This is a genomic window from Flavobacterium sp. FlaQc-49 (assembly GCF_044005985.1).
In the GTDB taxonomy this organism is placed as follows: domain Bacteria; phylum Bacteroidota; class Bacteroidia; order Flavobacteriales; family Flavobacteriaceae; genus Flavobacterium; species Flavobacterium cupriresistens.
In genome coordinates this window covers 1-57,671 of record NZ_JBIPCS010000017.1, presented here as the reverse complement: position 1 = coordinate 57,671, position 57,671 = coordinate 1, and the positions used below count along the sequence as shown (strand labels likewise).

The 57,671-nt window shown below is 34.8% G+C and carries 52 protein-coding genes and 1 rRNA gene; 29 read left to right on the top strand and 24 right to left on the bottom strand.

All coding sequences use genetic code 11. From position 1 onward, the window contains the following. Positions 1-135 precede the first annotated feature (135 nt). The 4 genes from ACHRV3_RS21955 to ACHRV3_RS21940 all read left to right on the top strand — a co-directional run bounded on the left by ACHRV3_RS21955 (position 136) and on the right by ACHRV3_RS21940 (position 2,785). Positions 136-1,266, top strand: coding sequence for an Mrp/NBP35 family ATP-binding protein (locus ACHRV3_RS21955; protein WP_047777675.1), 1,131 nt, complete (start codon positions 136-138; stop codon positions 1,264-1,266). A gap of 196 nt (positions 1,267-1,462) precedes the next feature. Beyond that, positions 1,463-1,702 (top strand): NifU family protein, encoded by a 240-nt coding sequence (locus ACHRV3_RS21950; RefSeq protein WP_026982674.1) that lies wholly within the window; start codon positions 1,463-1,465, stop codon positions 1,700-1,702. 216 nt (positions 1,703-1,918) lie between these two features. Next, on the top strand, positions 1,919-2,404 hold the full coding sequence (locus ACHRV3_RS21945) for a hypothetical protein (RefSeq protein WP_047777673.1): 486 nt from the start codon (positions 1,919-1,921) through the stop codon (positions 2,402-2,404). 63 nt (positions 2,405-2,467) lie between these two features. Next, the gene (locus ACHRV3_RS21940) at positions 2,468-2,785 is read left to right on the top strand and encodes a 2Fe-2S iron-sulfur cluster-binding protein (RefSeq protein WP_047777672.1); all 318 of its coding nucleotides are present in this window, start codon (positions 2,468-2,470) and stop codon (positions 2,783-2,785) included. 369 nt (positions 2,786-3,154) lie between these two features. Here ACHRV3_RS21940 and ACHRV3_RS21935 read toward each other — a convergent pair whose 3' ends face one another. The 4 genes from ACHRV3_RS21935 to ACHRV3_RS21920 all read right to left on the bottom strand — a co-directional run bounded on the left by ACHRV3_RS21935 (position 3,155) and on the right by ACHRV3_RS21920 (position 7,865). Continuing rightward, positions 3,155-3,661, bottom strand: a complete 507-nt coding sequence (locus tag ACHRV3_RS21935) for an SMI1/KNR4 family protein (RefSeq protein ID WP_395436102.1) — start codon at positions 3,659-3,661, stop codon at positions 3,155-3,157. A gap of 131 nt (positions 3,662-3,792) precedes the next feature. Continuing rightward, the gene (locus ACHRV3_RS21930; protein WP_047777668.1) at positions 3,793-4,782 is read right to left on the bottom strand and encodes an aspartate-semialdehyde dehydrogenase; all 990 of its coding nucleotides are present in this window, start codon (positions 4,780-4,782) and stop codon (positions 3,793-3,795) included. Positions 4,783-4,948: 166 nt separating this feature from the next. After that, a complete protein-coding gene (gene mscL, locus ACHRV3_RS21925) occupies positions 4,949-5,326 on the bottom strand; it encodes a large conductance mechanosensitive channel protein MscL (protein WP_047777667.1) in 378 nt (125 codons plus the stop codon). A gap of 70 nt (positions 5,327-5,396) precedes the next feature. Further along, on the bottom strand, positions 5,397-7,865 hold the full coding sequence (locus ACHRV3_RS21920) for a bifunctional UDP-N-acetylmuramoyl-tripeptide:D-alanyl-D-alanine ligase/alanine racemase (protein ID WP_395436103.1): 2,469 nt from the start codon (positions 7,863-7,865) through the stop codon (positions 5,397-5,399). 279 nt (positions 7,866-8,144) lie between these two features. Between ACHRV3_RS21920 and ACHRV3_RS21915 the strand changes: the two genes are divergently transcribed. Next, the gene (locus tag ACHRV3_RS21915) at positions 8,145-8,750 is read left to right on the top strand and encodes a hypothetical protein (RefSeq protein ID WP_395436104.1); all 606 of its coding nucleotides are present in this window, start codon (positions 8,145-8,147) and stop codon (positions 8,748-8,750) included. Here the strand turns inward: ACHRV3_RS21915 and ACHRV3_RS21910 are convergent. Beyond that, the gene (locus tag ACHRV3_RS21910; protein ID WP_395436105.1) at positions 8,745-9,479 is read right to left on the bottom strand and encodes a porin family protein; all 735 of its coding nucleotides are present in this window, start codon (positions 9,477-9,479) and stop codon (positions 8,745-8,747) included. The two genes, ACHRV3_RS21915 and ACHRV3_RS21910, sit on opposite strands and share 6 nt — an antisense overlap. 190 nt (positions 9,480-9,669) lie before the next feature. Here ACHRV3_RS21910 and ACHRV3_RS21905 point away from each other — a divergent pair, with 190 nt between their 5' ends. The 3 genes from ACHRV3_RS21905 to ACHRV3_RS21895 all read left to right on the top strand — a co-directional run bounded on the left by ACHRV3_RS21905 (position 9,670) and on the right by ACHRV3_RS21895 (position 13,700). After that, positions 9,670-10,023 carry a hypothetical protein gene (locus ACHRV3_RS21905; protein WP_395436106.1) on the top strand — a complete coding sequence of 118 codons (354 nt, stop codon included), beginning with the start codon at positions 9,670-9,672 and terminating at the stop codon, positions 10,021-10,023. 161 nt (positions 10,024-10,184) lie between these two features. Next, positions 10,185-12,392: a TonB-dependent receptor domain-containing protein gene (locus tag ACHRV3_RS21900; RefSeq protein ID WP_395436107.1), complete on the top strand. Its 2,208-nt coding sequence runs from the start codon at positions 10,185-10,187 to the stop codon at positions 12,390-12,392. Between the two features lie 315 nt (positions 12,393-12,707). After that, complete coding sequence (locus ACHRV3_RS21895; RefSeq protein ID WP_395436108.1) at positions 12,708-13,700, top strand: Gfo/Idh/MocA family protein; 993 nt, start codon at positions 12,708-12,710, stop codon at positions 13,698-13,700. A gap of 257 nt (positions 13,701-13,957) precedes the next feature. On the opposite strand, the gene ACHRV3_RS21890 is transcribed toward ACHRV3_RS21895, so the two are convergent. Both ACHRV3_RS21890 and dnaE read right to left on the bottom strand, forming a co-directional pair. Next, positions 13,958-14,908, bottom strand: coding sequence for an outer membrane beta-barrel protein (locus tag ACHRV3_RS21890; protein WP_395436109.1), 951 nt, complete (start codon positions 14,906-14,908; stop codon positions 13,958-13,960). A gap of 177 nt (positions 14,909-15,085) precedes the next feature. Then, entirely contained in the window at positions 15,086-19,624 is a 4,539-nt protein-coding gene (gene dnaE / locus ACHRV3_RS21885) for a DNA polymerase III subunit alpha (protein WP_047777658.1), read from the bottom strand. 740 nt (positions 19,625-20,364) lie between these two features. Here dnaE and ACHRV3_RS21880 point away from each other — a divergent pair. The 3 genes from ACHRV3_RS21880 to ACHRV3_RS21870 are packed head-to-tail and all read left to right on the top strand — an operon-like array spanning position 20,365 to position 24,095. Further along, a complete protein-coding gene (locus ACHRV3_RS21880; RefSeq protein WP_047777656.1) occupies positions 20,365-20,640 on the top strand; it encodes a hypothetical protein in 276 nt (91 codons plus the stop codon). 41 nt (positions 20,641-20,681) lie between these two features. Next, positions 20,682-21,467 (top strand): GLPGLI family protein, encoded by a 786-nt coding sequence (locus ACHRV3_RS21875; RefSeq protein WP_047777655.1) that lies wholly within the window; start codon positions 20,682-20,684, stop codon positions 21,465-21,467. Between the two features lie 6 nt (positions 21,468-21,473). Continuing rightward, the gene (locus ACHRV3_RS21870; protein WP_395436110.1) at positions 21,474-24,095 is read left to right on the top strand and encodes a carboxypeptidase-like regulatory domain-containing protein; all 2,622 of its coding nucleotides are present in this window, start codon (positions 21,474-21,476) and stop codon (positions 24,093-24,095) included. Positions 24,096-24,115: 20 nt separating this feature from the next. Here the strand turns inward: ACHRV3_RS21870 and ACHRV3_RS21865 are convergent, their stop codons facing one another. After that, on the bottom strand, positions 24,116-24,535 hold the full coding sequence (locus ACHRV3_RS21865) for a DUF417 family protein (protein WP_395436111.1): 420 nt from the start codon (positions 24,533-24,535) through the stop codon (positions 24,116-24,118). Between the two features lie 587 nt (positions 24,536-25,122). Here ACHRV3_RS21865 and leuC point away from each other — a divergent pair. The 4 genes from leuC (at position 25,123) to leuB (ending at position 30,133) form a co-directional block, all read left to right on the top strand. Continuing rightward, complete coding sequence (gene leuC, locus ACHRV3_RS21860; protein ID WP_395436112.1) at positions 25,123-26,517, top strand: 3-isopropylmalate dehydratase large subunit; 1,395 nt, start codon at positions 25,123-25,125, stop codon at positions 26,515-26,517. 174 nt (positions 26,518-26,691) lie between these two features. Next, the gene (gene leuD, locus ACHRV3_RS21855) at positions 26,692-27,288 is read left to right on the top strand and encodes a 3-isopropylmalate dehydratase small subunit (RefSeq protein WP_047777649.1); all 597 of its coding nucleotides are present in this window, start codon (positions 26,692-26,694) and stop codon (positions 27,286-27,288) included. Between the two features lie 124 nt (positions 27,289-27,412). Continuing rightward, positions 27,413-28,933, top strand: coding sequence for an alpha-isopropylmalate synthase regulatory domain-containing protein (locus ACHRV3_RS21850; RefSeq protein ID WP_047777647.1), 1,521 nt, complete (start codon positions 27,413-27,415; stop codon positions 28,931-28,933). Positions 28,934-29,068: 135 nt separating this feature from the next. Further along, positions 29,069-30,133, top strand: a complete 1,065-nt coding sequence (gene leuB, locus ACHRV3_RS21845; protein WP_047777645.1) for a 3-isopropylmalate dehydrogenase — start codon at positions 29,069-29,071, stop codon at positions 30,131-30,133. 89 nt (positions 30,134-30,222) lie between these two features. Here the strand turns inward: leuB and ACHRV3_RS21840 are convergent, their stop codons facing one another. Both ACHRV3_RS21840 and ACHRV3_RS21835 read right to left on the bottom strand, forming a co-directional pair. After that, a complete protein-coding gene (locus ACHRV3_RS21840) occupies positions 30,223-30,576 on the bottom strand; it encodes an RNA-binding protein (protein ID WP_047777643.1) in 354 nt (117 codons plus the stop codon). 146 nt (positions 30,577-30,722) lie between these two features. Next, on the bottom strand, positions 30,723-31,199 hold the full coding sequence (locus ACHRV3_RS21835) for a DUF6252 family protein (RefSeq protein WP_395436114.1): 477 nt from the start codon (positions 31,197-31,199) through the stop codon (positions 30,723-30,725). A 194-nt stretch (positions 31,200-31,393) separates the two neighbouring features. On the opposite strand from ACHRV3_RS21835, the gene ACHRV3_RS21830 reads away from it, so the two are divergent. From ACHRV3_RS21830 to ACHRV3_RS21815, 4 genes are all read left to right on the top strand, one after another. Beyond that, positions 31,394-31,957 (top strand): 30S ribosomal protein S16, encoded by a 564-nt coding sequence (locus ACHRV3_RS21830; RefSeq protein WP_047777640.1) that lies wholly within the window; start codon positions 31,394-31,396, stop codon positions 31,955-31,957. Positions 31,958-31,973: 16 nt separating this feature from the next. After that, positions 31,974-32,498 carry a ribosome maturation factor RimM gene (gene rimM / locus ACHRV3_RS21825; protein WP_047777639.1) on the top strand — a complete coding sequence of 175 codons (525 nt, stop codon included), beginning with the start codon at positions 31,974-31,976 and terminating at the stop codon, positions 32,496-32,498. Between the two features lie 122 nt (positions 32,499-32,620). Then, positions 32,621-32,971 (top strand): four helix bundle protein, encoded by a 351-nt coding sequence (locus ACHRV3_RS21820; protein WP_395436115.1) that lies wholly within the window; start codon positions 32,621-32,623, stop codon positions 32,969-32,971. A 119-nt stretch (positions 32,972-33,090) separates the two neighbouring features. After that, positions 33,091-33,798 (top strand): tRNA1(Val) (adenine(37)-N6)-methyltransferase, encoded by a 708-nt coding sequence (locus tag ACHRV3_RS21815; RefSeq protein ID WP_395436117.1) that lies wholly within the window; start codon positions 33,091-33,093, stop codon positions 33,796-33,798. Between the two features lie 9 nt (positions 33,799-33,807). Here ACHRV3_RS21815 and ACHRV3_RS21810 read toward each other — a convergent pair whose 3' ends face one another. From ACHRV3_RS21810 to ACHRV3_RS21790, 5 genes are all read right to left on the bottom strand, one after another. Then, a complete protein-coding gene (locus ACHRV3_RS21810) occupies positions 33,808-35,061 on the bottom strand; it encodes a carboxypeptidase-like regulatory domain-containing protein (RefSeq protein ID WP_395436118.1) in 1,254 nt (417 codons plus the stop codon). Positions 35,062-35,101: 40 nt separating this feature from the next. Beyond that, complete coding sequence (locus ACHRV3_RS21805) at positions 35,102-36,397, bottom strand: HlyD family secretion protein (protein WP_047777634.1); 1,296 nt, start codon at positions 36,395-36,397, stop codon at positions 35,102-35,104. A gap of 2 nt (positions 36,398-36,399) precedes the next feature. Continuing rightward, complete coding sequence (locus ACHRV3_RS21800) at positions 36,400-38,592, bottom strand: peptidase domain-containing ABC transporter (protein WP_047777631.1); 2,193 nt, start codon at positions 38,590-38,592, stop codon at positions 36,400-36,402. Between the two features lie 628 nt (positions 38,593-39,220). Next, positions 39,221-39,457: a hypothetical protein gene (locus ACHRV3_RS21795; RefSeq protein WP_047777629.1), complete on the bottom strand. Its 237-nt coding sequence runs from the start codon at positions 39,455-39,457 to the stop codon at positions 39,221-39,223. A gap of 289 nt (positions 39,458-39,746) precedes the next feature. Then, positions 39,747-41,306, bottom strand: a complete 1,560-nt coding sequence (locus tag ACHRV3_RS21790; RefSeq protein WP_395436119.1) for a vitamin K epoxide reductase family protein — start codon at positions 41,304-41,306, stop codon at positions 39,747-39,749. 259 nt (positions 41,307-41,565) lie between these two features. Between ACHRV3_RS21790 and ACHRV3_RS21785 the strand changes: the two genes are divergently transcribed. Genes ACHRV3_RS21785 through ACHRV3_RS21770 form a run of 4 tightly spaced genes read left to right on the top strand, consistent with a single transcriptional unit; the run spans position 41,566 to position 42,293 of the window. Further along, positions 41,566-41,709, top strand: coding sequence for a hypothetical protein (locus tag ACHRV3_RS21785; RefSeq protein WP_165579380.1), 144 nt, complete (start codon positions 41,566-41,568; stop codon positions 41,707-41,709). Between the two features lie 45 nt (positions 41,710-41,754). After that, entirely contained in the window at positions 41,755-41,898 is a 144-nt protein-coding gene (locus ACHRV3_RS21780; protein WP_117610342.1) for an rSAM-modified peptide, read from the top strand. A 52-nt stretch (positions 41,899-41,950) separates the two neighbouring features. Then, positions 41,951-42,094: an rSAM-modified peptide gene (locus ACHRV3_RS21775; RefSeq protein ID WP_117610340.1), complete on the top strand. Its 144-nt coding sequence runs from the start codon at positions 41,951-41,953 to the stop codon at positions 42,092-42,094. A gap of 46 nt (positions 42,095-42,140) precedes the next feature. Further along, positions 42,141-42,293: an rSAM-modified peptide gene (locus ACHRV3_RS21770; protein ID WP_117610338.1), complete on the top strand. Its 153-nt coding sequence runs from the start codon at positions 42,141-42,143 to the stop codon at positions 42,291-42,293. A gap of 36 nt (positions 42,294-42,329) precedes the next feature. Here ACHRV3_RS21770 and ACHRV3_RS21765 read toward each other — a convergent pair whose 3' ends face one another. Beyond that, the gene (locus ACHRV3_RS21765) at positions 42,330-44,075 is read right to left on the bottom strand and encodes a helix-turn-helix domain-containing protein (RefSeq protein WP_395436120.1); all 1,746 of its coding nucleotides are present in this window, start codon (positions 44,073-44,075) and stop codon (positions 42,330-42,332) included. Positions 44,076-44,240: 165 nt separating this feature from the next. Between ACHRV3_RS21765 and ACHRV3_RS21760 the strand changes: the two genes are divergently transcribed. From ACHRV3_RS21760 to ACHRV3_RS21735, 6 genes are all read left to right on the top strand, one after another. After that, positions 44,241-45,422, top strand: a complete 1,182-nt coding sequence (locus tag ACHRV3_RS21760) for an acyl-CoA dehydrogenase family protein (protein WP_047777624.1) — start codon at positions 44,241-44,243, stop codon at positions 45,420-45,422. An 85-nt stretch (positions 45,423-45,507) separates the two neighbouring features. Further along, positions 45,508-46,290, top strand: coding sequence for a DUF3050 domain-containing protein (locus ACHRV3_RS21755; RefSeq protein WP_395436121.1), 783 nt, complete (start codon positions 45,508-45,510; stop codon positions 46,288-46,290). A 66-nt stretch (positions 46,291-46,356) separates the two neighbouring features. Continuing rightward, a complete protein-coding gene (locus ACHRV3_RS21750; protein WP_395436122.1) occupies positions 46,357-47,091 on the top strand; it encodes an SGNH/GDSL hydrolase family protein in 735 nt (244 codons plus the stop codon). Positions 47,092-47,447: 356 nt separating this feature from the next. Beyond that, positions 47,448-48,275: a DUF6597 domain-containing transcriptional factor gene (locus ACHRV3_RS21745; RefSeq protein ID WP_395436123.1), complete on the top strand. Its 828-nt coding sequence runs from the start codon at positions 47,448-47,450 to the stop codon at positions 48,273-48,275. 70 nt (positions 48,276-48,345) lie between these two features. Next, on the top strand, positions 48,346-49,308 hold the full coding sequence (locus ACHRV3_RS21740; protein ID WP_395436124.1) for a nitrilase family protein: 963 nt from the start codon (positions 48,346-48,348) through the stop codon (positions 49,306-49,308). 76 nt (positions 49,309-49,384) lie between these two features. Then, positions 49,385-49,891 carry a GNAT family N-acetyltransferase gene (locus ACHRV3_RS21735; RefSeq protein WP_230004291.1) on the top strand — a complete coding sequence of 169 codons (507 nt, stop codon included), beginning with the start codon at positions 49,385-49,387 and terminating at the stop codon, positions 49,889-49,891. A 137-nt stretch (positions 49,892-50,028) separates the two neighbouring features. Here ACHRV3_RS21735 and ACHRV3_RS21730 read toward each other — a convergent pair whose 3' ends face one another. The 8 genes from ACHRV3_RS21730 to rrf form a co-directional block, all read right to left on the bottom strand. Then, positions 50,029-51,051 (bottom strand): hypothetical protein, encoded by a 1,023-nt coding sequence (locus ACHRV3_RS21730; protein WP_395436125.1) that lies wholly within the window; start codon positions 51,049-51,051, stop codon positions 50,029-50,031. Further along, on the bottom strand, positions 51,029-52,657 hold the full coding sequence (locus tag ACHRV3_RS21725; protein ID WP_395436126.1) for an FAD-dependent oxidoreductase: 1,629 nt from the start codon (positions 52,655-52,657) through the stop codon (positions 51,029-51,031). The genes ACHRV3_RS21730 and ACHRV3_RS21725 overlap by 23 nt, the downstream gene beginning before the upstream one ends. Next, positions 52,635-54,152 carry a polyamine aminopropyltransferase gene (locus tag ACHRV3_RS21720; protein WP_395436127.1) on the bottom strand — a complete coding sequence of 506 codons (1,518 nt, stop codon included), beginning with the start codon at positions 54,150-54,152 and terminating at the stop codon, positions 52,635-52,637. Before ACHRV3_RS21720 ends, ACHRV3_RS21725 begins: the two co-directional genes overlap by 23 nt. Further along, positions 54,145-54,360 (bottom strand): DUF350 domain-containing protein, encoded by a 216-nt coding sequence (locus ACHRV3_RS21715; RefSeq protein WP_230004288.1) that lies wholly within the window; start codon positions 54,358-54,360, stop codon positions 54,145-54,147. Before ACHRV3_RS21715 ends, ACHRV3_RS21720 begins: the two co-directional genes overlap by 8 nt. A 196-nt stretch (positions 54,361-54,556) precedes the next feature. Then, positions 54,557-55,786, bottom strand: coding sequence for a DUF4178 domain-containing protein (locus tag ACHRV3_RS21710; RefSeq protein ID WP_395436128.1), 1,230 nt, complete (start codon positions 55,784-55,786; stop codon positions 54,557-54,559). A gap of 3 nt (positions 55,787-55,789) precedes the next feature. Further along, positions 55,790-56,152 carry an S-adenosylmethionine decarboxylase family protein gene (locus ACHRV3_RS21705; RefSeq protein WP_230004286.1) on the bottom strand — a complete coding sequence of 121 codons (363 nt, stop codon included), beginning with the start codon at positions 56,150-56,152 and terminating at the stop codon, positions 55,790-55,792. Between the two features lie 233 nt (positions 56,153-56,385). After that, entirely contained in the window at positions 56,386-57,123 is a 738-nt protein-coding gene (locus ACHRV3_RS21700; RefSeq protein ID WP_395436129.1) for a hypothetical protein, read from the bottom strand. A 462-nt stretch (positions 57,124-57,585) separates the two neighbouring features. After that, positions 57,586-57,671, bottom strand: a 5S ribosomal RNA gene (gene rrf / locus ACHRV3_RS21695); the annotation flags it as partial.

The following is a 57,671-nucleotide window of genomic DNA, read 5'->3' as shown; positions in this document are numbered from 1 at the left end:
ATCTCGCTATCAACAAATCCAATCTAAAAAAAGTTAAAATTCGAACATAATCCGTTATCTTTGCACTCTGAAATCAGTTTAAATAAAAACAGTTTTTAAATTAATTTCGCTCAATAGAAAAACACGACGTTAAAAATGAAATTAGACAGAAAAGAAATTCTTAAAGCTCTAGAAACAATTACTATAGCGGGAGAAGGAAAAAATATGGTTGAAAGCGGAGCTGTTGCCAATGTAATTACTTTTGGCGATGAAGTTGTAGTCGATTTAGTGATTCATACGCCTGCTATGCACATCAAAAAAAGAGCTGAAGATGATATTAAAAAAACAATTCATGAATTAATATCACCTGAAGCAAAAATTAAAGTAAATATTAAAGTGGAAACTCCTGAGAAAAACGAAATTAAAGGTCGTGCTATTCCGGGAATTAAAAATATAATCGCCGTTGCATCCGGTAAAGGTGGTGTTGGAAAATCTACTGTTACCGCGAATTTAGCTGTAACATTAGCAAAAATGGGCTTTGCAGTTGGTATTTTGGATGCCGATATTTATGGACCATCGATGCCAATTATGTTTGATGTAGAGAATGAGAAACCAGTTTCGACTACTGTTGACGGGAAATCGAAAATGAAACCGGTTGAAAGCTATGAGATCAAAATACTTTCTATCGGATTTTTCACCGCTCCAAGTCAGGCGGTAATCTGGAGAGGTCCAATGGCTTCAAAAGCATTAAATCAAATGATATTTGATGCAGACTGGGGAGAATTAGATTTTATGCTAATCGACTTACCTCCGGGAACAGGTGACATTCACCTTTCGATCATGCAATCGTTACCAATTACAGGAGCTGTAGTGGTAAGTACACCACAAGCTGTGGCTCTTGCTGATGCTAAAAAAGGAGTAGCGATGTTTATGCAGGATAATATAAATGTTCCTGTTTTGGGAATTATAGAAAATATGGCGTACTTTACACCAGAAGAATTACCTGACAATAAATATTATATCTTTGGACAAGAAGGGGCTAAAAACCTGGCTGAAGATCTAAATGTTCCTTTCTTAGGTGAAGTGCCAATTGTACAATCTATTCGTGAAGCAGGTGACTATGGTCGTCCCGCAGCTTTGCAAACAGCTTCAGTAATCGAGACTGTTTTTGAAGAGATTACTCGAAATGTTGTACAAGAAACAGTAAACAGAAACGATAGCTTACCTGCTACAGAAGCCATCAAAATTACAACTATGGCAGGTTGTTCAGCAGTAAAGAAAAATTAGATAATTTAGACTATGCTATTATTGGACAATGAGATAATTCGATAATGAGACAATTCGGCAATGAGATAATTCGATAATGAAATAATTGGTATCATCACTAATTCACACATTTTCTAATAGGCACATTTTCTAATTGACACCTCTTCTAATTAACACATTCTCTAATTGACACATTTTCTAATTGACACATTAAATTATGACAACAGAAGAATTAACAAGCAACGTATTATTGGCTCTTGACGAGATCAGACCATTTTTAAATTCTGATGGAGGAGACATTACACTTATCTCTATTGACGATGACAAACATGTCAAAGTTCGTCTTGAAGGAGCATGCATTAGCTGTAGCGTGAATCAGATGACTTTAAAAGCTGGAGTTGAAACGACAATAAAAAAATACGCACCACAGATTGAAACTGTAGTAAACATCATGTAATCAAAACATTGTTTTTGCAAGTTTTTCAGTTTCAACAAATTAACAAGAATAATAGGCCTTAAGCTGTTTTTATTTGAATAAATCAAAAAAACATTCAGAAAAACGCTTGTTTTTGCGGTTTTATCAAAAAACAACACAAAGATTTAAGAGATTTCATTGCGTTATTGTTACATAATTAACTTAAATTTGTGACATAACCCTTAAATCACAAATCTTATGAGAAATTATTACGCTCTAATTTTATTGTTATTTTTTGTTTCAGTAAGCCATGCACAACAAAGCCAAAAAACCTTAGTAGTTGACAAAGCCTGGGTAAATGACTCTGAAGAATGGTCGGATTTTAAATATGCGGGGCAAATTGTATTCTCAACCAATGCAAGCAACGAAGAAGGAACATTAAGAATTGGCAATTATGATTTTTTATATGATATCTGCGAAGGAAAAGCTAAATTTGCCAACAAAGCAACATATAGCGCAGCAGAATTTGCTCATCCAAGAAAAGTTTCTGTAACGACAGACAAACAAGGAGTTGTAAATTCAACTTATGAAGGAACTTTAATCTTTCAAGCTGATAAAGATTATTATTCCGTAATTGCTGTAGTTACTCTATTGGAGAAAGAAGGAAATATGCTGGGAGTAAAAATGCATTTAAAAGACAACAACGCAAGAGAATATGCTTTTAGTTTAAAACCTAACAGTTAATAGTAAACATCAGGATCTGTTCACGTTTTCAAATCCGAAGTAAGAAAAATTCCAACAATTAAAATGGATGTATTAATAAAGATTAAAGATCGAGAAGGAGTTATACACGAATTACAGGCTCCAACTGATATGGCAATGAATATAATGGAGTTATGCAAAGCATACGAACTTCCTGTTGAAGGAACCTGTGGGGGAATGGCAATGTGTGCTTCCTGCCAGTGTTATGTTCTTAATGATGTTGCATTACCGGAAATGGGAGATGAAGAAGAAGCCATGCTTTCGGAAGCATTTTATGTTAAGTCAAATAGTCGTTTAGGCTGTCAGATACCAATCACTACAGATCTTGAAGGATTAGAACTGGAATTAGCACCAGAATATTAAAGTATAAAAAAGCGGGAATCTAATAAGAATTCCCGCTTTTTTTATGTCAAATAAAAGTACACCTTATTTTGGATCAAGTTCGAAAATTATGGGAAGTAAAAATATCGCAGAGTCGCAAAATCGCAAAGTTTTAATGAAAAAGCAGAAAAACTTTGAGACTCCATGACATTTTAAAAACCCAAAGGAAGAAAGAAGAAAACAGAAAGGCGGAACTTAAAAATAAAAAAACTTTGCGTCTTTGCGAGATCGTCAAAGCGAGAAGTTGGGAAATAGGTACTTAAAAAAAGCATAAGATCTACCACTTCTAACAAAAGGAAATTTCTAAAAATTATCCCACAATTTTTGAACTTGATCCCTTATTTTTACCTATTAACTATTATTCAAATCTTCCGGATTAAAAGGCTCAAATTCTCTTTCAGAAAATGCCTCTGTCAAAATTCCGGATGAACATAACCAATTTATTGTCTCTTCAAGCGTATCCCCGGCTTTATAAATCATTTCTTGATGTCGTGGCAAAATATAGTATTCCTTTTTAAATAAGATGATTTCATCTCCATCAAAGGTATCTCCAATTCTGATTGAGCTTACAACTTCTTCTTTAGTCAAAATATTTTTCCCCTCATCCCAAAACCAATATTCTGTTATACGATCTCTCCAATCTGCAATAGTTACTATTATTGTTTCAGGAAGAAAAATTCGCACATAGGTTCCTCCAAGGATTCCGCTGCCGTATTTTAAGACATACTCCTTATAGCTCTCATCAAAAACAAGGTCCAAAGTTTTTTCGCAAGCCAGAATTTCTTCATGCACAGCAAGAAACAGATCCGTTTTATTCGTCTTATAGTTCGGGATTATTTTATACGCTTCTAAGTTCATTCCCTTTGTATTTCTAATCGTTAAATATAGTTTTTTTCTACAAAACCAAGTTGAATCTCATAAAAAAACCGCAATCACATAGCTGTAATTACGGTTTCTTTTTTATAACATTCTTCTTTAACCTCTGATCCCTAAACCAAACCAGCTGCGATTAAGTACTCAGCAATCTGAATGGTATTTGTAGCTGCCCCTTTTCTCAAGTTATCGGCAACAATCCACATGTTTAAGGTGTTCTCCTGGCTTTCATCACGACGGATTCTTCCAACAAAAACATCATTTTTACCTTCAGCATATAAAGGCATTGGATAGGTAAAGGTGTCTATATTATCCTGAACCGTTACTCCGTCTGTGTGGTGTAAAATTTCACGTACTTCATTTACATCAAAATCATTTGTAAACTCGACATTTACAGCCTCACTGTGACCTCCAACAACCGGTACACGAACTGCAGTAGCCGTAACACGAATCGTTTTATCTCCAATGATTTTTTGAGTCTCGCGAACTAACTTCATTTCTTCTTTAGTATACCCGTTCTCTTCAAAACTATCGCAATGTGGGATTGCATTTCTGTGAATTGGGTATTTGTAAGCCATTTCTCCCTGCGTTCCTGCATACTCGTTTTCAAGCTGTCTAACCGCTTTTACACCCGTACCGGTAATAGATTGGTACGTAGAAACAATAATTCTTTTAATATTGTATTTTTTATGCAAAGGAGCCAATACCAATACCATTTGTATAGTAGAGCAGTTTGGATTTGCAATAATTTTATCTTCTTTTGTTAATGTCGATGCATTGATCTCAGGAACCACTAATTTTTTTGTAGGGTCCATTCTCCAGGCAGAAGAATTATCAATAACAGTAGTCCCGGCAGCAGCAAATTTTGGCGCCCATTCTAACGAAGTATCTCCTCCGGCAGAAAAAACAGCAATATCCGCTTTCATATCGACAGCCGTTTGCATGCCTACAACTTTATATTTTTTTCCTTTAAATTCAATTTCTTTCCCTATCGATCGCTCAGAAGCAACAGGAATTAATTCGGTAACAGGGAAATTTCTTTCCGCTAAAACTTTAAGCATTACTTCGCCAACCATACCAGTGGCGCCTACAATCGCTATTCTCATTTTTATATTTTTAGTATGAATTAATGTAAATCTTTACACAAAAGTAGGTATAATAAAAAACAAAACAAGAGGTTCACAAAAAATAACAAAATGTTACAAATAAAACAAACATAAAAAAAACCGCCTCAGTTAAGAAGCGGTTAAATTAGACTTAGTGTAGCGGTATTTATTTTTTTAACAAATCTCTAATTTGCGTAAGTAACTCTTCCTGAGTTGGTCCTGCAGGCGGAGCAGCAGCAGCAACTTCTTTCTTTTTTGAAGCATTAATTCCTTTTATAATCAGAAATAATACAAAAGCAACAATGATAAAATTGATCAATGCCGACAGAAACAAACCATACTTAACACCTCCAAAAGCCGTCAATTCTTCGATTTTAGACAAATGTGCAGCTTCTAAAGCCGGCTTCAATAGCAATGGCGTAATTACATCGTCAATAAATGAGCTGATGATTTTACTAAAAGCAGCTCCAATGATTACACCGACAGCCAGATCAACCACGTTGCCTTTCATTGCAAATTCCTTAAATTCAGAAAAAAATCCCATAATTGATTTGTTTTAATTTATACTTAATTGAATCTCGAAAATACGTAATTTTCTCCAAAGTTCATCAAAATCACCTAAAAAATACTCTTTTCACACGTTGTGAGATACTCGTCAGAATTTCATATGGTATTGTCTTTAAAGCATTTGCAATTTCAGTTACCGTTGGATTTTCTCCAAAAATGATCACAGAATCTCCTTCTTTACAATCAATTTCGCTGACATCAATCATTAACATATCCATACAAACACTTCCTACTATTGCTGCTTTTTGATTTTTAACGATCACATAACCAACTTCATTCCCCCATAATCTTGAAATCCCATCCGCATAACCAATCGGAATAGTTGCAATTTTAGTTTCCTTAGTCGCCATGAATCGTCGACCATAACCAACGCTATCACCAGACGGAATTGTACGAACTTGAGAAATAATTGATTTCAAGGTACCTACATTCTCTAAAAACTTTTGCTCAGCAGCATCATTTGAAACGCCATAAAGACCAATTCCCAAACGCACCATATTAAACTGCGCATCCGGAAAATTACTAATCCCCGATGTATTCAAAATATGACGAATAGGATTCACCCCCAATTCAGTCATTAATTTTGCCGACAATTTTTCGAATAAACGAATTTGAGAACGTACAAATTCAAAATGATCCTTATCATCGCTGGTTGCCAAATGTGATAAAATACTTTGTATCCGAATTGTCGAATTTCCTTTTAAAGTTGCAATCAATTCATCGATCGTGTTTTCTTCAAAACCCAAACGATGCATTCCGGTATCTAATTTAATGTGAACCGGAAAATCTTTAAGATTCTTTTCTCGGGCAATTTTCAAAAAGGCATTTAACCCTTTTATACTGTAAATCTCAGGCTCTAACTGGTATTGAATAATTGACGGAAAACTGGTAGACTCCGGATTCAAAACCATGATAGGCAATTTGATTCCGCCACTTTTAAGCGAAATTCCTTCATCAGCGAAAGCCACACCTAAATAATCAACTTTATGATGTTCCAGCAACTTTGCAATTTCCAAACCTCCGTTTCCATATCCAAAGGCTTTCACCATCACCATCATTTTTACATTACCGGCCAACTTAGATTTAAAGAAATTCAGATTATGACTGATTGAATTCAGATTAATCTCCAGTATCGTTTCGTGGGTTTTCTCCTCCAACAGCGTAACAATTTCTTCAAACTGAAAGGATCTTGCACCTTTGATCAGAATGGTTTCATTGTCAAAATTCAGACTTTCAAATTGAGCAATAAAATCAGCCGTACTGGCAAAAACTACCGCATTTAAAAATTTATCCGAGAAAGAGGAAATTGTATTTCCAATTCCAATGACACGATTTATTTTGTTATCGGCAATTAGTTGGGCTACTTTAGAATACAACTCTTCGTTTGAAAATCCGCTTTGAAAAATATCCGATAAGATCACCGTTTTAGAAGCATTTTTTTTCTGACTCTCCAGAAAGTCCAAAGCGATTTTGAGCGATTGAAAATCGGAACTGTAACTATCGTCAATAATACTGCAATTATTAATTCCGTTTTTTACTTCAAGACGCATTTGTACAGGATACAACATTTGCATTCGATTCTGGATCGTTGCAAAATCATATTTAAAATAAAGTAAAACCAGCAAACAGGAAATCGCATTTTCTATGGAAGCCGAGTCCTGAAAAGGGATTTCTAAATTGAAAATTTCATTTTTATACTGATATTCAATTTGCGTTTTATCATTTTTACTTTCTTTTTTCAAGATAAAAACCGTTGCCGTTTTATCTGTAAAACTCCACGAAAAAAGAACTTGCTCTTTTAATTGGTTTTCTTTTACAAAAGCTGTCAGGCACAAATCAACAATTTCATTCTTCTGGTAAACAACAAGTGCCGAATCTTTAAACAGTTGTAGTTTTTCGTTTATTTTCTGCTCTAAATTCAGAAATCCTTCGTCATGTGCCGATCCAATATTTGTTAGAACACCAATAGTAGGTTTAATGATTTTCTCCAGATTAATCATTTCATTAACCGTGGAAATTCCGGCCTCGAAAATGCCTAAATTATGCTTTTCGTTTATCGCAATTACCGAAAGCGGAACACCTACTTGAGAATTATAACTTTTAGGACTTCTTATCACATTAAAATCAGGGCTCAGTAAAAAATTAAGCCACTCTTTTACAATGGTTTTTCCGTTACTTCCGGTTAGTCCGATTACAGGAAAATCAAAAAGATTACGATAATAAGCTGCAAATTCCTGCAAAGCTTTTAAAGTATCTTTTACGATTAAAAAATTAGCCCTCCCTTTACAGTTATCAGGCACATATTGCACCACAAAACTTTGAACACCTTTGTCTATAAGCTCAGAAATATACAAATGAGCATCATTATTAACACCTGACAAGGCAAAAAATAAGGTTTGAGATCCGTTTTGCAACGAACGGCTGTCGATCGAAACATGATCCACAAAAATAGCTGTATGTAAACCAATCCATTCGGCTTCAAGAACCGGAATAAGGTTTCTTAGGTTTATGCTCATTTAAAATTCTTTTTGTCAAATTTAAAACATTACAAACAGAAAAGAGTTGTGATTTTCTTAAAATAAAGGAGTACTTAACGGTAATTATTGGTTTTAAAAATCGGAATAGAGTTCGCCACGAATTGCATTAATTTTCGCAAATTGTCACTGTTCTTAAATTTATTAGAAGAAATATACTCTTTGAAATTCGCGAATAAATAATCCGTGAAAATTAGCGCAATTCGTGGCAAAAAAAATTAATTCATTTATATTTGTTGAACACCTTTTAAATAATGCGCTTTGAAAAAAATACTTCCATTATTCTCCTATATCCTTCATCCGATTTTCATCTCGATGTATGCCACTTTGTTTTATCTGTATTGCAAAGAAGATATTTTTACGGATAGAGAAAAATACTATGTTTTATTTCAAATTCTAATTATTACCATTTTGGTTCCGGTGTTGTTTTTTATGTTGCTTCGCTCTACCGGACACGTAAAATCGGTTATGGTTCACGAAGCTTCTCAGCGTAAAATCCCCTTAATTTTACAATGTTTTTTATATATCCTATTAGTAAAGAGAAGTATTGTTATCACCCGTTATCCGGAACTTCATTTCTTTTTTCTCGGGGCTTTGTTCAGTACCATTTTAGCGCTGGTGTTTATTCTTTTTAAAACAAAAGCGAGCTTACACATGATGGCCATTAGCGGACTCACCATTTTTATACTTGGATTAAACATTCATTTTCAGATGCAAAACCCGTACTGGACTGCTTTATTAGTTTTATTGACGGGAATAGTAGCCTCATCACGTTTGGAAATGCAGGCACATACCAACAAAGAATTAATTATTGGTCTTGCAATCGGAACACTTCCGCAGTTGTTATTCTTGTATTTGTGGTTATAAAATATAGAAAATCAAACCGGCATTAATCGTTTTGACACCAACCGTTTCACCTTCGTTCGTCTTGACTGCCTGAAACAAAGGATTCAATCCATAATACACATAAATGTTCCAAGTATTATATCCTGTGGCAAGGTAGACTCCATATTGAAATTTAGCGATGTACGGATTGTTGGTGATTTTATAAGTGGTCTCTCCGTTATCCAAAACCGATTTATTAGAGAACATATAACTAAATTTAACCCCTCCATAAATCCTCCAAAATTTATAACTATCATACGTTGAATTTCTCCAGCGAAACTCCAACGGAACATCCACTAAATATTGTCTGAATCTATTGGTAACAAATTCATTGTAATCTGTTACCCCATGCACTAGCGCTCCCGAAGCATCTTTGGAAATAGTAAGATTCTGATAGAAATTCTGATAGCTTAACCCTATCCCGGTTGCAATTGCAATAGTCCTTTTTTTATTGATTGGCATGTCACGCAAAAAACCACCGGAAAGCCCCACAGAGAATTTATCCTGCTTAAGACCAGTCGGAGCATTCGTAAAAAGATTATACGTAACCGAAAAATAAAACTGATCTTCCCGATATAACGAATCGATTTTAACAACCGGTTCTATTTTAGGCGTCGTTTCCTCCTGCGAAAAGACAGAAAAAAAAGACACTAAAAACAAACAACTGAAAAGTAATCGCATATCGTATTTTGGTTTTAAAGAGTTTTTCAAGCAAACGTTTTTTGAAGTTGATTTATTTCACTTACAAATATAATATAATGACAGCTTAGGTGACAATTAGAACGCAATTATTCTCTTTTTCATTAAAAATAAAACGTTTTACAGTGCTATTATTAAGAAATTCAAAACAGAAGTAAAAAATAAATTCATTTTTGATTGTTCTTTTATACCTTTGTACGGCATGAAGAAAAAGCAACTCATATTAAGTGTCTCTTTCGCTCTAACAGTATTGTTCTCAATATTGTTTCAGTCGATACACAGTTATGAGCATATTGTAAAACAGCTCTCGGAAAAACAATGTCACCACGACTACAATGATCCAAGTGGCGAAATTACACACCAACATCATAATTATGACGTTTGTTTTGTATGCCACTTTTCTTTTGAAAGTTCAATACTTCCGGAACAATTTTCATTTCAATTTCATACCGCAACCGAAGGAATTCCTTATTTCTTTACCCTTTCAGAAAAGATATTCTCCTTTCCTGAAAGCGCCTATTTGTTGCGTGGACCACCTGTTGGTATAGTTGCCTGAGTTTCGAAACACTCGAAACATAAATCATAACTTTCTTACTTAAACTTAAAAAGAAAACTACATCTCCCCATTCTGACTGAATCAGAATAGGCAGACGTTATTGTTGTTTTCCTTTTTTATTTAAAGAAGAAAAATCCATTTAACTATAGCATCATTTTCCAATGAAAAAAATAATCGTAATCCTTATTTTAGGATTTTCAGGGCTGCTTTCAGCTCAAAACTCTGTTTCCGGAATCGTATCCAACCTTCAAAATCAACCCATACCGGGCGTTTCAGTTTATGCACCGGAATTACACAAAGGTACCACTACTGATGCAAACGGAAAATACGAATTCACTAATCTGCCAAACGGTAGCTTACGACTTTCCTTTACTTTTGTCGGTTTTACTGCCGAGAACAAAACAATTGCCAAACTTGTAAAAGAAAACACCTTAGATGTTACACTTCAGGAATCCATTTTTGAAATGGATGAAGTGATTGTCTCTACTCCTTTTAATAAATTGCAATCACAGAACGTAATGAAAATTGAGCATGAAAGCATCAAAACATTACAGCAAAAAGGAACTTCGACTTTAATTGAAGGCTTAGCCACAATTCCGGGAGTTTCTCAAATTTCAACGGGAACTTCAATCGGAAAACCGGTAATCAGAGGACTTAGCGGTAACCGTGTTTTAGTATACTCGCAAGGAGTTCGTATCGAAAATCAACAGTTTGGAGACGAACATGGTTTAGGTTTAAATGATGCCGGAATCGAAAGCGTTGAAGTAATCAAAGGTCCTGCTTCTTTATTATACGGATCGGATGCTTTGGGTGGTGTTTTGTATTTTAATCCGGAGAAATTTGCTGATGCGAATACATTCAAAGCCAATTTCAGTCAAAAATATTTCACCAATACAGAAGGAAGTAATTCCTCTATTGGATTAAAAACGTCTACAGACAACTGGAAATTTTTAGCCCGTGGAAGTTTCAACACCCATTCTGATTATAAAACTCCTGACGGAGATCGCGTAACCAATACCCGTTACAACGAAACCGATTTTAAAACCGGAATCGGATACAGCAACTCTAGTTTCTCGAGTGTTTTACGATACAATTACAACAAATTAGACATCGGAATTCCGGAAGAAGGAATCGCAGAGCAATCTTCAAGCAAAGACACCCAGTTCCCGAGACAAGGAATTTTTAATCATTTGTTCAGCTTGAACAACGTTATCTTTTTTCAGGACTCCAAATTAGATGTTGATTTGGGCTATATTTCTAATGACAGAAGCGAATTTGAGGACAGTAACAATGCAGCTTTACGAATGAAATTGAACACCTTCAATTACAATGCAAAATACCATTTTCCAAAATTTGGTAAAATCGAAGCGATCCTTGGTGTACAGGGAATGCATCAGACCAATAAAAATTCGGGAGAAGAATTCTTAATTCCGGATGCTACTACCAATGATTTTGGTGTTTTTGGAACAGCAAATTACGAATGGGACAATAGTGTTATCCAGGCCGGACTACGTTTTGACAATCGAAACATCACTTCGCAAGCACACGGAGTTGCAGATGAAGAAGGTTATTTCCAAGCCTTAGACCGCTCTTTTGACAGTTTTAATGCTTCATTGGGTTACAAAACCAAATTAGCAGAACCTTTGACGTTACGTTTAAATGTAGCTACCGGATTCAGAGCACCAAACTTAGCCGAATTAACTTCAAACGGAGTTCACGAAGGAACCAACCGATACGAGATTGGAAATGCTAATTTAAAAACAGAGCAAAACGTTCAGACTGACCTGAATTTAGAATACAAGAACACCCATTTTGAGTTTTTTATTAATGGATTTTACAACCATATAAATAACTACATCTACACTTCCCCAACAGGAGAAATCTTAGACGAAAATGATGTTTTTGCTTATGTACAGGACAATGCAAAATTATATGGTGGTGAAGTTGGTTTCCACTTTCACCCGCATCCGCTAGATTGGTTGCATTTTGAAACCAGTTTTGAAACGGTAACAGGTAAAAAAGACAACAAGGATTATTTACCTTTAATTCCGGCTAACAATTGGAACAACACGCTTAGAACTGAATTTAATATTAAAAACTGGTTAAAAGAAGGATTTGCTTCTTTTAACGTTTCATCGACATTCAGTCAGGATAATGTAAGCGGTTTTGAAACGGCTTCTAAAGGATATACTTTGGTGAATTTAGGTTTTGGAGGAACTGTAAAATTAGGTAAAACCGCTTTTGATGTAAACTTGAACGGAAACAATTTATTTGACCAAAAATACATTGCACACCTTTCCAGATTAAAAACAGACGGGATTCCTAATATTGGAAGAAATATAGTTTTAGGGATTAACTTCAACTTATAATTTTTTACTTAATCACAAGAACCTCAAAAAGTAGGCTTTAACGCTTTTTTTAGCCACGAATTTCACGAATTCTCCCGAATTATTTTTGGGGATATTTTTTGAAGTTCGTGGCTATTCTTTTTGTCTTTTTTGCCACAGATTAAAAGGATTAAAATGATTAAAAAAAAATCTGTGAAAATCTTTTCAATCTTTGGCAACATTTTTCTTAGACCAAGCATTTCAAAAAAAATTAGAGCAAATTCGTGTAATTCGTGGCAACCCTTTTTTTAAACAATCCTTTTCTCCTAAATTTGAAATACCTAAAAAAGCCAAAAAATGAAAATTGTAAAATGGGGAATCATTGGTTGCGGAAATGTAACCGAAGTTAAAAGCGGACCTGCTTTTCAAAAAACACCAAACTCTGCTTTAGTTGCCGTGATGCGCAGAGATCCTGTACTTGCGGAAGATTATGCAAAACGCCATAATGTCCCGAAATGGTATTCAAATGCCGTTGACTTAATCAACGATCCCGAAGTCGACGCGGTTTATATTGCGACACCTCCTTCTTCCCACAAAGAATACACTATTTTGTGTGCTAAAGCCGGAAAACCGGTTTATGTAGAAAAACCTATGGCGCTGACATTTGAAGAATGCAACGAAATGATAAACACCTGTAAAGCCCATAATGTCCCCTTGTTTGTGGCTTACTACAGAAGACGCTTACCTCGATTTCTTAAAATAAAAGAACTAATTGACCAAGGAAAGATAGGAACTGTAAGACATGTAAATTGTGTTTTGTACCACCCTTTTGAGCAACGTTACGATGATGAAATTAATTTACCCTGGACGGTTTTACCGCATCTCTCAGGTGGAGGAATTTTTGTGGATTTAGCCTGCCATACGCTCGATTTTCTGGATTACTTATTTGGACCAATCCAATCCGTTCGTGGTCATGCGAGTTCCCAACTTTTGGCTTATCCGGCAGAAGATACGGTTTCGATGTCCTTTTTGTTTGAAAATGGGATTCACGGTTCCGGTTTATGGAACTTTGCCAGTTTTGAACGTTATGACAATACCGAAATTGTAGGGGATAAAGGAAAAATCTCCTTCTCTACTTTTGGCAATGACCCCATTCATATTCAACTTGTCAATGGCGAGAAAGAAAGCATTACCATCGAAAACCCGCTTCACATACAACAACCTCTTATAGAAACCATAGTCGCTGAACTTCTGGGAGACGAAAATGCATCACCCTCTAATGGAGTCTCCGCATCAAGAACCACTTGGGTAATCGATGAAGTTTTGAAAGAATTTAGAAACTTGAAGTAGAAACACAGCTTATCTTGGTTCAACTATAAAAGCAAACACCTCAACTTTAGTATCACATTGTCATTTCGACGAAGGAGAAATCACATCAGAAATTCCACATAGAAAATCGCCAATCTTTGTCGAGTTACGAGTGTGATTTCTCCTTCGTCGAAAGGACAAAAAAGCGCCAAAAATTGAAATTTCACCCCTAACAAACAAAAAGAGGATACTCAAAATTGAATATCCTCTTTTTTCTAAAAACTAAAATTGCTATAAAATTATAGGCTGTATTTAAACCCTAAAGTCATACCTAAACCACTAATTCCAACGTAAGAACTTAGTTCATCCATTGCATCATTAGGTCTGGTTGTATCCTTAGTATCCATTGTTGCCGTATTAGGATTGAATAAAGGATTGTTAGAATTAACATCTAATCTATCTCTATAGTTTGTATGAATTTGAGCTTTGGTTCTGGTCGCCATAGCATCTTGTCCATTAATTGTAAATTCTGTTGTTTCTTTTGTTTTTCCGTGTACTGTAAAGTTACGGTACTCTAATTCTGCAAAAACAGAAAGGTTTTTTCCAATTTTATATGAAGTACCTAAAGCTGCCGTAAATCCTAAAGTAGGATTTGGCTTTACTTTATCAACACTATGAATCTCTCCAAAAGCAGTTGGAGCTCCTGATGGAGCAAAAGCAATTGGTGCATAAGCATCACTAGTAATCTCTAAATCTCCGTGAATAGGAACTAAAACCCCAACTTTTGTATAAGGCTCAAAACCTTTGTGCTCTCCTAAAAATAACACTAAAGCCGGAGCAAGATCAAAAGCAGTAATCTGACCTACTGATTTGAAGCTATACACACCTGCTGGAGTGATAGGCAAATCTGATCTGGTTTGTGCCATTGTCTTATCGTTACTAGTGTAATAATTAACACCTAACTCAACCCCTAAACGAGCATTGAATCTATATCCTGCAGTTATACCTGTTCTAAAACCTTCTCCAAAAGAACCTGTAACACTTTCTTCAGAAACTAATTTACCTCCTACATAGGTTTTATCTAAAGGAAGATTTCCCCCTACAGTTGGAAATTCAGTAGCAGCAGTTTGAATGAAGTAAGATCCACCCAATTTAAAATACCAGCTTTCCGGTTTCTCTGCTTTTTCTGTCTGCGCCATTGTGGCCATAGAGCAAACTAATAATCCTAATAGAAATAGGTTCTTTTTCATAATTTTGTTTTAATTAATTTATACAAACTTAAATTATTTTAACATAATTCACGAGTTTGCATGGTTAGACTTGGAACGAAATCGTTGTAATTTTGGGCAATATTACTAAAAAACTATTATGCATGCATAATTTTAACTAAAAAAAAATGCATTCTTTTAAATTTTAACTGTTAAAATTTAGTTCAGCTTAAAATTAATCTGCATTTTTTCTAATTCCTCTAATAGTTCCGTCGAAATCTTAACCTTTAGTCTACGGCTTGGCATGGTTAATTTGGTCACCACTTTTATTTCTTCGACCTCATTTACTTCCTGAATTTTGGTTGCTTCAATTGCATTTTCCTCACCATCGTTCTCCTCTTCAAAAACAGCGTCTTCTGTTTCTTCAAAATCTGTTGGTGTTTCTACCTCAACCAATCGCTTCACCTTTTCTAATTCCATGATTTCAAAAGTCACCGAGTTATCGCCTTTATTTTCATTAAATAAATGGCTTAGTTTATGGATGAACTCGGTTTGCAAGTCTTTAATATTTAATAACAAAATCAATTTTTTGGCAAATGTCTCCAGAATATCCTGCAGCTGCCTCACCTCAACAAACTGCATCCTTGGATCCGTTTTTTTACCGGTATCTCTGTTTACCCAACCGTCTTTAATTAAGATTTTCAAATAAACGAATTGGTTGTTGTATAAGAAATGGTAGAACTTCAGGTATTCCTCCCCAAAAATTTTAAACTCAAAACTTTCATCATATCCCTCTAAGGTGAAAATCGCCCAATCCTTACCATTTTTAGCCGTTCTCCTTTGGAAATTGCTAACAATACCGGCAAAGTTTAAACTCTTACCTACATAAAGTTCCATGCTTTTTAAAGCTTCTAATCGGGCATTACAAAAGTATTTCATTTCAAATCTAAAATCATCCAGTGGATGACCCGAAATATAAATTCCAACGACTTCTTTTTCTCTTGAAAGTTTCTCCATTGTACTCCAGTCTTCACAAGGAGGCACAATAGGCTCTGCGATTTGCACTTCACTCGTTTCTCCAAACAAACTCACTTGCGATGAATTTTCGTTCTCCTGAAACTTCGATCCGTAGCGTATGGCTTTTTCATAAAACGTAATCCCATCTCCGTCATCATGAAAATACTGCGCTCTTGTAGTCCCTTCAAACGAATCAAAACCACCGGCAAGAGCCAGATTTTCGATCGCTTTTTTATTGGCTGCACGCAAATCAATTCGTTTGGCCAAATCAAAAATGGACTTGTACTTCCCGTCTTTTCTGGTTTCAACAATCGTTTCTACTGCTCCCGAACCTACTCCTTTGATCGCACCCATTCCAAAACGAACAGCGTAATCATCATTTACTGTAAATTTATAGTACGACTCATTCACGTCTGGACCTAATACTGCCAATCCCATACGTTTACATTCTTCCATAAAAAAGGATACCTGTTTGATATCATTCATATTATTCGAAAGAACCGCCGCCATATATTCCGCCGGATAATGTGCTTTTAAGTAAGCCGTTTGATAGGCAATCCAGGCATAACAAGTCGAGTGAGATTTGTTGAAGGCGTAACTCGCAAAAGCCTCCCAGTCTTTCCAGATTTTCTCCAAAACCTTTGCATCATGTCCTTTTTTTGCAGCTTGTTCCACAAATTTAGGTTTCATTTTATCCAGTACGTCCTTTTGTTTCTTACCCATCGCTTTACGCAAAACGTCGGCCTCACCTTTTGTAAAATCAGCCAATGATTGCGACAAAAGCATTACCTGCTCCTGATAAACTGTAATTCCGTAAGTCTCTCCTAAATATTCTTCACAGGCATCTAAATCGTATTTAATTTCTTCTTCCCCGTTTTTTCTTCGAACGAAAGAAGGAATATACTCTAACGGTCCCGGACGATATAAAGCATTCATGGCAATTAAATCTCCAAACACCGTCGGTTTCAGTTCTTTCATGTATTTCTGCATCCCGGGCGACTCGTATTGGAAGATTCCAACGGTTTCTCCTCTCTGGAAAAGCTCATAAGTCGGAGCGTCATCAATAGGAAATTCATCGGGATTCAGATCGATTCCGTTTCTGTATTTTACCAGTTTAACGGTATCTTTTATCAGCGTAAGGGTCTTCAGACCCAAGAAGTCCATTTTAAGCAATCCGGCACTTTCTGCGACCGAGTTGTCAAACTGAGTTACATATAAATCCGAATCTTTTGCGGTTGTAACCGGAACGAAATTGGTAATATCCGATGGCGTAATGATTACACCACAGGCATGGATACCTGTATTTCGCATCGATCCTTCCAGAATTTTTGCTTGCTGAATGGTTTCACCTGCCAAATCATCTTCATTGGCAATGGCAATTAATTCCTTTACATTATCAAATTCATCCGAACGAAGTGCTTTTTTAATATCGTCTTCACTTTCAGAAATAAAACGCGCCAAATTCCATTTTGACGGCATCATTCCCGGAATCAATTTTGCTATTCTATCGGCTTCAAATAGTGGTAAATCCAGTACACGAGCCGTATCACGAATCGCAGATTTAGTCGCCATTTTACCATAGGTAATAATTTGCGCTACCTGATTCTTACCATATTTATTGATTACATAATCCATAACACGACCACGACCCTCATCATCAAAATCGATATCAATATCGGGCATGGATACACGATCCGGATTCAGGAAACGCTCAAAAAGCAAATCGTACTTAATCGGGTCAATGTTGGTAATTCCTAAACAATAGGCTACTGCAGAACCCGCCGCAGATCCACGACCGGGACCTACCGAAACATCCATGTTTCTGGCTTCGGCGATGAAATCCTGACAAATCAAAAAGTAACCCGGATATCCGGAATTCGAAATCGTCAACAACTCAAAGTCCAGACGTTCCTGAATCGATTCGGTAATTTCACCGTATCGCCTTTTTGCCCCCGTCATGGTAAGATGACGCAAATATTTATTTTCACCGCGAACACCACCGTCAGCCTCGTCTTCTACCACTAAAAATTCCTCAGGAATATCAAATTTCGGAAGCAATACATCGCGATAAAGTGAGTAAATCTCCACCTTGTCGACAATTTCCTGAATGTTGATAATCGCATCAGGCAAATCAGAAAAGAGCTTTTTCATCTCTTCTTGCGACTTGTAATAGTATTCCTGATTCGGTAATCCGTAGCGGTAACCTCGGCCACGACCAATTGGTGTTGCTTGTTTTTCACCATCTTTTACACACAACAAAATATCGTGTGCATTGGCATCTTCCTTATTTAAATAGTAGGTATTGTTTGTCGCAATTAACTTGACATTGTGTTTCTGTGAAAATTCAATCAGGGTTTTGTTAACACGATTTTCATCTTCCTGATTGTGGCGCATAACTTCAAGATAAAAATCATCCCCAAATTGCTCTTTCCACCAAATCAAGGCTTCTTCCGCCTGATTTTCACCAACGTTCAAAATTTTACTCTGAATCTCTCCATATAAATTCCCGGAAAGCACCATAATGTCTTCCTTATAGTACTCGATAATTTTTCGATCGACTCTGGGAACATAATAGAATCCGTCGGTAAACGCAATCGAAGACATTTTAGCCAGATTGTGATAACCTTTTTTGTTTTTGGCTAATAACACAATCTGATTACCGTTGTCTTTTTTACTTTTATCTAAATGATTGTCGCAGACATTAAATTCACATCCGACAATTGGCTTAATTTCCATTTCTGTTGGCTCTTCGCCAGCATCAACCAAAGCTTTATTTTTACCGGAAGCCGCTTTATTATGATTCATCACCGCACTCACAAAGTGGAAGGCTCCCATCATGTTTCCGGTATCTGTCATCGCAACAGCCGGCATACCATTTTTGGCCGTAGCCGCAACAATATTACCAATACCAATAGTAGATTGTAAAACCGAAAACTGTGTATGATTGTGTAAATGCGAATATTTCGCCGCTATAAAATCTTGTTGATCAGACTCCGAAACAACCGTTTCTTTTCCATCGGATTCTAATGCTCGCAACTGTTCTCTGATTTTATCAGAAGCTGCTTTTAAATTGATGTGTTTTAGACCGATAAGTTTGATCGGCTGCGGGTTTTTATTTTGAAATTCTCCAAAATAATCCTTTGGTACATCTAACTCTTCTTTGGTAAAAACCTCTCTTCTGATTAACTCCAGGAAACAACGCGTCGTTGCCTCAACATCGGCAGTTGCGTTGTGCGCTTCCGCGAAAGGCTTATCGAAAAGATAACTGTGTAATTCTGTAAGAGTTGGTAATTTGAATTTTCCACCTCTACCTCCCGGAAGTTGTAATAAGGAGGCCGTAACTTCGGTACAGGTATCTAAAACAGGCATAGAACTCATTGGAGAGTCCACACCCATTCTATGAAATTCAGCACCCATAATATTAACGTCAAAACCCAAATTCTGACCTACAATATATTTGGTTTTACTTAAAGCGATATTGAATTTCTCCAAAACTTCGGCAAGCGTAATTCCATCAGCTTCTGCTAATTCTGTAGAAATTCCGTGAATACGTTCCGCGTCATATGGGATATTAAATCCGTCAGGTTTTACCAGATAGTCCTGATGTTCTATCAGTTTCCCCATATCGTCATGCAACTGCCAAGCAATTTGTATACAGCGAGGCCAGTTATCAGAATCGGTTATTGGAGCATCCCAACGTTTTGGTAATCCAGTAGTTTCAGTATCGAATATTAAATACATAGGTTTAAAAGACAAAAATTAAACCCCCAAATTCAAAACTTCATCATTCATAAAACACTGATTTCATGAACCATAAAGAACTTTAAATTAAAAAATGGAGGAAGTTCAAAATTAGTCTTTTTTAGGCTATTGACGAAATAGATTTTATCAACATCAGGATTTTTCCCGACATTCTCTTTTTTGAGCAAAATCCTATCGGGATTGCTATTTTTTTTCAAAATAAAACCTGTTAATTTTTATTAATTTTAATCCTTTTCTGCGAATCAGCTGCGTTTTATGCTGTTACCCCCTATTAATTAAACTGAAAAAACCGGAAAACGATGAAAACAATATTCACATTAGTCCTCACAGTTCTTACGTCTGTTGGCGCTTTCGCAAACAACGACTCAAAAAACATTATTAAACCTTTCGCAATCAAAAAATAATGCACTAGAAACAATTTTAGAATCAAATTCCATAATGGCAGATGAAGCAACTTTAATCGCTATTGATTGCAGAGATGGCAACCTTTATTACATACATTGTCATTATTATTCCCCTGAAACAATAGCAGAAATACTTAAGGAGGCTTGCCGATAAAGCCACATAAGTTTTTTGTTAATTGTACTACTATTCCTCCGTAATTATACGTGATTAAAAAAAAACCTGTTAAATTTTTAATTTTTATATGGTTTTATTCTATAAATTAGCCTGCTTTATGCTGTTAAAATTTTATTAATTTAACCAAAAACCTAAAAATTATGAAAACAATATTCACATTAGCCATTACAGTTCTTATGTCTGTTGGAGTTTTCGCAAATAGCAGCTCAAAAAACATAAATCCAGAAGTAAATAAGGAAATCAACAAATCCTTTGTAATCGAAAATAAAATTGTTGAACCCGTTTTAGAATCAAACCCATTAATCCAAGTATACGATGTAACTGTTGATTGTGGAGACGGAACCGGCTGGGCATTTACTTGTGACGGATGTTCCATTGGACAAATAGTAGATTTAGCTTTAGAACTTTGTAGCTAAAATCTAAAAACAACAGCATAAAGCATTATAAAATGATACTTATGAAAAAACTACTACTCCTCACAGTATTTACAATTTACACCTACTCTTATGCTCAAAACAAAGGAATTGTGTATTATGGGCACATCGAAAGTCCGGGCAAGGGAGGTCCTAATGGCTTAGATTTTAACTCTTACCTTATTTTTGACCAAAACCAGTCCTATTATGTTAGCGCCAAAGATTCTCTGGAAAATGAATCTAATATTGAAAGTCAAAAGAAAAAAAAGGCAGAAGGGGAAATCAAACAGATTTACCTCGGGAAACATACCTTAGAACAAGGAAAACAGGTATATTACGACAGAGCCAAAGATAGTTTGTGGTGGAATAAAAAATATTCTAATGAGATTTACGGAAAAGAAAAGCGTGTAGCAATAGAATGGAAAATTGACCCTGAAACGAAAAAAATTGGAAATCTTCTTTGCAATAAAGCAACCGGGCATTTTAGAGGACGGGATTACACCGTCTGGTTTACCAAAGAGATTCCTGTTCCGTTTGGGCCTTGGAAACTGCAGGGATTACCCGGATTAATACTCGAAGCTTATGACACCAAGAAGGAATTATACATCTATTTCAAATCACTAGAATACCCGTCGAAAAATGTATCTGTTCCGAAAATTAAGCCCATCAATCAAGGCACTCCTACCAATTGGGTCTCAATTGACGAGTATAAAATGATTTTAGAAAAGTTGATAGAAAAAAACAAAAACAAGGCTATTTTATTAGGAAAAGAACATGGTGTTACGATAAAAGCAGCTGGAATGAATGATATTAGCACCGAAATATTCTGAAATTAAATGCTAAAACTATTCTCTTTTATTTTTTTCATCCCTTTTATTGCATTTTCCCAAAATATTAAAATATCGGGAACTATAAAAGACAAACAGAACAGAAGCGTCGAAAGGGCTTCTGTTGTTATTTTAGACAACTCTGGAAATATTCTATTCTATACTTTTGCTAATGAAGAGGGAAACTATACTCTTCAATTAAAAAAACCAGCCAGCGGAATTGTAAGTATAGAAATTTCTTGCTTAGGCTTTGCTAAAAACACAAACGTAATTGATCTCAGCACAAAGACTGAAATAAATCACTCTGTTTCTCTGGAATCCCAACAAGAAAGTTTGAAGGAAGTCGTAATAGAATCGCACAAAAAAGTAAGAATCAATCAGGATACGACCACTATAAAGGCGAGCGCTTTTTCTAACCAAACAGAGCAAACAATAGAAGACATTTTAAAAAAATTACCCGGTATCGAAGTTCAGAAAGACGGCTCTATAAAAGCCCATGGAAAACCTATTGATAAATTACTTGTTGAAGGAGAAGATTTGTTTGATAAGAACTACACCTTACTGTCCAAAAATCTGGATGCAAAAACACTTGATGAAGTGCAAATAATAGAAGCATTTGAAGATAATCCCATTTTCAAAAAAATGAATAATTCGGATAAAGTTGCGTTGAATCTGAAGTTAAAAAAAGACAAGCAAAATATCTGGTTCGGCAACATAACGGCCGGAGCTGGCATAATTTCTGAAAACCGATGGAAAGAAGGTATTAATCTCGGACTATTAAAAAAGAAGATCAAAATCTTTTACTTGGCAGACTACAACAATTCAGGCGAAAAAGCAACTTCACTTATAAAAGAATCCAGTATAAATCTTGATTTTTTTGGGGCAGACCGAATCGAAAAAAAGGCAAGAAAACAATACGTTATCAACAGTAATGAAAACAGTTCTTTCAGTAAATCTCAAAGCGTCTTTAACAAAGCACTATTTAATTCTTTAAGTTTTACCACAAAACTTAAACCTTCCTTAACCCTTCGTGGGGTTGGCTATTTTACTAATGACCATCAAATTCAGCATTCTTTTTCAGAAACAATTTACAACATAGACCCGCAACCTATAATCAACTCCGAAGCCAATCACTATTCCGGCAAAAAAACACTTTCATCAGGAGAAATTGAACTTAAATATTCAGGGAATGAAGACAATTATCTCACTAACTTATTTATTTACAAGAACAATCCTGATGTTATAAATTCAAATCTCTTATTTAATAATGAGCAAATCAATCAGAATTCTAAAAACAGCAATTATACTTTTTACAATCATCTTAACCACAGTTACAGCTTATCGAATCAAACAATATTAAACAATTATATTTATTTGGGAAGCGATTATTTGAATGAGAAAAACAGATTAAAATCTCCCTTTTTAAATGAATTTTTCAAAATAGATCCGGAAGCTCAGATTGACCAAAAGGGGGATACTAAAATCCAGTATTTTGGAATCAAAAGTAAACTGATTTCGAAGTACAAAAAACTAGAATCTGTTCTTGCTTTTCAATACGAAAAAAGCAAAGAATCAATCGTTTCAGATTTTCTTATCGACCAAAAACAAAAGACAGACTACCAGGTAGACACAAACACAAATCAAACCATATTTTCTTTCGATGCGGGAATCCGGTACAATTTTACTTCTGAAACAGATTTTACAGCTAATCTGAAATATGTTCAAAATAACTTTGCACGCAATATTTCTCAGCAACATTTTCATTTTTTTAATCCTGTATTTTCATTTAATCTAAAAAAAACACGCTTAGGGACATTCCGGTTAAACTATTCCGAAAACAGTTCTCTGCCTGAAATTAATTATCTAAAAACAAACTATTTACTGGCAGACTACCGAACTTTCGAAAAGGGAGTTTCTGATGTTGCACTTTTAAAAAACAAAACCATTTCTTTTTTACACACCTTGTACAAAGATGAAAAGGGATTTTCTGTTAAGACCAATTTAGTCTATACAAAATTGAAGAAAACGCTTAATATCGATAACCTGATTACTCAGAATTTCAACTTCAAAAACTATATCGTTACAAACGGAGGAGAAAATTATAACGCCTCTTTTAGCTTCATTAATTACCTGAAAAAACTAAAATGGGCCACCAAGATAGCCACACAACAAACCTGGAGTAATACTCCGACAAAAGTAAACAACCAAGACTTTACAAACCTAAAAAGTTACAATAGTCAGTATTCCTTTTCAGCAACAAGTTATTATAGCTTAGTCGTAAACTTTGATTTTGGTTTCAATTACAACTACTATCAGACAAATTTCAATAATACACTTACTACCAATACAACCAAAGATGCTTTCATTAACTGTAACTATAAAATTTCAAAAGTATGGTTAGCCGAAGTCAATACGACCTATTATAAAATTAATACTCAAAATTACAGTTTTGTAAACATTATTGCCAATTACACTCCTGAAAACAGCCGCTTTTCTTATCGCCTCCTGTTCAATAATGTAACCAACGAGAACGAATTTACATTGGTTACATTAGATAGTTACACCTCTTATAAAGCTACTATAGATTTAGTTCCCCGGTATTTACTTGCAACAGTAAAATACCGCTTTTAACCCAAATGAGAAACCATTTTTTATTCTTTGCTTTTCGCATAAACCAGTAACGAAATAGCCAAATAAGGAATATCTTTAAGAATAAAAAAGTCCGTAACAGGAAAATTCTCAACCATTTTAAAAACACCCGGCGTTGTAAAAAGAAAACTCAATGTAGTAACAAAAATAACCGCCGATGCCAAACCCGAGTACATCGCTATTTTTTTATTAAAAAAAGACAATGCCAGACCTATTCCCGTAACTACTTCAAATATTCCTATTACATTCGAAACCTGTTGCACTGACATTACTTTGTACATCCAGCCCATTGCAAAATGATTTTCGACTAAACCTTTTATAGCTCCTGCTTCTACAGCAGTAAACTTAAAAAGCCCAACCCAAAGCAAAATAATAACAGTTCCGAAAACACCAATTCTGTAAGCAATCTGATTTAAATTCATGATTTTATTTATTTTTATTAGAAATATCAAAATTAAGAGCCTTTTCGCGAGGCAAATGTCAGATAGTTGTCATTACACCTAAATTCGTCCTAAACAACCTTAATATCTTATATTTCCATTCTAAAAAACAAAAATTCACTTTCTTGGATGTCGTAGTATTGGAATCAAAAAAAAACAAATAAAGTCTTTCAAAAATCTTCGTTTTACACCTCAAAAAAGAGCTTTCATCCACGCTTTCAGAAATTCAAAAACAAAATCAAAACTATCAATAATCACTATTTTACGGCATTAAAACCTATAAAATCAGTCATTTTACATTGAATCTAAGGTAAAATTGCTAATTACAAAAAACTGCAGCAACCATAAAACAACTCCTCATTAAAAGAAATACAAAATCAATTTCCACTTTAATTTTGGAATTCAGTTTTACGGAATAAAAGCGAATCTTAATTTGTATTTTAGTTTGGGTATCGTATATAATGCAATATTGAAATTGACTACTTTATATCTTTATTTAATTTTGTTTTCCTATTATAATTACCAAAGAATTGCGGTAGTTATAAAATTACAAATAAAAAAAATAAAAAATGAGTAAGACATTATTTGACAAAGTATGGGATTCACATGTAGTACGTAAAATTGAAGATGGACCGGATGTGTTTTTTATTGACCGTCATTTCATTCACGAAGTTACGAGTCCTGTTGCTTTTTTAGGATTAAAAGCCAGAGGCGTTACCGTTTTATATCCGGAACGTACTTTTGCAACTGCCGATCACAATACACCAACTATAAACCAACATTTACCGGTTGAAGACGCTTTATCTGCCAATCAGCTTAAAGCGCTTGAAGATAATGCCGCCGAATACGGTATTTCGCACTGGGGATTAGGACATAAAAAAAATGGAATTGTACACGTAGTAGGTCCTGAAAACGGAATTACTTTGCCAGGTGCCACTATTGTTTGCGGAGATTCGCATACCTCTACTCATGGTGCTTTTGGAGCAATTGCTTTCGGTATCGGAACTTCTGAGGTCGAAATGGTACTTTCTACACAATGTATTATGCAGCCTAAACCAAAGAAAATGCGTATCAACGTAAATGGCGAATTAAGCAAAGGTGTTGGCCCAAAAGATGTTGCTCTTTATATTATTGCACAATTAACTACTTCAGGTGGTACCGGATATTTTGTTGAATATGCCGGTGATGTTTTTGAAAACATGACCATGGAAGGCCGTATGACCGTTTGTAACCTAAGTATCGAAATGGGCGCTCGTGGTGGTATGATTGCTCCCGATCAAAAAACATTTGATTTCCTTGAAGGCAAGCTATACGCTCCAAAAGGCGAAACTTGGGACAATGCAGTTGCTTACTGGAAAACCCTAAAAACGGATGCTGATGCTGTTTTTGATGCTGAACTAAACATCAAAGCCTCAGACATTGAACCTATGATTACTTATGGTACTAACCCGGGAATGGGAATTGGTATCTCTAAACATATTCCGAACGCCAACCAAGTGGAAGGCGGTGAGGAAACCTATAAAAAATCTCTTGCCTACATGGGCTTTCAGGAAGACGATGTTATGATTGGAAAACCAATTGATTACGTTTTCTTAGGAAGTTGCACCAATGGACGTATTGAAGATTTCAGAGCTTTTGCTGAAATTGTAAAAGGAAGAAAAAAAGCAGAAAATGTAACTGCTTGGTTAGTTCCAGGTTCTCACGTTGTAGAAGCTCAAATTAAAGAAGAAGGTATATTGGATATTTTGACAGAAGCCGGTTTCGTATTACGTCAACCGGGATGTTCTGCCTGTCTGGCAATGAATGATGACAAAGTTCCGGCAGGAAAATACGCAGTGAGTACTTCAAATAGAAATTTCGAAGGCCGTCAAGGTCCGGGTTCAAGAACACTTTTAGCAAGTCCAATTATGGCTGCCGCTGCTGCCGTTACCGGAAAACTAACAGATCCTAGAGAGTTATTTTAGATTGAAGATTTTAGATTTTAAATTTCACTTTGCGAATGGCATTGCTGCTTTAAAATCTAAAACCTTCAAAAAAAAATTCACTTACATTATTTAACAGAAAATCATTTTAGCGTTTACGATTTCGTCCTACTTAAGGAAAATCTAAAATCTAAAATCCTAAAATCTAAAATCACAATGGCATACGATAAATTTAATATCCTTACCAGCAGTGCTGTGCCGCTGCCAATTGAAAACGTAGACACCGATCAAATCATACCGGCCCGTTTCTTAAAAGCTACAAAACGAGAAGGTTTTGGAGACAACCTTTTTAGAGATTGGAGATACAATGGAGACGATACTCCGAAAGCTGATTTCGTTTTAAACAATGCTACCTACTCGGGGCAAATTTTGGTTGGGGGAAAAAACTTCGGTTCAGGATCTTCCAGAGAACATGCTGCCTGGGCGGTTTATGACTATGGATTCCGCGCTGTAGTTTCCAGTTTCTTCGCTGATATCTTCAAAGGAAACTGTCTTAATATTGGTGTTTTACCGGTACAAGTAAGCCCGGAATTTGCTGAAATTATTTTCAACGCCATCGAAGCCGATCCTAAAACAGCATTAGAAATCAATTTACCGGAACAAACGATTACTTTATTGGCAACGGGTCAAAAAGAATCTTTTGCCATTAACGGATACAAAAAGAATAACATGATCAATGGCTTTGACGACATTGATTACCTGCAAAACATTAGTGAAGATATTGTGGCTTTTGCCGATAAACTTCCATACTAAAAAAATCCAACTCACGCTATTGGGCCCGACTGGTTTTTTGAAATCAGTCGGGTCTTTATAAGTTAGACCAATCAAAACAACACAACTAAATTTTACTTTTAAAAAAGGAATTCCGAAACTGGCTATGAAAAAAAGAAAAATTGAAATAATGGATACGACACTCCGTGATGGCGAACAAACCTCAGGAGTTTCTTTTTCTGCTGCAGAAAAACTAACCATTGCACAATTGTTGTTGGAAGAACTAAATATTGACCGAATCGAAATTGCTTCTGCCCGTGTAAGCGAAGGCGAATTTCAAGGCGTAAAAGGCATTATGTCCTGGGCCGAAGAACGAGGTTATACCAAACGAATAGAAGTTTTGACTTTTGTTGACGGCGGTCTTTCGATTGAATGGATGAAAAAAACAGGAGCCAAAGTTCAAAATCTACTAACCAAAGGCTCTCTGAATCATCTGACCCATCAATTAAAAAAAACACCGGAACAGCATTTTTCTGAAATTGCCCAAACCATTACACTTGCTCAAGAAAACAACATAGACACCAACGTTTATTTGGAAGACTGGAGCAACGGTATGCGTAATTCTCCCGAATATGTATTTCAATACTTAGATTTTTTAACACAACAGCCTGTAAAAAGAATTTTACTCCCGGACACTCTTGGCGTATTAATTCCATCACAAGCTTTTGAATTTATTTCAAAAATCACAGCCCGATATCCCAATATCCATTTTGATTTTCACGCTCATAACGATTACGATTTAAGCGTAGCCAATGTTATGGAAGCTATAAAAGGAGGCATTCATGGCCTGCATGTTACCGTAAACGGAATGGGAGAACGAGCAGGAAACGCTCCTCTGGAAAGTACCGTCGCAGTAATAAACGATTATATGCCCGAAGTTAGCATTAGTATAAAAGAGACCTCTCTTTATACTGTAAGCAAATTGGTGGAGACTTTTACCGGTTACCGAATTCCTGCCAACAAACCAATTGTCGGCGATAATGTTTTTACACAAACCGCCGGTATTCATGCCGATGGTGACAACAAAAACAACTTATATTTTAATGATTTGCTTCCGGAGCGCTTTGGACGAAAAAGAAAATACGCGCTCGGAAAAACTTCAGGAAAAGCCAATATCGAAAAAAACCTGCAGGAATTAGGTTTAAAACTAAACCAGGAAGATTTAAAATTAGTCACCCAAAGAATCATCGAATTAGGAGACAAAAAAGAAACCGTTACCAAGGAAGACCTTCCTTATATTATTTCTGATGTTTTAGACAGTCATACTTACGAAGAAAAAATAAAAATCGAGTCCTATATATTAGTGCACTCAAAAGGAATGCGCCCATCAACCACTTTATGCCTGATATTTGACGGAGAAATAATTGAAGAAAACGCACAAGGAGATGGTCAGTTTGATGCCTTTATGAATGCTTTGTCTAAAATTTACAAACAAAAGAAATTAACGCTGCCAAAATTAATCGACTATGCGGTCAGAATTCCCCCGGGAAGTAGTTCTGACGCTTTATGCGAAACCATCATCACTTGGGTAAACAACGGAAAAGAATTCAAAACCAGAGGTCTGGATTCTGATCAAACCGTTGCCGCAATTATTGCCACTCAGAAAATGCTGAATGTGGTTACCTAAGTTGCTAAGGTTCTAAGGCCCTAAAATTCTAAGTTTTAAAATCTTTGAATTTAGATGCTAAGTTCCTCAAAACCCTAAAACTTAGAAACTCAGTCACTCAGAAACTTAGAAACTAAAAAAACAAACAATAAAATAATGAAATTTAACATAGCCCTATTAGCAGGAGACGGAATTGGTCCTGAGGTAATTAATGAAGCCGTAAAAGTATCTGATGCTATTGCAAAAAAATTCAATCACGAAATAACTTGGACACCCGCACTTACAGGCGCCTGTGCCATTGATGCCGTTGGTGTTCCTTATCCTGATGAAACACACGAAATCTGTATGAAAGCAGATGCCGTTTTATTTGGAGCAATCGGACATCCGAAATATGATAACGATCCAAGCGCACCCGTTCGTCCGGAACAAGGTTTATTATTGATGCGTAAAAAACTAGGTTTGTTCGCCAATGTTCGTCCAACCTTTACTTTCCCTTCTCTAATTGACAATTCTCCTTTAAAAAGAGAAAGAATCGAAGGAACAGATTTAGTTTTCTTAAGAGAACTTACCGGAGGAATTTACTTTGGCGAAAAAGGAAGAAAAGATGGTGGAGAAACTGCTTTTGACAATTGCGTCTACACCAGAGTTGAAGTACAACGTTTGGCCAAAAAAGGTTTCGAACTAGCCATGACCCGCAGCAAAAAACTGTGTTGTGTGGACAAAGCAAACGTATTAGAAACTTCTCGCTTATGGAGAGAAACCGTACAAGCAATGGAAAAAGACTATCCGGAAGTAACCGTTTCTTACGAGTTTGTTGATGCGGTTGCCATGCGTTTAGTACAATGGCCAAATTCTTATGATGTTTTAATCACCGAAAATTTATTTGGAGATATCTTAACAGACGAGGCTTCTGTAATTTCCGGATCAATGGGATTAATGCCTTCAGCTTCTGTTGGTACACACACTTCACTTTACGAACCCATCCACGGATCTTATCCACAAGCAACTGGTTTAAATATTGCGAACCCTCTGGCAACGATTTTATCTGCTGCTATGATGTTCGAAGATGCTTTTGGACTAAAAGAAGAAGCGGAAGCTATTAGAGCTGTTGTCAATAAATCGTTGGAACAAGGATTTGTTACAGAAGATTTAGCCCCAAAAGGTGCAAAAACATATAAAACCAGCGAAGTTGGAGATTGGTTGGTTGCGAATTTGTCTTAAAAATAACCGTAGAGACGCACAGGCAAAATACGGCACAAAAAAAAGGCGTCAATAAAAATTGACGCCTTTTGTATATTTAGAAAAAAATATTAATATCCTCCTCTGTTACCACCACGGTCATTTCCACCACCACGGTTGTTTCCGTAACCTCCGCGAGAATCACCTCCACGGTTGTTATTGAAGCTTCTTCTTTCACCTTCAGGTTTCGGTTCAGATTTATTAACAACAATTGCACGTCCTTGAACAGTAGCTCCGTTCAATTCATCAATTGCTTTTTGAGCTTCGCTATCGTTTGGCATCTCAACGAAACCAAATCCTTTGCTTCTTCCAGTGAATTTATCAGTAATGATTTTAACTGAATCAACTGCTCCGTAAGCCTCGAAAGACTCTCTTAAATCTGCTTCCTCAATACTGAATGGAAGGCTTCCAACAAAAATGTTCATATGTACTTATTTATAATAATGTAGCAAATGTAATCTTATTTTTCTCTAATCCACTATATATTAGTTTATTTATGCTTTTATTTTGATTTAAAAAAGTAAAAATCAACCAGAATCAAGCAATGAGAAATCAAATTACAAGCAATGTCTTATTGGACAGGTTCTAGTGGAACTTTGTAAAACACTCCCTCTGTAAAATGGACTTCTGATTTTTCGGTATTATTTTCTTCCGGATTCACCGCACTAAATTTAAAAGTTCCTGAAATCGTGTTAGTTTCTGTATTATATTCCGTAATCACAATCAGCCCGTCCCCAATATTGGTTCCTGTAGAGAATCCTTCTACTTCAGCCGGAAGCGTATTTAAATAGGATGCTTTTGAAATTGCATCAACACCAAGAACATAGGTTTTTTCACCTGAAGAAGCCGTTTGCAGACTCACTTTTTCAAAACCCAATGTTCCTTCAATGACTACTCTCCCATCTGTGTCGATGTGTGCGCTATAACTCTGGGCTCTCCAAAAATCATTATCTTTTAAAGCTTGAAATGCAGGGTTATTGAACTTTATCTCTTCTGTACAAGAGGTGAGTACAAGAAGTAATGAAAGAAAATAAAAATATTTTTTCATACAGAATAATTTAATGCAAAAGTATTTGATTTAAAAGAAATAGCTAAAAAGCAAGCTCAAAAACAACAAAATTTTAAGAATAATACACCTTAAAGACATTTAATATAGTTTTGAACGCACAATTCAGAAAAAAATTATATCTTTGCGCCCTTAATTAATAGGGGTCGAGTACCTCAAAATTTAATCAAACGATTATGTCAGTAAAAATTAGATTACAAAGACACGGTAAAAAAGGAAAACCTTTTTACTGGGTTGTAGCTGCAGATGCACGCTCAAAAAGAGATGGTAAATACTTAGAGAAAATCGGTACTTACAATCCAAACACAAACCCAGCAACTATCGACTTAAACCTTGATAGTGCAGTTAAATGGTTACACAATGGTGCACAACCAACTGATACTGCTAGAGCTATCCTTTCTTATAAAGGTGCTTTATTGAAACACCACCTTGATGGAGGTATTCGTAAAGGTGCTTTAACTCAAGAGCAAGCTGACGTAAAATTAGCTGCTTGGTTAGATGCTAAATCTGGAAAAGTTGACGCTAAAAAAGACGGTTTAACAAAAGCACAAGCTGATGTTAAAGCTAAAGCTTTCAAAGCAGAACAAGAAGTTAACGCTAAGCGTTTAGCTGCTGCAGCTCAGGCTGAAGCTGATGCTATTGCTGCTGCAACTCCTGCAGCTGAAGAAGTTACTGAAGTTGAAGTATCAACTGAAGAAGCTCCTGCTGCTGAAGAAAATAACGAAACAACTGAAGCATAAATATTAGTTAGCGAGAATGCGTAAAGAAGAATGTTTTTATTTAGGTAAGATCGCTAAAAAATTTAGTTTCAAGGGGGAAGTCTTGGCTTATTTAGACACAGATGAACCCGAGTTATACGAAAACTTGGAATCAGTGTTTGTTGAATGCAACAAACACTTGGTTCCTTTTTTTATTGAAAAAAGCTCTTTGCACAAAAACGATTTTCTTAGAATTCGTTTTGAAGACATGAATACCGAAGAAGATGCAGATGCCATCATGGGTAATGCAATTTATCTTCCTTTAAATATGTTACCAAAACTTAGCGGTAACAAATTTTATTTTCACGAAGTTATTGGTTTCGAAATAGAAGACCAACGTTTAGGCGTTTTCGGAAAAATAGTTGCCGTAAACGATACTACTGCACAACCTCTTTTTGAAGTTTTAAATGGCGAAGTCGAAATGCTGATTCCGATGATCGACCATTTCTTAGTCAAAGTAGATCGTGAAAACAAAAAAGTCATCATGAACCTACCGGAAGGACTGGTTGAAATGTACCTTTAAATTAAATTCCAAAATTTTTAAAATTCCAAATTTTACAACCTTGCGGTTGTTTTTTAATTTGACAGAAAAATCTTATTTTATTGATATAAAACTGTTATTTTTGGTTTGTAATAATTTATATTATGAACAAACCTTATGATTTGGAGGAACGCACATATCTGTTCGCTCGGGAATGTCGACTTTATATTAAAACTTTACCCAAAACTGCATCTAATATTGAGGATGGGAAACAATTGATACGATCGTCTGGTTCGGTTGGTGCTAATTACATTGAAGCTAACGAAAAATTAAGCGATAAAGATTTAGCTTTCAGACTTAAAATAGCTAGAAAAGAAGCTAAAGAATCTAAATATTGGCTACAATTACTGCACGATTTAAATCCGGATCAAACTACATTTTCCGAATCTCTTTTAATTGAAATAGAACAATTACGAAAGATTCTATCAACAATAATTACCAAAACTGCACACTAATTAATCAAGATTTTAGTCTTACTTTTGCACCACAAAATTAGATTGCAAATTCCTTCTTCAAGCAAGACATCCCTCTTAATTGGAATTTGGAATTTTAAAAATTTGGAATTTACAACCCTATGTTTACATTCAAACAATTCTCTATTCAACAGGACAAAACCGCTATGAAAGTCGGAACAGATGGTGTCTTATTAGGCGCTTGGGCTCCCGTAAATCATAATCCGTTTAGCGTTTTAGACGTTGGTGCGGGAACGGGAGTTATTGCTCTTATGCTTGCGCAACGTACAGCTGCGGAGCAAATAGACGCTTTGGAGATTGACGAAGATGCTTACGAACAAGCTGTAGAGAATTTTGAAAATTCTCCATGGGGAGATCGTTTGTTTTGCTTTCACGCAGGCTTGGATGAGTTTATAGAAGAACCTGAGGATGAATATGACTTAATTGTTTCCAATCCCCCTTTTTATTCTGAAGATTATAAAACTGAAAGTGAACAACGCGATTTAGCCCGTTTTCAGGACGCTATGCCTTTTGAAGAATTAATTGAGGCTGCCGATTTATTGCTTTCTGAAAATGGAATATTTGCAGTTATCCTTCCTTATAAAGAAGAAGATAATTTTATTGCCCTGGCAAAAGAATCAGAGCTATACCCTACCAAAATAACTCGTGTAAAAGGTACTCCAACTTCAAGTATTAAACGCAGTTTAATGGCTTTTAGCCGAAACGAAAATACCGAAATTGAAATCGACGAACTAACAATCGAAATCGAAAGACATGTTTATACTCCCGAATATATTGCGCTAACACAGGATTTCTATCTGAAGATGTAGCGAGAAACTTTACAAATCATTGTTTTTAATCTCCGGAATGAAATTGTTATTATTCCAATATTCCGGATCTTCTGCTACTTTTACATCTAACTTTAGTCGATCTATAGGGCGTACTATTGGCAGTACTTTATCTGTATTGACATCTTCAGACATTAAATCGTAATTCGAATTTGCCTCTCCTATTTGTTTTTTCTCTACTGCTGAAAAATAACGGCTTTCCTTTTTTTCATTGCAATAATTCACAAAATATTTACCGTTTACGCATTTATAAGTCTGCGTCATTTTTACGGATGATTGAATCCATACATCATCACTATCATTTGATCGGTCTGCATTTAAAATTACATATTGCTCAAACTTTACCACAGCGAAAGAAACGGTATCGATATAAATAAACCCACTTACCGATTTAGGTGAAGGATTACCAAAACCTGTTGAATACACATCCGGCACTAAATTCTGAAAACTGATTACGTACACTTTCTTTCCGGCGTACTCAATTGTTTTTTCTTTTTTCAACTCAAATGAAGCGGTTTCATAAAATACATTTTGACCACTCAACACTATATTTCGAAAGACAACAACTCCAAAATACCCTATTCCTTCCCAATTTTCTTTTGAAGTTTCTTCCGCCTTACCTTTAAACTGAAGAATCTCCCCGAAATAATTCGCCGCTGCATCTTTGGAAACCCTAATTCCATTTGGACTATAGGTCATAATAGAAGCTGCTTCATTAACAGAAAATACACCATCCTTTTTACATTGTGCTCTAAAAAAGAATTTCTGATTAAATGGCTCCTGATAATAATTATCCTTTATATGCTGTCTTGCTTTTTTCAAAATTGTTTCCGGAGAATCCGATTTTGATTTATTTTTTGAAGACAAAACCACCATATCATTCAAAACGATTTCAGCTTCTGTTTCTTTATTTAATACAATATGAAAGGATTCATGCTTTAGTTTTTCAAGCTGAGAAACCAAAATAGTATCGGAATAATAACCCACAGCCGAAATAACCAACTGATCATTAAAACTGCTTTTTGGAATATTGAATTGGAAAATTCCTACCTCATTTGCGACACTACTTTTATTACAATTAAGCAGATACAAATCGGCATTTGGAATTACCTCTTTTGTTTTTGAATCTTTAATATCTCCTGAAACGCTAAAAGTAAGCGCTACATTTGAATTTTTAGCCGATTTCCCCTGAGCTCCTACCCATTGAAACCACGCAATAAAAACAATAAAACAGATTTTTTTCATTCTTTACTTTATACGAAGAAACTTTTCGGTTACTTAAAAATTAAACCTGTTCAAAAATACTTTTAAACTGATATAAAATTCTTTCCAGTAATCGCAAATCTTCCGTCACGATTTCGGCACTTCCTTTCATCTCTTGCTGAAACAGGATTTTCTTTTTATAAGACGTTACCAATCCGTTTGGCAAGGCAACATCCAGTAATAAATTTCCATCTTTATCGGGAACCAACGAAATATTCTGAATTGTACCATATAAAACTCCAAATTCTCTGTCGGGAAAATTGGACAGTCTTATATTCACTCTTTGTCCCACTTTTATTTTCCCGGAATTTAAAGCGGGCGCTTTAACTTTTCCGACAAAACCATTTCTTGCATCCGGAATGATCGAAAAAACATTATCTCCGGCATTAATCGTTTGATTTTCTGTCCAAACCTGTAAAAAAGTAACAACACCACTAACAGAGGATTTCAATGTATAATTAAGCTCCCAGTCTTTTATCACTTTTTTGAGCTGATAAAAAGATTGCGCCATATTGCGTCCCAGGTTAACTTCTTCTTTAGTACTGTTTATATGCGAACTTTGACTTGATTTTGTATTATCAATAAGGGAAGACCTCAATTGCGAAATCGACGATAATAAGCTCCTGTAATTCTTTTGCGCCTGAAGATAATTCAGTTTCTTAGCCTCCATTTCCTGAGTCGAAACTATTCCTTTATTAAACAAAGTTTCAAAACGGGCCACTTCGTTCTTCTGAAGTTGCAATTCGCTTTCATTGATTGCTTTTTGCTGCTGCAAAATATCCAATCGTTCTTTTATTTGAATGTTTTCTGATGTTTGCGCTCTGCTTTCTACTTCAAAAGGTTGCAAATCTTTGTTTAATTCCTGCGCCTGATAGTCTTTTTGAAAAACCGCATAAGCACTTTCAATTTCTCCTAATTGTGTATTTTTCAACAATGCAAAAGGAAAATCTTTTTTGGATTCATTGATATTGTAATGATCAACAATATCCTTCAATAAAAAAACATCTTCATAATTGGCGGTATTTTCAATAACTGCCAAAGTGGTATTTTTTTGTATGACGGCTTTATCTTTAACCAATATCGCTTCTATTCGTCCGGAGGTTTTAGAGACTATTTTTTCGGGCGGAATATTCGTTGTGATCACTATTTCAGTATTGACAACATCCGGATATTTGATAAACCAGGAAACAAAAAACAGCATCACAATTATGGTAAATATCAGTACTGTTCCCCAACGTATCATCCAATGAGGTACTTTGGTGAGTATGTCCTGAACTTCTTCACTTCTTAATTCGAATGTACTATTATCTTCTGCCATGATTAGTTTCCTAATTGTAATTGATTTCTAACCAATTCAAAATAATTCCCTTTTTGTTCTACTAAAGCCGAATGACTTCCTATTTCAATAATGCGTCCTTTATCTAAAACCACGATCTGATCCGCATTCATTACCGTACTCAGACGATGTGCAATTACCACTACAGTTTTATCTTTGAAGAAAATATCCAATTTTCGCATAATTTCCTTTTCATTATTAGCATCTAAAGCCGAAGTGGCTTCATCAAAAAACAAGATTTCCGGGTTTTTATATACCGCTCTGGCAATAAGCAATCGTTGTTTCTGACCGGTACTCATACCTAAACCTTCAGAGCCAATTTTAGTATTAAAACCCAGCGGCAAGCCACTAACATACTCTTTTATATTGGCAACATCGGCGGCATAAACCAATCGTTCTTTATTTACCTTGTCAACACCAATGGCGATATTGTTGGCGATGGTATCACTAAAAATAAAACCTTCCTGCATAACCGCACCAATATTGGCCCTCCATGCTTTTTGTGACACATTTTTTAACTGTGCAGAACCAATATGAATCTCCCCTTTTTCCGGCTCATAAAATTTAAGCAGTAATTTCATCAGAGTCGTTTTCCCGCTTCCGCTAACGCCCACTATTGCTGTAACCTTATTTGCGGGAATTATCAGGCTTAAATCATCTAAAACAGGGATATCAGAGCCTAAATAACGATAGGATAGGTTTTTTATCTCTATATCAGCGTCAAAAGGAACTTCACTCGTTTGGTGTACTTCTTGTTGTGTTTCGTCTTCTTTTTCATGAATTTCAGATAGTCTTGCCAATGAAATCTTGGCATCCTGAAGCTCTCGAACAAACTCTATAAGTTGTGTAATCGGGCCATTTAAACTCCCTACAATAGAGCTTATCGCAAGCATCATACCAAGTGTAATGGAACCGTCAATAACTAATTTGGCCGACAAAAAGATGATGAAAATATTTTTTAATTCATTGATCACTGAGGAACCGATCGTTTGTGTTTGCTCCAGGACCAGTCCTTTTATTGAAACTCTAAACAATCTTGCCTGCACATATTCCCAGCCCCAACGCTTCTGTTTTTCGGCATTGTGAAGCTTAATCTCCTGCATACCGTTGATAAGCTCCATCACTTTACTTTGCTCTTGGGAAACCTCTGCAAAACGCTTATAATCTAAAACTTCTCTTCGTTTTAAAAACAACGTGATCCACACAAAGTAAAGAACACTTCCGGCGAAGAACACAAAAAATATTTTGAGATTAAAATAAGCCAAAACGCCTCCCATCACAAACATATTGATTATGGAGAATAAAACGTTTAAGGAGGATGTAGTCAGGATACGCTCAATTCTTCTATGATCGTTTATACGCTGCATGATATCTCCCGTCATTCGCACATCAAAAAACGAAATAGGCAGATTCATTAATTTAATAAAGAAATCAGAGATGAGCGAAATGTTTATCCGCGTTGAAAGATGAAGTAATATCCAACTCCGAATGAGTTCTAAACCTGTTCTTCCGGCAAAAAGAAACAATTGCGCAAACAGAATCAGGTATATAAAATTAATATTCTGGTTCTGGATCCCGATATCAACGATACTCTGGGTTAAAAAAGGAAAAATCAATTGCAACAAACTACTGGCTAATAACCCTATACTTAATTGAACTAGAAAGGTTTTGTATCTTAAAACATATTGGGACAACAATCCAAATCCGATACCTTTATGATCTTCCTTGTCAAAATCGGTCTGAAAGAATTTTGGAGTAGCTTCGATCAACAAGGCAATTCCTTCCTGAGTTGATTCATCAGCATTGTTCCCGATCCAAAATTTAATAAAATCTTCTTTAGTGTATTCGATTAAACCAAAAGCCGGATCTGAGATATAGTAAGTGCCTCTTTTAATTTTATAAAGCACAACATAATGATTCTGATTCCAATGCAAAACACAAGGTAATGGAGCTTCTTCTAAGCGCTCCGGACTTAACTTAACTCCTAAAGTCCTGAAACCAATTTTCTCTGCTGCATCGCTCAAAAAAAGCAAATTACTTCCTTCACGAGTTGTTTCACTATGCTCCCTCAACTCCTGAATATGGATTGTCTTGCCGTAGTGCTTTGCGATAATCTTTAAACATGTGGGGCCACAATCCTTAAAATCAGCTTGTTTATAATTGGTGAATTTTTTCAATTTACTTTTGATTTATACAAATCTACATTATTTAAAAAAAACAGAGAGGAAAAAATTTCCTCTCTGTTAAAATTATTCAAAACTGTTATATTTATATTACAATAAATGATTATTCTACAATTGTCATTTCGTAATATATTTGTCCCATATTTCTATTAAAGTAAAGCTCCGCACTTGTTCGTTTGTTTCTTTCTTTTTTCAATATTTGAACTTCTTTCAGACCTTTTGGGTCCTATATTTTTTCCATCTTTAAAATAATGTTGTCCATAGCAAAAAGTGCTTACACTTCAATTTAGAATCAACATCAATTTCTCTAGGAGATGGCACCGGTTAGCTCTAACCAAATAAAACCAACTCAGTGACCAATTTTCCTGAGAATCCCAACACCAATCATCAATGTGGGGATGTTTGCCCAATGTTCCACGATCGGGCGCCTACAAATTCAAAAAAAACATGACTAAATTTTAAATAAGGCTTTATATTCGATATTTTTAAAAACTTAGAAAACTTGCAACATAAACGTAACAATCAAGAGTATCTCACTGTTTGTTTTTAGTCTGCTATTCTAATTCTCCAAGTAACTTTATAACTTTAAAATTTTCTTTATCACTAAAGAGGCAATCGTATTCTATAATTCCGGTTTTGGATTAAGTGGAAACTTGCAGTTTCCTGTACTTCCTTCCGATATTCCAGGAATTGAACCATTTGGACAATATGAAAAACAATAGGCATTTACCTGTTGTCCTCCAACATAACAAAAACATTTGCAATTTGCCGGTTGAACCGGTTGTCCACCCATAATATTTTTCAACTCATTAACTTGCAGTTTTTCTGCACCTTCAAGATTTAAAATTGCTTTTAACATAATTAAGTTTTATTGGGTTACTACTTTGTGGTTATTTATTAAAAGATTTTTCTTTTAACAACTAGATACGTTTGCAAAGAGACGAATCATAGTCACAATAAGATCCTTTTGGACACTTACCGTTCTGATCACAAGCTAATCCTCCTTTAATACCTTTTTTCTCGTTTTTAGTAAGCTCTTGAGCTCCTTCTAATTGTAGAATGTTTTTTAACATGATTATTTGGTTTTTTTGTTATTGTTTCAATTCATTTAGAAATTTGTATCTCTCTTTCTTCAAATGATTTTTGTCTTAGGCTATTTTTTCTAAAACTTCAATCTCTTTCTCTTCCACAAAATCATTTAAAAAGTATTTCAGTTCATTTAATTCATACTCATTTGGAAATATTTTCTCATTGACAATCTTAACAGGCGTATAATTAAAATTATTTTTAGAACACCAATCGTATTGTTTTTGTATCTCCTGATTTATTATCAATCCTACGGGCTCAGCATTCCATTTTTTCAACCACTTTTTGAGACCCATTTTTTTAATATGCCAATCTGAAATGGCTTCTACCGTTTTCCCTGGTGTTGATCTGTTTATAGTCAGCAATCTTTCTACAATAATCTTATACGGGTTATCTACATTCTCAGGGTTAACATTAAATAATACATTTAAAAATATTTTCTCCGGAAATCTTAAAACCAGATCAAATGCATCCTGAAATGATTTATGGCAATGTCCACAACTTGGACTAATTATAATCGCTAATTTTATTGCTGCATTTCTATTTCCAAAATTCAATCCTCTTAAATCCTCAAAATCTGACGTGTAAGGCACTTTTTGCGATAAGAAATTTAATAATGAAAAATTTCTTTTAAATTTCTTCAACTCTTTTAAATCCGAATTAACATTCAACATGTTTTTAATGATCGGTTTTAAAGCCAACCAAAAGGCTCCTAAGAACCCCAATGAGAACACAAAAGGAAAAACACTGTCAATACTAAAACTTAGTGTGAAAAAATCTGACGCAAACCAAATAATACTTTGCACTAAAATCAGAAATGAAACTGACAGACACATTACACACCACTTTTGAATCTCAAATTTCTGTATCCAAACTGATGTTACCACCACCGGAATAGCCAATAAGCTTAAAAATCCGATAAAGATTGACGAATCTGAAGGCTCTATCAAAATCGCTAAAAAGCTTGCACCAAAAAACATCAAAGGCAAATCTGAGAAACTAACCCATTTTCTACCTGAACCGTCAAAATTAAGAACAGAGTTACAAGACGTATTTGGAGTCAGGTTACAAAACTTTGAAATGATACTGCTTTTCAAACCTAATTTCTCCTGTACTATAAAAACACTAACTATTAATCCTAAAAGGGATGTAATTAAAAATAAGCTACTGAATAAATTATAGGCATTGTAAAAAAATGACAATCCAACTAAAAGAAATAAGGGAACATAATACTTTAAAGTTTTATACTCGTCTCTGAAACTATCCCTTCCAACTACATTATTTGGCTCAATTGCTACAATAACTCCATTCCAATCTAAAAGAAAGCTATCGTACGATATTTTTTGACTTCCTTTTTTAATTGTGTTGATGCGAACAAAGTCTTTTGCTCTTTCAACCAAAATAAGTTCCTCTTTAAAATAAGCTAAAAAATTAGAAGGCAAATTTTCAATCTGTTCTTTCGAAACTCTTACGGCAGCATTTTCTACTGACAACAAATCCAACGAATCTGTTATCGCAAACAAGCTTGGATAATTTGGATGAGAAAGAAACAAATCTTTGAACTCATTTTTCACTTCCGAGTACTTGTTAATTAGAAGAAATTTCTGAACCAGTTTTAACATCTTTTTGTGTCGTTTAAATCATAACTACGATGCAAATATTGTGGTTTTTATTTTAAAAAAACGCCTTTATGTATACTTTTTATTAATAATAGCACATACAATTTATAAATTATACCAGTACGAATACACTATTCAATACTCTGATATACAAATAGTTACTCAAAAACAAGTCTCTCAAAAACCTCAAAAAGGCTATTCTCGATTAAGGGTTTTGCTTTTTGCCTAGTTTTGAAAAAGTTAAACGCTAACACAATAAAACATGACAAAAAAAAAGGCAACAATCAAAGATTTTCAAGTAGAAAAATTACCTGAAAATCATCAAAAAAAAGTACTTGGAGGAGCATCTCTGGAGGAAGACAAAGACCCAATTCGGGGTGGTGGAGGTAACGCCGGAAACGGCTAAAAAATTCTTAAAAATAAAATTATACAAATTCTAAATACTCAAGTTATGAAAACTAAAATAGTAAAATTAGAAGATTTTGAAACAGCAAAATTATCCAAAAAACAACAAAAAATGATTCATGGCGGAGATGCGCCGATAGATGGAAAAGATCCTATAAAAGGTGGTGGTAATACAGGAGGGAATGGATAAAAAACTACAAAAAAATTGACACTAAAAATATAAATCATTAATTTACAACATCATGAAAACTAAAAAGATAAAATTCGAAGATTTTAAAGCAGATAAATTATCTAAAAAACAACAAAAAGCGGTCCGTGGCGGGGATGGTCCAATAGATGTAAAAGATCCTATAAAAGGCGGTGGAAATACAGGTGGAAACGGATAACTAACTATAAAAAATTAACTCAAACAAACCAATAATTTAGAAAACCATGAAAATTAGAACATTTAACCTTGAAGACTTTGGAACAGAAAAATTACCTAAAAATCAACTAAAAACAGTTCGAGGCGGAGACGAGTGGGTCGACGGAAAAGATCCAATAAGAGGTACTGGTCACACCGGTAGCACAGGCGGTAACGGGTAACTCCCTAAAACTGTATTACTTTATACAAATTCTTCATTAAATATTATTCGCAAACTGAGCTGGAGACACTCCAGTTCTTTTGCGAAATGATTTCGCAAAGGATACTGCATTCTTAAATCCGACGCTTTCAGCAATCGCTTGAGTAGAATATTTCCGATACATGTGATTGGTAATCATTTGATTGATTACATAATTGATTTTTAACTCGTTAGAATATTCTCCAAAAGATTTACCAAATCGCTTGTTTACGATATAGGACAGATAAGTGGTATTTGTTTTTATCTTTTTTGCAACATAAGACAACGTAAAATCGGCATTCAAATACTCTAATTTATTTTCTAAAGCCAGCAATTTTTCGACAATTTTATTCTCTTTATCCTCGTCGATACTCAGATTGACGTTTTCTTTCTTAATAAGCGGATCCTCTTCTTGATCGATCAGTACGGTTTCGGTTTCGGAATTCTCTTTTTTCTCCAGATTGGCTTTAAATTCTTCAATCAGGGCATTCATTTTCTTATGCGCCTTGTTTTTATCTCTTATGTTTTTTATCAGTAAGAAAACAATTCCAACGACAAGTAAAACATAAAACACCTTTAATGCTTTATTAAAGAAAACTTCAAATTCGTATTTTTTCTGAATGGTAACCATCTCCTCACTCAAATCTCCGACTCCCAGTTTATAATTAACTTCCAGGGCTTCATTATTTAGTTTGGCTTCCGTTTTTTCATAATTATCCAGATAGTTTTTTGAATATTTAAAGGCCAATTCGGGTTCCTTAAATATATTATAGATTTTTGCCTGATAATAATTTGACTTTAAAAAACTTTCATCTTTTGAATTATCTATTAAGGAGACTGAATCTACTTTTTTAAAGAAAACTAAGGCTTTGTCGTACTTTTTTACTTCATAATATAAATTACCTAAATTATAGTTGGCTACTTTAAATTCTGATTTATAATTGTTCTGTTTCGCAAAAAATATAATATCATAGTAGGCTTTTTCTGCATTCTTAAAATCATTCTTCATGTAATAAACATTTCCCAGACTGATCTTAGCCCCAATATTATTAATTGGAAAGTCATGAGAGAAAGACACTGTTTTTTTGTAAAAGTATGCGGCAGAATCCAGCAGAAACAACTTTGTACGATTTTTCATGTACCAGCCTTCATAAGATCCTGCTAAATGAAGATTGTTATTACTCTTTATAATATTGTATTGCTCTTTGGAATAATAACTTTCATTTTTATCTATAAAGTCATTAAGATACCTTAAGTTTTTTATGGCCAACTGATAGTTACCAACTTCTTCATTAATAATAGCAATATTACTTTTAAACTTTATTATCTGGATAATATCACCCAATTGTATTGAAAGTTTTATTCCCGTCTGATAGTTTTCAAGAGCCTCTCCAAAATTACCTCTTTTCCATTCGATTAGTCCGCCGTAATTATAGAGGTACGATTTAAGTTGCGTTTTATCTCTTGAATCCGGCATTTTATTCAAATAATTAAATGCTAGTACATACTTTTCTTTTGATTTTACCGTTTCAGATTTTAATTGAAACAAATATGCCAATGCCCCATTTGCAAAAGCCAAATGTTTGTCATTATTAGATTTGAGCATCTCATAGGCGTACGTAATCGCCAGGTCTCTGTCTGTATTCCCGCTTATTCGTATTTTATCCTGTAAAAGTAAATATTCCTGCTCCGTCAATTCTTTCTTTTGCAGGGCAAAAGTAATATTCAGAACAAAAAGAAGTAAAAAAGAGATGATCAGCCTCATTTAAATTGAATTTGAAACTCAAAATTAGTTTATAAATAACCAATAAACTAGTATTAGTTTCTCTTATTCTTATTTTTTTTTATTCAACGATATAAAAATATAACAAATTAACTGTATTTTGTTATATTTTTATTGCGTAAATTTGTTTTGTAAAACTAACAAAAAATGAAACCAGACTTATTTCAGGCCCCGGATTATTACAATCTTGACGATTTATTGACAGACGAACACAAATTGGTTCGCGACTCAGCACGAGCATGGGTAAAAAGAGAAGTTTCTCCTATTATAGAAGAATACGCTCAAAAAGCAGAATTTCCAAAACAGATTATCAAAGGTCTTGGAGAAATTGGTGGTTTTGGTCCTTACATTCCGGTAGAATATGGCGGAGCAGGATTAGACCAGATTTCTTATGGTTTGATCATGCAAGAAATCGAACGCGGTGACTCCGGTGTACGATCGACTTCTTCTGTTCAATCCTCTTTGGTAATGTACCCAATCTGGAAATATGGTAATGAAGAGCAAAGAGTGAAATACCTTCCAAAATTAGCAACCGGTGAATTCATAGGTTGTTTTGGTCTAACAGAACCTGATCATGGTTCGGATCCGGGAAGTATGATTACCAATTTTAAGGATATGGGAGATCATTATCTTTTAAATGGTGCCAAAATGTGGATTTCAAATGCCCCTTTTGCAGATATTGCTGTAGTTTGGGCTAAAAATGAAGAGGGAAGAATTCACGGTTTAATTGTAGAGCGTGGAATGGAAGGTTTTTCTACTCCTGAAACCCATAATAAATGGTCCCTTCGTGCGTCATCAACCGGAGAATTAATCTTTGATAATGTAAAAGTTCCAAAAGAAAACCTTCTACCAAATAAATCAGGTTTAGGTGCACCTCTAGGATGTTTAGATTCAGCCAGATACGGAATTGCCTGGGGAGCTATCGGAGCTGCGATGGATTGTTATGATACGGCTTTACGTTATGCCAAAGAAAGAATTCAATTTGGAAAACCAATTGCAGGAACTCAATTACAGCAAAAGAAATTAGCTGAAATGATTACCGAAATCACAAAAGCGCAATTGTTAACTTGGCGTTTAGGTGTTTTGAGAAATGAAGGAAAGGCAACAACCTCTCAAATCTCGATGGCAAAAAGAAATAATGTCGACATGGCCATTCATATTGCACGTGAAGCCAGACAAATGTTAGGTGGAATGGGAATCACCGGCGAATATTCGATTATGCGTCATATGATGAACCTGGAAAGTGTCATTACTTACGAAGGAACGCATGATATTCATTTACTGATTACAGGAATGGATGTAACTGGAATTCCAGCGTTTAAATCGTAAATAACTATTAAAATATACACAAAATCAATATTAAAAGCTTCTTCTTACCAAGAAGCTTTTTATCTTTGTACCAAAATTTACAGAAATGAATATTGAAACTATAAACAATAGCATTCAACCTCAAAAAGACAAGCTTTTACAACATTCTTTGTACAATAAAATCCAGAATATTGATGATCTTCATAGCTTTCTGGAAAACCATGTTTTTGCTGTTTGGGATTTTATGTCATTGCTAAAAGCACTACAAACGAAACTTACCTGCACTACAACACCATGGTTTGCAACAAAAAACCCTGAGACAAGATATTTAATCAACGAAATTGTTCTGGCGGAAGAAACTGATTTAACTCTTGACGGAAGAAGACAAAGCCATTACGAAATGTATCTGGAAGCTATGGAAGACTGTGGCGCTGATACAACCGGAATTAATGCTTTTTTATCTGAAGTACATTCACTTCATAACATCTTTGTTGCTATCAAACAAAGTACTTTACCAATTGAGGTAAAAGCGTTTCTAGATTTTACTTTCAGGGTAATTGAACAAGGAAAACCGCATGAAATTGCTGCCGCATTTACCTTTGGAAGAGAAGATTTAATTCCGGGTATGTTTACCGAAATTCTAAAAAACTTCCAAAAGAACTTGCCTGAAATCAATTTAAGCAAACTGCTTTATTATTTTGAAAGACATATCGAGCTTGATGCTGATGAACATGGACCAATGGCCATGCAAATGATTACTGACTTATGCGGTGATGATGCACAGAAATGGAAAGAAGTTGAAGAAGTTTCTATTTTAGCACTAGAAAAAAGAATCGGTCTTTGGAATGCAATCGAAGAAGAAATTGTCATGAAAGCAGAAATGGTGTAAAAACCAAAGCTCCCTATTTAACGTAACTATTTGTTTAGAATGACCTAAATTTAATTTAGCTAAATTATGACAACAGCGTTCAAACAAATAGTTATTGTTTTTCTTTCCATCTTCCTTATTAGTTGCAATTCTGATGAAGGCACTACAGAGAATACTATTGTGCCTCCCACAAAGCCTGTTCCAAATGCAATAAAATATTTAGCTTTGGGAGACAGCTATACAATAGGTCAGAGTGTATGTGAAACCTGCAATTTTCCCACGCAACTTCAGGCAACCTTGCGAGCCATTTATCCACAAAGCAATACCGCATTAAAAATAATTGCCACAACAGGCTGGACAACCTCAAATTTACTTTCAGCAATAAACGTAGAGAAGCCAGAGCCTAACTATGATTTTGTCACTTTACTAATTGGTGTAAACAACCAATATCAAGGAAAAAGTTTTTCGATCTATGAAAAAGAATTCCCCGAATTAGTTACCAAAGCAATCACTCTGGCGAAAGGTGATAAAAAGAATGTTATTGTAATTTCGATTCCCGATTATGCCTATACTCGTTTTGGGCAAATTCAAATGGGGGGTCAGGGTGAAATAATAAGCTCAGAAATAGACCAATACAATAGTTTTGCAGAGAATTATTGCAAAAATAACGATATTGTCTTCGTATCCATAACAGATATTACAAGACAGGGACTCAAGAACACCTCCTTAGTCGCCTCAGACGGTCTACATCCATCGGAGAGCGCTTATAAGTTATTCAATGAAAGAATACTGCCTAAAATAATAATAACGCTTCAGGATTAATATTTTAGCATAACTATCTCTTTATCATCGCCATAATATACTCATCAGAAAAGAAAAAATGGCACCAAGCATAAACCATAGTAATTTCGAAACCCGATTGTCGCGTATAATTTCAATTTTATTCACATCTTTCATAATACAATTTTAATTGACAAAATTAAAATGCAATCAAAAAACAGAAAGTCTATAAAGGCCATTAATATACCAGATTAAGACAAATATCAATTCATAAAGAGAAACCCTCAAAAGAATATATTTTCTTCAAGAACTACTGCAAAATCAGAAAAAACTCGAAAAATATATTTAATTTTACTTCATTCTGCTACCGGCAACACAGGTTAAAAGAACAATAAACGATGCAAGTTGTACCTCCAAAAGAATTATCACCTTATATAAAACATTATCTTTTTTTAGAAAGAAAAGGCAATGATATTCAAAAACTTCGCTTATTTTCTGATGGTAATACCGGTATCGTATTCTCGTTGAAAAGCAAACTTATATCGGGATTTGATAATTACAAAACACAAAATTATCTGCCTACTTCTTTTTTATATGGACAGCTAAATAATTTTAAAGACGTTTATTCCGGTAGCGAAATGTCGATTGTAATTGTAGTTTTTCAACCAAACGGCTTACATCAGCTTCTGGGAGTTGACAGCGGCGAATTTCGTGATTCCATTATCACGGTTGATGCTATATTTGGTCAAATGGGCAGGGATCTCGAGGAAAAATTAGGCGCATTACTAACAATTCCGGATCGCTTACAACTCCTGAATCATTTTTTTAAAACGCTTGAAGCGAAAAAACCACAGACAAACCAATTAATAGCGGATGCCTCCTTAGCTTTTATCATCAAAAATAAAGGACAGTTTTCTCTAAAACAATTAGTTGCTTACACCGGTTACACGGAAAGACATATTGAAAGAAAATTTACGGAGGGTGTTGGATTAAACCCAAAAAAGTTTGGCAATATTATAAAATTGCATCATTTTCTGAAACTTCTTAAAAACAAAACGGAAAACACCTCCCTTACATCAATTTCTTATGAAACAGGATTTTCCGATCAATCACATCTCATAAAAGAATTTAAGAAGCATACGGGTATGACACCCAGTGAGTATCTGCTTAATACGGGGAAATTGACGAACAATTTTATCGAGACTTTTCCAAAGAATGCGCTTTAAATGTCGGTTTTATACAATTTATCGATTCACGCTACTCTTACTTTTGGGCTATTCTTAAATAGTCCATCAAATGAAAAATCTAAAAATAGCCACTGCTCAGTTTGAAAACAAGAGCGGTGACAAAAACTACAATTTAACTGTAATTGAAGAACTTACAAAAAAAGCTTCAGCAGAAGGTTGCGATGTGATTGCATTTCACGAATGCTCTATTACCGGATATACTTTCGCCAGACATTTATCGAAAGAGCAGATGCTGGAAATCGCAGAAATAATTCCAACCGGGGGTAGTATTTTAAAACTTATCGAAATAGCCAAAACATATAACATTGTTATACTGGCAGGCCTTTTTGAAAAAGACGAAAATGACGCTTTATTTAAAGCTTATGTCTGCGTCGATAAAAATGGTTTAGTTGCCAAATACCGCAAACTTCACCCTTTTATAAACCCCTATCTCACTCCCGGAAACGAATATTGCATCTTTGAAATCAAGGGATGGAAATGTGGCATCTTAATTTGTTATGACAATAACATTATCGAAAATGTACGGGCAACAACGCTATTGGGGGCTCAAATTATTTTTATGCCTCATGTCACCATGTGCACCCCCTCTACCCGACCTGGCGCCGGTTTTGTCGCTCCTGAGCTCTGGAAAAATCGCGAAACCGACCCGACTTCTTTACGAATAGAATTTGACGGGATGAAAGGCCGAGACTGGTTAATGAAATGGCTGCCCGCAAGAGCCTACGACAATGCCATATACGCAGTTTTCTCCAACCCAATTGGTATGGATGATGATCAATTGAAGAATGGTTGTTCCATGATCATTGATCCTTTTGGGGATATCATCTCCGAATGCCGTTCTTTTGAAGACTCCTTTGCAACTGCACTCATTACCCCTGAAAAATGCATTCAGGCAGGAGGGAATCGCTACCTAAAAGCCCGAAGACCTGATTTATATCGAGATATTATTGGCCAGGACCACCAATCCGAACAAAATGTAGCATGGCTAACTACAGCAAATAAGAAAAGTTAAAACTAAAAATTTCAAAGTCTTTCACCTCCCAAAAATCTATCTTTGATAGAGATTAATTTACAGCATAAACACAATAATGGAATTTCTTAAAACTACAAACAAAGATATCGATGCCGTTTTCGATATATATAATGAGGCAACCTCTTACCAAAAAACGGTCAACATAAAAAGCTGGAGAGGCTTTGAAAAATCACTAATAGAAACTGAAATTAAAGAAGACCGGCATTTTATAATAAAAGAAGACGATGAAATAGCCTGCACTTTTGTTCTTACTTTTAATGACTTAATCATCTGGAAAGAAGCCGCTGCAGATCCTGCGGTATACATTCATCGTATTGCTACGAATCCAAAATTCCGAGGTCGTTCTTATGTTAAAAAAATCATAGAATGGGTAAAAATATATGCCGTTCAAAATGATAAAACCTATATCAGACTTGACACGCACAGCGGAAATGAAAGAATAAATAAGTATTACACAAGTTGTGGTTTTGACTACAAAGGCATCAGTACTATCGAATGGACATCAGAATTACCGGAACATTATAAGGAAGGATCTTTTAGTTTGTTTGAAATTAAACTTTAAGAAAATGGTTTAAAAGAATAGAAAGCCCCTTACGATAACTTCGCAGGGGGTTTGTTCTGTTTATAAATCCTCTGAGGAGCTTTATTTTATGATTTTCAAAATCAAAGAAACCTTATAAAGATAAATTTACAACGGCCTTACCCTTTCTTAGATTTCCATATAAATCCATCGAGAATATAATGTGTAAATTGTGGAACGCTCAGCAATGGCACTGCCAAAAACTCCCATCCTGAAAAATTTATTGCTTCAAAAGAAATATTTTCATTCCAGACAAAAACTTCCCAAAGAAATTCTTCTGCAAAAGCAATGCATAATAAGATTATTGCATAAATAAAAATGCCTTTGTACTTTTTCAAATAACGTAGTTTCCCTAACTCCGAATCTGTTTTACCATCGATTTCTCTAAAATAAACCAGCGCCATATAAGGGATTCCATGAGAAATAACATTCAGCAATGTAAAAATCAAATCATCATTAAAATAAACAATTCCGAAGTACCAGGAAAGTGCTGTGCCTAAAATAATACTGTTTTTAGGGATATTAAAAAATCTCGTTTTTATACTACTGTGAAGTGTATAAATTAGATAAATTGACAGAATTGCAACATAAACCCAAAACGCAATTGATAAAATCGATTCGTTATGGAAACGAAAAAATTCGTTTTCGACGAACCAGTTGAACTTTCGCGGAGACGACAAAAACCAATACAACATCGGATATCCTGTTGAGGAATAAATCGTGAGATTGTCTATCCAAACCGACAATTTTGCTTTGTTTTCATTTCGTGCATACAATCTCATAAAACCATATTGCTGTCTGATAAAATGATAAACGGCCACATAAGCCAGAAAAGACCAAAACACAATTCCTCCAAAAGCGAAGAGAATAAATCCAATAGAAAAACAAATTACAGGTAAAATCGTCAGCAGTTTTTTTCTTTTTTCGAACTCGTCTTTTACAAAATAGGTTTTAAATAAAGTAGCATAAACATGCGCAACATCGATAAAAACAATTAAAAAAAGCCAAGTATAAAATGAATACTGCTCTTCGATCTTACTGATAAAATCCTGAAACAGAAAAATGATGGCCAACACAAAAAAGGACGGGCCAATTATAAAAAGAAAATCTGTTTTAGCTTTATGAATCCAGGGTTGTCTCATCTAAAATCTGATTTACGGTATTAATTCCGCAGTGAAAAGCTTCTTCAAAAATAGAAATTCCAGACAAATCGGTATGGGCAAAAAACACCCGATTTTCTATATTTTTTTTAGCTTGTTTTTTGGCCTCTCCAAATATAAAACCCGGAACCGGACTTATCATACCGTGTCCCAATACAAAAACCTCCATTTCTTCTGTAACATTTTCAATATCCGGATGTGCAATTTTCAGGTCATCAAACACCATTTGTTTCCAATGTTCCGTTTTCTTTTTATAAATTTCTTTTCTCGTCTTTTTAAGATCCGCACTTGAGAAACTATAATAATAGGTAATCACTTTTTTAGTCTGAACCTGATTTAAAGACTGATGTTGATCGTATACATATCCCAATCCTTTTGATCCGTAAATCACATTATCCCAAGATAACGGAAAGCTGAAATCATCCTCCAAGTCAGAAACTACAAGTGTTGCGAGAAGCCAGGGTGTATAATGAAAATGTTTTGTTAACTCCTTTCTGTCTTTTAGAATATATTGATTCACAAATTGAGGCGTTGCCATTATCACTTTATCAGCAACAATAGTAACAGCAGTTTTTTTATGGTCATCAAATGTTTTAACGATAACTTTATTATTCTCGATTTTAAGTTCGTAAACCAAATGATTTTTAAGTGCTTTATCTTTAGAATATTTCTTTAAATGACTTGCTAATCTGGCATTCCCTTCAGGCCAGGTTAACACACTATCTCTTTTATCTGATGTTGCATCCTGCTTTCTACCGGCAAAATAATGAATTCCCGCCCAGGCCGAAACGTATTCTATTCCCAATCCAAAATCGTCTTTACAACAATAATCGATATACTTAAATAAAGGTTCTGATTTGAAATTGTTTTTTTCAAACCACTCTTTCATCGTTATTTTATCTAAAGCTCTGGTATTTTCATCTGCAGAAGAAAGGTGAAGCGGAATATCAAACAAGTACTTCCCGTCTGCTCCTTTTTTTGTTCTAAAAGTATCCATTTGCTCAAAAAAGGCTTTCAATTCTGCGTCTTCCGCCGGAGAATTTCCTTCTTTTGGAACTACACCTTCCTGCCAATTATTTTTATAGAACAATCTTTCATCTGGTGCAAAAGTAAGTTGCAACTCATCAAAAACAGGAAGTCCGTTTGAATCGTAACCTTGTATTATTTTTTCTTCTTCCAGAAAATTCAATAGTTCTTTATCCTTAAAGTTAGGCAAGGGCAGATAATGTGCCCCAAGTGGAAACTTAGAATGTTGATTCTCGCCATTTGAAGAATTTCCGCCTAAGTGCCCTTCCAATTCCACAAGAATAAAATCAGAAATGCCTCTTTTTGTCAATTGACGTGCCGCACTTAAACCAGAAATCCCACCTCCAACTATAAGATAAGGTGTTTGAATCTGAGAAGATGATTCAGGAAAATCTTTGATCCACAATCGATGTCCCAAAAGATGTTTGGTTCCTGACAAACGAATCATGAAAACGGCAATTTTATCTGTACAAAACTGCAAAAACGGAACAAGAAGCAGAGAAGCTGTAATTCCTTTTACAAAACTTCGTCTGGAACTACTATAATTTTCCCCATTCTTCATCAAAATAGCGCACTAAAATTTGGTTATCTAAACGATTGATCTCAATTTCATTTGAAATCATATCTTTAGTAAAGTAGTTAAATCGGTCAAACTGATAATTATAAAACTTCAGTCCCGATGCTTTTCTGTTTACCGTATTAAAAGTGGTGTTAAAACCATTTATTGCAATGGTAAACCCCCATTCTCCAAACGACGGAACATACGCATGATAAGCATCTGTCTGAGGGAAAACAGCCATTACTGTTTTATTGATACACCAAAATGATTTTGGTGCAAAATAAGGTGAAGTTGTTTGTACCACTATCGCAGCATCCGGTTGGAGAATACTTTGAATGGTCTGATAAAAGTTTAATGAATATAACTTCCCCAGACTGTAATTAGACGGATCAGGAAAATCGATAATTGCAACATCATATTTTACTTTTGAACTTTTTGCCCAAATATAAGCATCCGTATTGATTACAGTAACTTTCGGATTTTTTAACGAATTCTGATTCAGATCTGTCAATACTTTATTGGTTTTAAACAATTTAGTCATTCCCTCATCTAAATCAACCAAAGTAATTGTTTTTACATTTTTGTATTTCAGAATTTCGCGCACTGCCAGACCGTCTCCCCCACCTAATACCAAAACATGATCTGCTTTTTTGGCAATTGACATTACGGGATGTACGAGTGCTTCGTGGTAACGATATTCATCAGCAGAACTAAACTGTAAGTTATTATTAAGATACAACCTGTAATCGCTCTTATTATGCGTCAGGACAATCCGTTGATAAGGAGTTGAATTGGTATAAATGATATTTTCTCCGTACAATTTTCCTTCTGAGTACGACAGGATATTCTCTGAAAATATAAAAACAGTCAGTAATACCAAGAACGAAAAAATAGCTTTTGCTTTTAAAAAATAGCTCTTTTTTAATTCCGATTCTAAAACAAAACACAGTGCGATTGCAATACTGACATTAATCATTCCAAAAAACAAGGAAGTCCCCATAATTCCTAACTTCGGAACTAAAATTAAAGGAAAAAGAATAGAGGCCAATAAAGCTCCGATATAATCAAAAGTAAAAACATTCGAAACCAAATCTTTAAACTCGACTTTATCTTTTAGTATGTTCATCAGTAACGGAATTTCCAGTCCGACTAAAAAACCGGTTACAAAAACAAGCAGGTATAAAATAAATTGAAAGGAAGCTACACTTTCAAACAGTAAAAACAAGACAACCGAACTCAATCCTCCAATTAACCCCACTAATATTTCGATTTCGACGAAAGTATTCAGTAGGTTTTTATTGAAAAACTTAGAAAAAAAAGAGCCTATACCCATCGAAAACAGATATACACCAATGATAAATGAAAATTGCTTTACAGAATCGCCTAATAAATAACTTGCGAGTGTTCCTGCAACAAGTTCGTAAACAAGTCCACAGGTTGCAATTATAAAAACAGCAAAAAGAAGCAAAAATTCAAACTTGATAAACTTTTTACCCATGTATTGCGGCACTAATAATCATTGAAATCCCAATGATAAATGATGCAAGCACAATTGCAACAGCAACATTGTTTTTTTCAACGACTTCTTTCCAGGTATTTTCCGGAGTAATTTTCTCGATTATAAAATAGGCGGCTAACAAAATAATGATTCCTAAAAACGAAAAAAGAATCGAATTGATAATGGGTTGGTAGTGTATTAAATCCATAGTTTAAAGACTTATTTATGATAAAAACGGTTTATTGAACTTCTATTTCCTGACGAACTGTAACTTTCTGTTGATTCGCAATCACAGATTCGGTTTCCCGAATACGCAAAATGCAAATAGACCCCAAAGCAAAGCAATCCTATAGCTATTGCTACTAAATTATTTTTTATAAAATCAAATGTATTTTTCATATTGTTTATTCGCTATAAGGGGAATAACTACTGTCTGCCCATCTTCTTTTTTCAAAATTAAATCTGGCAAACCCGATAATAACAAGAATAACAATCATAAAGATAATAACCAGCCAGACATTTCGATTTGAAGGCTCGTTCCAGACTACTTTAAACTTCATCACATTATTACGAACATCCTCGGGTGCTTTCTGAGGTTTAATCAAAAGGTGGTATTTCCCTCCTTTTACCCCGCAGATATTAAATTCTTCGGATTGCTTACCTTCTGTCCAACTTGAACCGTCTTCATAACCGGAATAATATTCGATATCCTTATTGGCATGAGTTTCTTCATTTGTTTTTTCATCGACCAGAGCAATGTCAACATTCGCCCAGGAATTATCAACCTCGGTCGAAACCCAAATAGTCAATGGAGCAGAACCTCCTTTTAACTCAAACGAGTCGCTTAGAAATTCTTTGTTATTATAGCGATCAAAAGTAATTTCTTTAGAAAATACGTTTTGTTCTACCTGATTTTTATAAATATACCAATTTGAGGAAATAATCAATAAAGCGAAAAGACAAAATATAATAGCTGTATTACTCAAGTTAAAGTAAAAAGGCTGCACCACATTTACACCGGTCTGATATCTTAATAAACTGCTAGGAAATGCTTTCCTAATCTCATCTTTACTAATATACTCCCCTAAATAAGTGGTTTCAACTTTATCCATTTTTTCGATAGAAACCATAAATGGAGGTCTTATATACTCCACCATATGAATCCACGTATTAGGCAATGAAAAATCGAAAAAACCCTGAGCTGTTTCAATTGCGGCATCGCAATATTCGTACAGATTAAAATTATCTTCTTTATATTCCAACGAACGCGGATGCTTCTTTACATCATATTTATCCTCAATTTCCTTTAAAAATATCCAATGACCGTTTACTTCAGAGAGGTAAACAAATTCATTTGTTGCACTGGTTAGAATATATTCTCGCCATAGATGTACTCGGCCTACTACTTTGACCATCATACCTGTAACAGTATACTCTTTTCCTTTCAGAAATCCTTTATTTCCGACAGCAAAAGCAAAACCATCTTTGTTAGGCTTATACTTAGATTTTCGTTTAAATTGTCCGTCATCCTGTTTTACATACAAACTACAGCATCCTGGACAGACAAAATTAACCACTTCAAAACCAACCTCTAATTCGGTAACGGTATTACAATCGTAACAAGGAACTTTCATATATTAACGGTTAATTTCAAAATCTTTTATAATTGTTCCTTCAAAATAGGCAACATAATCTGCCATAACATCTTTTACCTTTTGTGAATTATCCTGCAGGTAATTACACAAATAAACATCAAGAGTTAACTGATTGTACTCCGGCCAGGTATGTATACAAATATGAGATTCTTTTAAACAAAATGAGATCGTAAAACTGTCGTTTTCGAAATTGTGAACAACAACGCCTACTTTTTCCAAGGAATATTTTTCTAAAATCAAATGGGTAGCAGCAACAAAACCATTACTATCAGTAAGTTTATGAGTTTCATCAACATGTAAAGTAACCAGTTTATGCAATCCTGGCGAATAAGGAGGTAAATCCATTAAAGTTATTTAGGTAACAAAAGTGGGCAAATATATACTATTTTATTTAATAATTTTAACTTAAAAAAGACTAAAAATTATTCATCACCAGCTGTTTTCGGGCACAATCCTGATTACTGAAACTATCTGCTTATTTCAAAAAGTTGCTTCTATCCCATTAACCACTATATCTCTTGCGGCATTAGAACAAATAAGAATAGAAATTCATTAAACAAAAAGCACTGTAACTGCAATCATTTAATTTCTTTTGAATAGGCACTCTTATAATTGACAAGTTGATCACATAAAAAAAACTTGATTTTCAAATCATCCTTACTGTTTATAATTTCCTGAACCTCTTTTTGATCCACAAGGAAATAACAAAACTTAGACAATTCCTCTTCTGGAATTTTTAAAGTTCTTAAAATATACTCTCGATGATTATCGTTAAAAAACTTAATGTTTGTTTCCTTACTTTCAATCAAAATCAAATTTTTCAATTTCTTAGTTCTACCATTAATTGCATTAAGTATAGGATCCACTTCCATTGACCCCACCAAAAGCCCCAATAAGTGTATGGGTTTAAAATCACCGGCAGTATACAGTTGTCGTTCAACCTGAGTTTTTCTTTTTATCGCTTTGGGTATGATCCCTAACGAAACAGCATTGATTTCATTGTTTTTATCTATTGTGACCTCTTTTAGTTGATATGCTCTTTTGTTCATTTGAACCTTCACTTCCGACATTAAAATATCCTCAGCTTTAACTGAAAGCCTCAAAACCTCTAAATCAATTGAAGAGAATAAAAGGATATCCCCTTCTCTAACTTTGATTAAAAAAGCCCCAAATTTGTCTGTAACTCCTGAATTCACATCAAACTTATCCGACGAAGACTCATTTATAACATTGACATTACCATACGGAATAGCATCTACAACGACAAACCCTTTTACTACTATTCTCTGCTGAGAAAAACCATATGATGAAAGCAATAAAAAAGCGATTACCAGTATTCTCATACGTGTTTGTTATCTAAATTTTGGAAACCTAATTTAAAATAGGTCGATTGAGTACCCAAAACTAAAAATAAATCTTCACCCAAATTTAAATTTAACTTATTTTTCTGACAAGAAGCTTCCCTCTCCTTTATTTTGGTTTAAAAGTTCGTGGTATTCTATTGTTTTTGTAGTTCTATTTACGAAAACAGATTTTTTTTTGAAGCAAAAATCTCATTTTAAAGACCTCTTTGGTTCACTAAACAAAAGTTAGGTTCAAAACTTCTAAAATTCTTATCTGCACTGTTTTTTTTTAGCCATAAAGTTCGCAATGGGCTTACGTAAAGGACGCGAAGATAAAACTAATCTGGACTTACATCACTTATATGGTTTAAAAAAGCAAAACCAAAAAAGTCTAAAAACAAAAAACCCTATCCGATTTGGATAGGGTTTTTAAAAGAAAGGCGACGACATACTCTCCCACATAACTGCAGTACCATCTGCGCAGGCGGGCTTAACTACTCTGTTCGGGATGGGAAGAGGTG

What these genes read in the sequence shown, in the direction of transcription:
- ACHRV3_RS21955 (WP_047777675.1), top strand. Translation starts at nt 136, where the DNA reads ATGAAATTAGACAGAAAAGAAATTCTTAAAGCTCTAGAAACAATTACT.
- ACHRV3_RS21950 (WP_026982674.1), top strand. Translation starts at nt 1,463, where the DNA reads ATGACAACAGAAGAATTAACAAGCAACGTATTATTGGCTCTTGACGAG.
- ACHRV3_RS21945 (WP_047777673.1), top strand. Translation starts at nt 1,919, where the DNA reads ATGAGAAATTATTACGCTCTAATTTTATTGTTATTTTTTGTTTCAGTA.
- ACHRV3_RS21940 (WP_047777672.1), top strand. Translation starts at nt 2,468, where the DNA reads ATGGATGTATTAATAAAGATTAAAGATCGAGAAGGAGTTATACACGAA.
- ACHRV3_RS21935 (WP_395436102.1), bottom strand. Translation starts at nt 3,661, where the DNA reads ATGAACTTAGAAGCGTATAAAATAATCCCGAACTATAAGACGAATAAA.
- ACHRV3_RS21930 (WP_047777668.1), bottom strand. Translation starts at nt 4,782, where the DNA reads ATGAGAATAGCGATTGTAGGCGCCACTGGTATGGTTGGCGAAGTAATG.
- mscL (WP_047777667.1), bottom strand. Translation starts at nt 5,326, where the DNA reads ATGGGATTTTTTTCTGAATTTAAGGAATTTGCAATGAAAGGCAACGTG.
- ACHRV3_RS21920 (WP_395436103.1), bottom strand. Translation starts at nt 7,865, where the DNA reads ATGAGCATAAACCTAAGAAACCTTATTCCGGTTCTTGAAGCCGAATGG.
- ACHRV3_RS21905 (WP_395436106.1), top strand. Translation starts at nt 9,670, where the DNA reads ATGAAGAAAAAGCAACTCATATTAAGTGTCTCTTTCGCTCTAACAGTA.
- ACHRV3_RS21900 (WP_395436107.1), top strand. Translation starts at nt 10,185, where the DNA reads ATGAAAAAAATAATCGTAATCCTTATTTTAGGATTTTCAGGGCTGCTT.
- ACHRV3_RS21895 (WP_395436108.1), top strand. Translation starts at nt 12,708, where the DNA reads ATGAAAATTGTAAAATGGGGAATCATTGGTTGCGGAAATGTAACCGAA.
- ACHRV3_RS21890 (WP_395436109.1), bottom strand. Translation starts at nt 14,908, where the DNA reads ATGAAAAAGAACCTATTTCTATTAGGATTATTAGTTTGCTCTATGGCC.
- dnaE (WP_047777658.1), bottom strand. Translation starts at nt 19,624, where the DNA reads ATGTATTTAATATTCGATACTGAAACTACTGGATTACCAAAACGTTGG.
- ACHRV3_RS21880 (WP_047777656.1), top strand. Translation starts at nt 20,365, where the DNA reads ATGAAAACAATATTCACATTAGCCATTACAGTTCTTATGTCTGTTGGA.
- ACHRV3_RS21875 (WP_047777655.1), top strand. Translation starts at nt 20,682, where the DNA reads ATGAAAAAACTACTACTCCTCACAGTATTTACAATTTACACCTACTCT.
- ACHRV3_RS21870 (WP_395436110.1), top strand. Translation starts at nt 21,474, where the DNA reads ATGCTAAAACTATTCTCTTTTATTTTTTTCATCCCTTTTATTGCATTT.
- ACHRV3_RS21865 (WP_395436111.1), bottom strand. Translation starts at nt 24,535, where the DNA reads ATGAATTTAAATCAGATTGCTTACAGAATTGGTGTTTTCGGAACTGTT.
- leuC (WP_395436112.1), top strand. Translation starts at nt 25,123, where the DNA reads ATGAGTAAGACATTATTTGACAAAGTATGGGATTCACATGTAGTACGT.
- leuD (WP_047777649.1), top strand. Translation starts at nt 26,692, where the DNA reads ATGGCATACGATAAATTTAATATCCTTACCAGCAGTGCTGTGCCGCTG.
- ACHRV3_RS21850 (WP_047777647.1), top strand. Translation starts at nt 27,413, where the DNA reads ATGAAAAAAAGAAAAATTGAAATAATGGATACGACACTCCGTGATGGC.
- leuB (WP_047777645.1), top strand. Translation starts at nt 29,069, where the DNA reads ATGAAATTTAACATAGCCCTATTAGCAGGAGACGGAATTGGTCCTGAG.
- ACHRV3_RS21840 (WP_047777643.1), bottom strand. Translation starts at nt 30,576, where the DNA reads ATGAACATTTTTGTTGGAAGCCTTCCATTCAGTATTGAGGAAGCAGAT.
- ACHRV3_RS21835 (WP_395436114.1), bottom strand. Translation starts at nt 31,199, where the DNA reads ATGAAAAAATATTTTTATTTTCTTTCATTACTTCTTGTACTCACCTCT.
- ACHRV3_RS21830 (WP_047777640.1), top strand. Translation starts at nt 31,394, where the DNA reads ATGTCAGTAAAAATTAGATTACAAAGACACGGTAAAAAAGGAAAACCT.
- rimM (WP_047777639.1), top strand. Translation starts at nt 31,974, where the DNA reads ATGCGTAAAGAAGAATGTTTTTATTTAGGTAAGATCGCTAAAAAATTT.
- ACHRV3_RS21820 (WP_395436115.1), top strand. Translation starts at nt 32,621, where the DNA reads ATGAACAAACCTTATGATTTGGAGGAACGCACATATCTGTTCGCTCGG.
- ACHRV3_RS21815 (WP_395436117.1), top strand. Translation starts at nt 33,091, where the DNA reads ATGTTTACATTCAAACAATTCTCTATTCAACAGGACAAAACCGCTATG.
- ACHRV3_RS21810 (WP_395436118.1), bottom strand. Translation starts at nt 35,061, where the DNA reads ATGAAAAAAATCTGTTTTATTGTTTTTATTGCGTGGTTTCAATGGGTA.
- ACHRV3_RS21805 (WP_047777634.1), bottom strand. Translation starts at nt 36,397, where the DNA reads ATGGCAGAAGATAATAGTACATTCGAATTAAGAAGTGAAGAAGTTCAG.
- ACHRV3_RS21795 (WP_047777629.1), bottom strand. Translation starts at nt 39,457, where the DNA reads ATGTTAAAAGCAATTTTAAATCTTGAAGGTGCAGAAAAACTGCAAGTT.
- ACHRV3_RS21790 (WP_395436119.1), bottom strand. Translation starts at nt 41,306, where the DNA reads ATGTTAAAACTGGTTCAGAAATTTCTTCTAATTAACAAGTACTCGGAA.
- ACHRV3_RS21785 (WP_165579380.1), top strand. Translation starts at nt 41,566, where the DNA reads ATGACAAAAAAAAAGGCAACAATCAAAGATTTTCAAGTAGAAAAATTA.
- ACHRV3_RS21780 (WP_117610342.1), top strand. Translation starts at nt 41,755, where the DNA reads ATGAAAACTAAAATAGTAAAATTAGAAGATTTTGAAACAGCAAAATTA.
- ACHRV3_RS21775 (WP_117610340.1), top strand. Translation starts at nt 41,951, where the DNA reads ATGAAAACTAAAAAGATAAAATTCGAAGATTTTAAAGCAGATAAATTA.
- ACHRV3_RS21770 (WP_117610338.1), top strand. Translation starts at nt 42,141, where the DNA reads ATGAAAATTAGAACATTTAACCTTGAAGACTTTGGAACAGAAAAATTA.
- ACHRV3_RS21765 (WP_395436120.1), bottom strand. Translation starts at nt 44,075, where the DNA reads ATGAGGCTGATCATCTCTTTTTTACTTCTTTTTGTTCTGAATATTACT.
- ACHRV3_RS21760 (WP_047777624.1), top strand. Translation starts at nt 44,241, where the DNA reads ATGAAACCAGACTTATTTCAGGCCCCGGATTATTACAATCTTGACGAT.
- ACHRV3_RS21755 (WP_395436121.1), top strand. Translation starts at nt 45,508, where the DNA reads ATGAATATTGAAACTATAAACAATAGCATTCAACCTCAAAAAGACAAG.
- ACHRV3_RS21750 (WP_395436122.1), top strand. Translation starts at nt 46,357, where the DNA reads ATGACAACAGCGTTCAAACAAATAGTTATTGTTTTTCTTTCCATCTTC.
- ACHRV3_RS21745 (WP_395436123.1), top strand. Translation starts at nt 47,448, where the DNA reads ATGCAAGTTGTACCTCCAAAAGAATTATCACCTTATATAAAACATTAT.
- ACHRV3_RS21740 (WP_395436124.1), top strand. Translation starts at nt 48,346, where the DNA reads ATGAAAAATCTAAAAATAGCCACTGCTCAGTTTGAAAACAAGAGCGGT.
- ACHRV3_RS21735 (WP_230004291.1), top strand. Translation starts at nt 49,385, where the DNA reads ATGGAATTTCTTAAAACTACAAACAAAGATATCGATGCCGTTTTCGAT.
- ACHRV3_RS21730 (WP_395436125.1), bottom strand. Translation starts at nt 51,051, where the DNA reads ATGAGACAACCCTGGATTCATAAAGCTAAAACAGATTTTCTTTTTATA.
- ACHRV3_RS21725 (WP_395436126.1), bottom strand. Translation starts at nt 52,657, where the DNA reads ATGAAGAATGGGGAAAATTATAGTAGTTCCAGACGAAGTTTTGTAAAA.
- ACHRV3_RS21720 (WP_395436127.1), bottom strand. Translation starts at nt 54,152, where the DNA reads ATGGGTAAAAAGTTTATCAAGTTTGAATTTTTGCTTCTTTTTGCTGTT.
- ACHRV3_RS21715 (WP_230004288.1), bottom strand. Translation starts at nt 54,360, where the DNA reads ATGGATTTAATACACTACCAACCCATTATCAATTCGATTCTTTTTTCG.
- ACHRV3_RS21710 (WP_395436128.1), bottom strand. Translation starts at nt 55,786, where the DNA reads ATGAAAGTTCCTTGTTACGATTGTAATACCGTTACCGAATTAGAGGTT.
- ACHRV3_RS21705 (WP_230004286.1), bottom strand. Translation starts at nt 56,152, where the DNA reads ATGGATTTACCTCCTTATTCGCCAGGATTGCATAAACTGGTTACTTTA.